The sequence below is a fragment of the Plantibacter cousiniae (nom. nud.) genome, from assembly GCF_977070315.1.
Map to the genome: position 1 here is coordinate 115344 of NZ_CDRVEU010000009.1, position 57671 is coordinate 173014.

The following is a 57671-nucleotide window of genomic DNA, read 5'->3' on the forward strand; positions in this document are numbered from 1 at the left end:
CTGTTTCCGGAGCGCAAAGTGGCGCTGCTGGACAGCAATGGCAAGAAAACCCGGTTTCAGACCCAGGTCAAACTTGAGCTGAAACTGGATAATCTTGAAGTTATCCACAGCCGTGCAGAAAGTTATCAGCCCGAAGTGCCTTTCGACGGGATCATCTCCCGTGCATTCAGCAGCCTGGAAGACTTCACCGGCTGGACGCGTCACATGGGCGACGTCAATACACGCTGGCTGGCAATGAAAGGGCTGCATCCTGACGATGAGCTGGTAGCATTGCCCTCGGATTTTCACCTCGATAGCGCACACGCCTTGACCGTTCCGGGTTGCCAAGGCCAACGCCATCTGCTGATACTGCGCCGCACGGCATGACTGGGAACACAAGCAAGAATGGCTAAGGTATTCGCGATAGCGAACCAGAAAGGTGGGGTCGGCAAGACCACCACATGCATCAACCTCGCCGCATCGCTGGTCGCGACCAAGCGCCGTGTGCTGCTGATCGATCTCGATCCCCAGGGCAACGCGACCATGGGCAGCGGTGTGGATAAACATAACCTGGAAAACTCCGTCTACGACCTGTTGATCGGCGAATGCGATCTGGGCGAGGCCATGCAGTTTTCCGAGCACGGTGGTTATCAACTGCTTCCGGCCAACCGTGATCTGACGGCGGGCGAAGTGGTTCTGCTGGAAATGCAGATGAAAGAGAGTCGTCTGCGCAATGCGCTGGCGCCCATCCGCGAGAATTACGATTACATTCTCATCGACTGCCCACCTTCGCTGTCTATGTTGACCCTGAACGCGCTGGTCGCCGCAGACGGCGTAATTATCCCCATGCAGTGCGAGTACTTTGCACTCGAAGGTCTCAGCGACCTTGTGGATAACATCAAGCGTATTGCTGAACTGCTCAACCCGCAGCTGAAAATCGAAGGCCTGCTGCGCACCATGTATGATCCGCGACTGAGCCTGATCAACGACGTTTCGGCGCAGCTCAAGGAACACTTCGGCGAGCAGCTGTACGACACCGTGATCCCGAGAAACATCCGTCTGGCCGAGGCACCGAGTTTCGGCATGCCCGTGCTGGCGTACGACAAGTCGTCTCGCGGTGCGCTGGCCTATCTGGCCCTGGCAAGTGAACTGGTTCGTCGTCAACGTCGCGGCGCAAAAACCGCTCAGCCAACCTAAGGAATTCCCATGGCCGTCAAGAAACGAGGTCTCGGACGTGGGTTGGACGCGCTTCTGAGCAGTCCAACCGTCAGTTCGCTGGAAGAACAGGCCGTCAAGGCCCCGCCAAGTGAGTTACAGCATGTGCCGCTGGACCTGATCCAGCGCGGCAAGTACCAGCCGCGCCGTGACATGGACCCGCAGGCACTCGAAGAGCTCGCGCAGTCGATCAAGTCGCAGGGCGTGATGCAGCCGATCGTGGTGCGTCCTATCGGTGACAACCGCTTCGAGATCATTGCGGGCGAGCGTCGCTGGCGTGCCAGCCAGCAGGCAGGTGTCGAGACGATCCCGGCGATGGTCCGCGATGTACCGGACGAAACCGCGATTGCGATGGCGCTGATCGAGAACATCCAGCGTGAGGACCTCAACCCGATCGAAGAGGCCATGGCGCTGCAGCGCTTGCAGCAGGAGTTTCAACTGACCCAGCAGCAGGTGGCCGATGCCGTCGGCAAGTCGCGAGTCAGTGTCGCCAACCTGTTACGCCTGATTGCCTTGCCGGAGGCCATCAAGACGATGCTGTCTCATGGTGACCTGGAAATGGGCCATGCGCGTGCCTTGCTCGGCTTGGGTGAAGATCGGCAGGTCGAAGGTGCGCGACACGTTGTCGCACGCGGGCTTACCGTGCGCCAGACCGAAGCACTGGTCAGGCAGTGGCTGAGCGGCAAGGCAGAGGCTGCCGAGCCGGTGAAGACCGACCCGGACATCAGCCGCCTGGAACAGCGTCTGGCCGAGCGTCTGGGCTCTGCGGTGCAGATTCGTCATGGTCAGAAGGGCAAAGGGCAATTGGTCATCCGTTACAACTCGCTGGACGAGCTTCAGGGAGTGCTCGCTCACATCCGCTGAAACAATTGCTCTGTAGCGTATAGTCGGAAATCACTACCCGACTGTTGAATAGGGGCTTAACCGCCCCTATACTCTGCGCGCATTTTGTCGGCACAAATTATGCCAAGTTATTGATTATGGCGACCGACATCAAAGGAGCAGTTGCGATGGAATCCCGCATGCCAGACCGCTTGCCGTTCTATCGCCTGGCGGTTTTCCCGCTTTTGCTGGCTCAATTGATCGTCCTGCTCATGGCCGCTTTGGTGCTGTGGCAGTGGCAAGGAGTCGTTGCAGGATATTCGGGACTCTGCGGAGGCCTGATAGCCTGGCTACCCAATTTATACTTTGCTCACAAGGCATTCCGGTTTTCCGGGGCCAGAGCAGCGCAAGCCATCGTTCGGTCGTTCTACGCCGGCGAGGCAGGCAAACTGATTTTCACGGCAGTGCTTTTTGCATTGACGTTCGCAGGTGTGAGGCCTTTGGCGCCGCTGGCTGTATTCGGCGTGTTCATGTTGATCCAGGTGGTCAACTGGTTCGCTCCCCTGCTTACGAGAACAAGACTTTCGAGACCTTAGGGCGTTTGAGGCAACCATGGCAGAGCAAACAGCTTCGGGCTATATCCAGCACCACTTGCAGAACCTTACATTCGGGCACCTGCCCAATGGCGAATGGGGCTTTGCCCACACCGCAGCGGAAGCCAAGGAAATGGGTTTCTGGGCCTTCCACGTCGATACCCTCGGCTGGTCGGTTGCGTTGGGTCTGATTTTCGTTCTGATCTTCCGCATGGCGGCCAAGAAGGCAACTTCCGGCCAGCCTGGCGCACTGCAGAACTTCGTCGAAGTGCTGGTCGAGTTCGTCGACGGTAGTGTGAAAGACAGCTTCCACGGCCGCAGCGCGGTCATCGCGCCACTGGCGTTGACCATTTTCGTCTGGGTATTCCTGATGAACGCGGTCGACCTGGTACCGGTGGACTGGATTCCACAGCTGGCGATGATGATCTCGGGTGACTCGCACATTCCGTTCCGTGCCGTTTCGACCACTGACCCGAACGCCACGCTGGGCATGGCCCTGTCCGTGTTCGCACTGATCATTTTCTACAGCATCAAGGTCAAGGGCATCGGCGGTTTCATCGGCGAACTGACCCTTCACCCGTTTGGCAGCAAGAACCTGTTCGTTCAGGCGCTGTTGATCCCGGTCAACTTCCTGCTGGAATTCGTGACGCTGATCGCCAAGCCGATTTCCCTGGCTTTGCGTCTGTTCGGCAACATGTATGCTGGCGAGCTGGTCTTCATCCTGATCGCCGTGATGTTCGGCAGCGGTCTGTTGTGGCTCAGCGGTCTGGGTGTAGTGCTGCAGTGGGCGTGGGCTGTGTTCCACATCCTGATCATCACCCTGCAAGCGTTCATCTTCATGATGCTGACCATCGTCTACCTGTCGATGGCTCACGAAGATAACCATTGAGATTCGTCTCAGGACGCGTCTGATGACCGTCTCGCCACTGGCGAGGCGGTGCCCGCAAGGGCTGATGTAGAAACGATTTTGTTTTACCGCTTCAATTAAAAAAACCTAACCAATACGACGTAAAAGTCGGGAGGAAAGATGGAAACTGTAGTTGGTCTAACCGCTATCGCTGTTGCACTGTTGATCGGCCTGGGCGCACTGGGTACTGCAATCGGTTTCGGCCTGTTGGGCGGCAAGTTCCTGGAAGGCGCAGCGCGTCAGCCGGAAATGGTTCCAATGCTGCAAGTTAAAATGTTCATCGTTGCGGGCCTGCTCGACGCCGTGACCATGATCGGTGTTGGTATCGCTCTGTTCTTCACCTTTGCGAACCCCTTCGTTGGTCAACTCGCTGGCTGATCACTCGAATTTTCGAGTTGATTGGTGTGATGGACAACGAACGAGCGAGGTGTTGGCGTGAACATTAATGCAACCCTGATTGGCCAGTCCGTTGCGTTCTTCATTTTTGTGATTTTCTGCATGAAGTTCGTGTGGCCTCCGGTCATCGCGGCTTTGCACGAACGTCAGAAGAAGATCGCGGATGGACTGGACGCTGCTTCCCGAGCAGCTCGCGACCTGGAGCTGGCCCAAGAAAAAGCGGGTCAACAACTGCGCGAAGCTAAAGCTCAAGCAGCCGAGATCATTGAGCAAGCCAAGAAACGCGGTACCCAGATTGTCGACGAAGCCCGTGAAACGGCACGCGTTGAAGCTGACCGTGTGAAGGCTCAGGCTCAGGCCGAGATCGAGCAGGAACTGAACGGTGTCAAAGATGCCTTGCGCGCCCAGTTGGGTAGCCTGGCAGTCAATGGCGCAGAGAAGATTCTGGGTGCCACAATCGATCAAAACGCGCACGCGGAGCTGGTTAACAAACTGGCTGCTGAAATTTAAGCGAGGGCGATCATGGCAGAACTGACCACGTTGGCCCGACCTTACGCGAAGGCGGCCTTCGAGCATGCGCAGGCCCACCAGCAGCTGGCCAATTGGTCAGCCATGCTCGGCCTGGCTGCTGCGGTGTCGCAAGACGACACCATGCAGCGCATGCTCAAGGCCCCGCGACTGACGAGCGCACAAAAGGCCACCACTTTTATTGAAGTGTGTGGCGAAAAGTTCGATGCCAAGGCACAGAATTTCATTCACGTCGTTGCTGAAAACGACCGCCTCCCGCTCTTGCCGGAGATCGCCGAACTGTTCGACCTGTACAAGGCCGAGCAGGAAAAATCGGTCGATGTGGATGTCACCAGTGCTTTCGCATTGAACCAAGAACAGCAAGACAAACTCGCCAAGGTTCTCAGTGCACGGCTCGGCCGGGAAGTGCGCCTGCATGCTGCGGAGGATGCCTCTCTTATAGGGGGTGTCGTCATCCGCGCCGGCGACCTGGTTATCGATGGCTCAGTTCGTGGCAAGATCGCGAAACTAGCCGAAGCATTGAAATCTTGAGTTTGAAGGGGCAGCAGAGCAATGCAGCAACTCAATCCTTCCGAAATAAGTGAAATCATCAAGGGTCGCATCGACAAGCTCGATGTAACCTCCCAAGCCCGTAACGAAGGCACAGTCGTCAGCGTGTCTGACGGTATCGTGCGGATTCATGGTCTGGCCGACGTAATGTACGGCGAAATGATCGAGTTTCCGGGCGGTGTCTACGGTATGGCGCTGAACCTTGAGCAAGACTCCGTGGGTGCCGTTGTACTGGGCGCTTACACGACTCTGGCTGAAGGCATGAGCGCCAAGTGCACAGGCCGCATCCTCGAGGTTCCGGTTGGTAAGGAACTGCTGGGTCGCGTTGTCGATGCACTGGGTAACCCAGTTGACGGCAAAGGTCCGCTGAACAACACCGAGACCGATGCGGTCGAGAAAGTTGCTCCAGGCGTGATCTGGCGTAAGTCGGTAGACCAGCCTGTACAGACTGGCTACAAGGCTGTCGATGCCATGATTCCTGTCGGCCGTGGCCAGCGTGAGCTGATCATCGGTGACCGTCAGATCGGTAAAACCGCTCTGGCCATCGACGCAATCATCAACCAGAAGAACAGCGGCATCTTCTGCGTCTACGTAGCAATCGGTCAGAAGCAATCGACCATTGCCAACGTTGTTCGCAAGCTCGAAGAGAACGGCGCACTGGCTAACACCATCGTCGTGGCTGCAAGTGCTTCCGAATCCGCAGCGCTGCAGTTCCTTGCACCGTACTCGGGTTGCACCATGGGCGAGTTCTTCCGCGACCGCGGTGAAGACGCGCTGATCGTTTATGACGATCTGTCCAAGCAAGCAGTGGCTTACCGCCAGATTTCCCTGCTGCTGCGCCGTCCACCAGGCCGTGAAGCTTACCCAGGCGACGTGTTCTATCTCCACTCCCGTCTGCTGGAGCGCGCATCGCGTGTTTCTGAAGAATACGTAGAGAAGTTCACCAACGGCGCAGTGACCGGCAAAACCGGTTCCCTGACCGCACTGCCGATCATCGAAACCCAGGCTGGCGACGTTTCCGCGTTCGTTCCGACCAACGTGATTTCCATCACCGACGGTCAGATCTTCCTGGAATCGGCCATGTTCAACTCCGGCATCCGTCCGGCTGTGAACGCCGGTGTTTCGGTATCCCGTGTGGGTGGTGCCGCTCAGACCAAGATCATCAAGAAGCTTTCCGGTGGTATCCGTACCGCTCTGGCTCAGTACCGTGAACTGGCGGCATTCGCCCAGTTCGCTTCTGACCTGGACGAGGCGACCCGCAAGCAACTTGAGCATGGTCAGCGCGTTACCGAGCTGATGAAGCAGAAGCAATACGCACCAATGTCGATCGCTGACATGGCGCTGTCGCTGTATGCCGCTGAGCGTGGGTTCCTGACTGACGTCGAAATCGCCAAGATCGGCAGCTTTGAACAAGCGCTGATTGCTTACTTCAACCGCGATCACGCCGATTTGATGGCGAAGATCAACGTGAAGGGTGACTTCAATGACGAAATCGATTCTGGCATGAAAGCCGGCATCGAGAAGTTCAAGGCCACCCAAACCTGGTAAGCCGCAGCGGGGGCCGCAAGGCTCCCGCTTGCTAACCTGATAGGTGTTACATGGCAGGCGCAAAAGAGATTCGCAGCAAGATTGCGAGCATCAAAAGCACGCAAAAGATCACCAGCGCCATGGAAAAAGTGGCGGTCAGCAAAATGCGCAAGGCTCAAATGCGCATGGCTGCTAGCCGTCCTTACGCGGAGCGCATTCGTCAGGTGATTGGTCATCTGGCAAACGCCAACCCGGAGTACCGCCACCCGTTCATGATCGAGCGCCCTGTTAAGCGCGTCGGTTATGTCGTAGTGAGCAGTGACCGTGGTCTGTGTGGTGGCTTGAATACCAACCTGTTCAAGACTCTGGTCAAGGACATGGCGGTGAACCGTGAAAACGGTGTAGAGATCGATCTGTGCGTGGTCGGCAGCAAAGGTGCGGCATTTTTCCGCAACTTCGGCGGTAACGTCGTCGCTGCGATCAGCCACCTGGGCGAAGAGCCGTCGATCAACGACTTGATCGGCAGCGTCAAGGTGATGCTGGATGCCTACCTGGATGGCCGTATTGATCGCCTGTCCGTGGTATCCAACAAGTTCATCAACACCATGACCCAGCAACCAACAGTGGAGCAATTGATTCCGCTGGTGGCAACCCCGGATCAAGGGCTCAAGCACCACTGGGACTATCTCTACGAACCCGATGCCAAAGAGCTGCTAGACGGCCTTATGGTTCGCTACGTGGAATCGCAGGTGTACCAGGCGGTGGTCGAGAACAACGCAGCTGAACAAGCAGCGCGGATGATCGCGATGAAGAACGCCACAGACAACGCCGGTGATTTGATCAGCGATTTGCAGCTGATCTACAACAAGGCGCGTCAGGCAGCGATCACCCAAGAGATCTCGGAAATCGTCGGCGGCGCTGCCGCGGTTTAACGGTTCAAATATTAGAGGAACCAGCTAATGAGTAGCGGACGTATCGTTCAAATCATCGGCGCCGTGATCGACGTGGAATTCCCACGCGATAGCGTACCGAGTATCTACAACGCGCTGGAAGTTCAGAGCGCGGCAGGAACCACCCTGGAAGTTCAGCAGCAGCTGGGCGACGGCGTGGTTCGTACCATTGCGATGGGCTCCACCGAGGGCTTGAAGCGTGGTCTGGAAGTAACAGACTCTGGCGCAGCCATCTCCGTACCGGTCGGTAAAGCGACGCTGGGCCGGATCATGGACGTGCTGGGCAACCCGATCGACGAAGCTGGCCCGATCGCCACCGAAGAGCGCTGGGGCATTCACCGTCCTGCACCGTCCTTCGCTGAGCAGGCAGGCGGCAATGACCTTCTGGAAACCGGCATCAAGGTTATCGACCTGGTCTGCCCGTTCGCCAAAGGCGGTAAAGTCGGTCTGTTCGGTGGTGCCGGTGTCGGCAAGACCGTAAACATGATGGAGCTGATCCGTAACATCGCCATCGAGCACAGCGGTTATTCCGTGTTCGCCGGTGTGGGTGAGCGTACTCGTGAGGGTAACGACTTCTACCACGAGATGAAGGACTCCAACGTTCTGGACAAAGTGGCACTGGTCTACGGTCAGATGAACGAGCCGCCGGGTAACCGTCTGCGCGTAGCACTGACCGGCCTGACCATGGCAGAGAAGTTCCGTGACGAAGGTAACGACGTTCTGTTGTTCGTCGACAACATCTATCGTTACACCCTGGCCGGTACCGAAGTATCCGCACTGCTGGGCCGTATGCCTTCCGCAGTAGGTTACCAGCCGACCCTGGCTGAAGAGATGGGCACTCTGCAAGAGCGCATCACTTCCACCAAGAATGGTTCGATCACCTCGATCCAGGCCGTATACGTACCAGCGGACGACTTGACTGACCCGTCGCCAGCGACCACGTTTGCCCACTTGGACGCCACCGTCGTACTGTCCCGTGACATCGCTTCCCTGGGTATCTACCCGGCGGTAGATCCACTGGACTCGACTTCGCGCCAGCTGGACCCGAACGTCATTGGCCAGGAACACTACGACACCGCTCGCGGCGTTCAGTACGTGTTGCAGCGCTACAAAGAGCTGAAAGACATCATCGCGATCCTGGGTATGGACGAGCTGTCGGAGACCGACAAGCAGTTGGTTAACCGTGCTCGTAAGATCCAGCGCTTCCTGTCCCAGCCTTTCTTCGTGGCAGAAGTCTTCACCGGTGCTTCGGGTAAATACGTTTCCCTGAAAGACACCATTGCTGGCTTCAAAGGCATCCTCAACGGTGACTACGACCACCTGCCAGAACAAGCGTTCTACATGGTCGGCGGCATCGAAGAAGCGATCGAGAAAGCCAAGAAACTGTAATCCCGGCGCCCGGCAACGGGCGCTATTAGGTTGAGGCAAGCAAATGGCTATGACAGTCCATTGCGACATCGTCAGCGCGGAAGGGGAAATCTTCTCCGGTCTGGTCGAGATGGTGATTGCGCACGGCAACCTGGGTGATATCGGTATCGCTCCAGGCCACGCGCCGCTGATCACTGATCTGAAGCCGGGCCCGATCCGCTTGATCAAGCAGGGTGGGGAAGCCGAGGTGTTCTACATCTCCGGTGGTTTCCTTGAGGTTCAGCCGAACATGGTCAAGGTGCTTGCCGATACTGTGCAACGTGCTGCCGACCTGGATGAAGCTTCTGCTCAGGCGGCCGTACTGGCTGCCGAGAAGGCCCTGAACGAGAAGGGCGCAGATTTCGATTACGGATCTGCAACTGCTCGTCTGGCCGAGGCTGCAGCTCAGCTGCGCACCGTTCAGCAAATTCGCAAGAAGTTCGGCGGCTAACCCCGCTGTACTCGATGCGCGATTGAGAAAAAGGGTAGCCTCGGCTACCCTTTTTCTTTTTTCAGATTTCCTCTTTCAAGTCAGCCCGCCTTCGGTCCGGTTGCCGCTCAGTTGGTAGTCCTATCATGTCTCTCGATATCGTTATTCTCGCTGCTGGCCAAGGTACCCGGATGCGGTCCGCGCTGCCCAAGGTCCTGCACCCCGTGGCCGGCAATTCCATGCTGGGTCATGTTATCCACAGCGCGCGCCAGTTATCCCCAAGTGGAATACACGTCGTGATCGGACACGGCGCTGATGCTGTTCGTGAACAGCTGGCAGCCGATGACTTGAATTTCGTGATGCAGGACAAGCAACTCGGTACCGGCCATGCGGTTGCTCAGGCGCTGCCCGCGCTGACGGCTGACACCGTGTTGATTCTTTATGGCGATGTCCCGTTGATCGAAGTAGAGACGCTTTCGCGCCTGCTCAAACTGGTCAACCTACGGCAACTGGGCCTGTTGACCGTTACGCTGGATGACCCTACCGGTTACGGCCGTATCGTTCGCGATGAGCAGAATCGTGTCTGTGCCATCGTCGAGCATAAGGACGCGAGCGACGCGCAGAAGGCTATCACCGAAGGCAATACCGGAATTCTCGCGGTGCCTGCTGCTCATCTCGCTGACTGGCTGGGGCGGCTGTCCAACAACAATGCCCAGGGCGAGTATTACCTCACCGACGTGATCGCCATGGCAGCTAATGACGGCCTGGTAGTTGCCACAGAGCAACCCCACGACGCGATGGAAGTGCAGGGCGCGAATGATCGCAAGCAGCTTTCCGAGCTGGAGCGTCATTACCAGATGCGTGAAGCCCGTCGTCTGATGGCGGCTGGCGTGACCCTGCGTGACCCTGCGCGCTTCGATGTGCGCGGTGAAGTCAGCGTCGGGCGCGATGTGCTGATCGATATCAATGTGATTCTTGAAGGCAAGGTCGTGATCGAGGATGACGTGGTCATTGGTCCGAACTGCGTCATCAAGGACAGCACCCTGCGCAAGGGTGTCGTCGTCAAAGCCAACAGCCACATCGACGGTGCGATTCTGGGGGAGGGCAGCGATGCCGGCCCGTTTGCACGCCTGCGACCAGGCAGCGTGCTGGGTGCCAAGGCGCATGTGGGTAACTTTGTCGAGCTCAAGAATGCGAATCTGGGCGAGGGGGCCAAGGTTGGCCACCTGACTTATCTTGGTGATGCTGAGGTCGGCGCACGCACCAATATCGGCGCCGGTACCATCACCTGTAACTACGATGGCGCCAACAAGCACAAGACGACGTTGGGTGCAGACGTGTTCATTGGTTCCAACAACTCTCTGGTTGCGCCTGTGGATATCCTGGACGGCGCGACGACTGCAGCTGGCTCGACCATCACGCAAAACGTGCCTGCTGAACAACTCGGCGTAGCCCGCGCCCGCCAGCGCAACATCGAAGGCTGGAAGCGGCCGGTGAAAATCAGGAAAGACTGAGTTATCCACAGTCCATGATGCCCCGCGTGCCAATGCTCAACATTGGCACGCGTCCATAACTATCCACACCTGACAGTCAAGCCAGGACGCGGAGCGTCCAGAACTGCATACCCACGCGGAGCATGGGTAAGATGATCTTGAGATCACCTCTCGTTCCTCACGCTCCAGCGTAGGAATGCCGTTCGTGACGCTCCGCGTCACACCCCAGGCTCAAAAGCCGATGTCACGAGTATCCGGTAGAAATTGCGCAGCCCCATCCCGAAACCTTGACCAAAACCAAAAAATAGGTTTTGATTGCCTTCGTTATCTTTCGAAACGAAACTTAAGGCAATCATGTCGAAGCGTAATACACCGCAGCGTCGCCACAACATTCTCGCCCTGCTCAACGAGCAAGGTGAAGTCAGTGTGGACGACTTGGCTAGACGCTTTGAAACTTCCGAAGTTACGATTCGAAAGGACTTGGCTGCGCTTGAAACCAACGGCCTGCTGTTGCGCCGTTACGGGGGCGCAGTGCCGCTTCCTCACGAGCTTATAAGCGATGGCAGTCAGCCGGTTTCCCGCTACAAACAGGCCATCGCCCGCGCTGCGGTTTCCAGAATTCGCGAGCACGCCAGAATCATCGTCGACAGTGGCAGCACCACGGCGGCATTGATTCCTGAGCTGGGCCAGCAACCCGGCCTGGTGGTCATGACCAATTCCCTGCATGTTGCGCGCGCCCTGACCGAGCTGGAGCACGAACCGGTCCTGTTGATGACGGGCGGAACGTGGGATCCGCACTCGGAGTCTTTTCAGGGGCAAGTCGCGGAGCAGGTACTGCGCTCCTACGACTTTGATCAGCTGTTCATCGGTGCCGACGGCATCGATCTGATTCGTGGCACCACCACCTTCAACGAGCTGCTGGGCTTGAGCCGGGTCATGGCGGAAGTCGCCCGGGAAGTCGTGGTCATGGTCGAAGCCGACAAGGTCGGTCGCAAGATCCCCAATCTGGAGCTGCCCTGGAGCAGTATCCACACCCTTATTACTGATGATCGCCTGCCCAGTGAGGCGCGCGATCAGATACAGGCCCGCGGCATCAATCTGATTTGTGCTGCTGTCAGCTAGGAGATAACCATGTGTGGAATCGTCGGCGCCGTTGCTGAACGTAATATCACGGCCATTTTGCTCGAAGGCCTCAAGCGCCTTGAATACCGCGGTTATGACAGCGCGGGCGTGGCAGTCTTCAGCAACGAAGGCACCCTTGAGCGCCGCCGTCGCTCTGGCAAGGTCAGTGAGCTGGAACAGGCACTTGCCGGCGAGCCGCTGATCGGTCGTCTGGGCATTGCCCACACGCGTTGGGCGACCCACGGCGCCCCGTGTGAGCGTAACGCCCACCCACACTTCTCGGCCGACACGCTGGCAGTTGTCCACAACGGCATCATCGAGAATCACGAAGCGCTGCGTGAACAGCTGAAAGGCCTGGGTTACGTCTTCGCATCCGATACCGACACTGAAGTCATCGTCCATCTGCTGCACCACAAGCTCAAGGACACCGCCGATCTGGCGGTTGCCCTGAAGGCTGCGGTGAAAGAACTTCACGGTGCTTATGGGCTTGCGGTCATCAATGCCGCGCAGCCGGATCGCCTGCTGGCCGCCCGCAGTGGCAGCCCGCTGGTTGTCGGCATGGGCCTGGGTGAAAACTTCCTGGCCTCCGACCAACTGGCGCTGCGTCAGGTCACTGACCGTTTCATGTACCTGGAAGAGGGCGACATCGCCGAGATCCGTCGCGACAGCGTGCAGATCTGGAACGTCGACGGTGTGTCGGTTGAGCGCGAAGTGGTGCAATACCATGAAGGCGCCGAAGCCGCCGACAAGGGTGAGTATCGTCACTTCATGCTCAAGGAAATTCATGAGCAGCCCAAGGTCGTACAGCGCACCCTCGAAGGTCGTCTGGGGCAACAGCAAGTGCTGGTCCACGCATTTGGTCCACAGGCTGCCGAACTGTTCGCCAAAGTACGCAATGTTCAGATCGTGGCGTGTGGCACCAGCTACCACGCAGGCATGGTCGCGCGTTACTGGCTTGAAGGCCTGGCCGGCATCCCTTGCCAGGTCGAAGTGGCCAGCGAGTTCCGCTATCGCAAGGTAGTGGTTCAGCCGGACACCCTGTTCGTCTCGATCTCGCAGTCCGGTGAAACCGCCGACACCCTGGCAGCGCTGCGCAACGCCAAGGAACTGGGCTTTCTGGCCAGCCTGGCGATCTGTAACGTGGGCATCAGCTCACTGGTGCGGGAATCCGACCTGACCCTGCTGACCCAAGCCGGTCCGGAAATCGGCGTGGCATCGACCAAGGCTTTCACCACCCAATTGGTCGCCTTGTTGCTGCTGACCCTGTCGCTGGGTCAGGTCAAGGGATCTCTGGAGGAAGGCGTCGAAGCGCAGCTGGTCGAAGAACTGCGTCGCCTGCCAACCCGCCTCGGCGAAGCGCTGGCAATGGACGGCACGGTCGAGAAAGTCGCCGAACTGTTCGCCGAGAAGCACCACACCCTGTTCCTTGGGCGCGGCGCACAGTTTCCGGTGGCAATGGAAGGCGCACTCAAGCTCAAAGAAATCTCCTACATCCATGCCGAAGCCTACCCGGCCGGCGAACTCAAGCATGGCCCGCTGGCGCTGGTCGACGCCGACATGCCAGTCGTCACCGTCGCACCGAACAACGAACTGCTGGAGAAACTCAAATCCAACCTGCAGGAAGTGCGCGCACGCGGCGGCGAGCTGATCGTGTTCGCGGATGAGCAGGCCGGCATGAAGAACGGAGAGGGCACCCACGTCATCGCCATGCCACACATTATCGATGCCCTGGCACCGATTCTCTACACCATCCCGCTGCAGTTGCTTTCGTATTACGTGGCTGTGCTGAAAGGGACGGATGTGGATCAGCCGAGGAATTTGGCGAAGTCGGTGACGGTGGAGTGAGTTATCCACAGGGGTGGGGGGGGTGAAGCTACGAAATAAAGTCTGTCGGAAATAAATAAAGTCTGTCGCTGGCGCCTTCGAATTCCCCGATTGAGGAGCCGGTGACGATTTTCCGGGCCACCGTGCTCGGAACGCACTTCAAGGTTTTGACGAGCAAATGATCTTAGCTATTCAGCCTGAGGAGACGGTGCGTTCCTTTGTGGCGAGAACTCTTCTAATTAAAGGAAAAAATTCCTCCGAAAATGTATTTCGGAAGTTTCCCAGAAACAGCCTCTTTGGCGCGGATATCTTGTTAATCGCCGGAATGCACGGGTGGATTGGTTGCTACGGTTTCAACAAAATACTTCATAAACATACTGAGTACCCGTTAAGAGAAGTTTTTAAAAACATTCAAGATATTTCCTACTCTAAAGACGAATACATAAGTAGTTCAAGTGTCTATGGTTCCGATAGTACCGCGGCCGGGTTTTGCCCCGTTTGTGTTGCCGAAGATATTGAACGCTTAGGATTTTCCTTTTGGCGACGTGCTCACTGTTGTGAGCTGAAAGTCTGCGCTGAGCATAATGTAGAGTTAGTCAAACACTGCCCATACTGTGACAAGCCGTTCCGCCATGGTGGCCATGATCTGAATGTGATGTGGACTACCTGTGAGGGACAGCAGCTTAAAGATAGCTCAGTGATGTTGAACGCAGACCAATTTGAGCTGAAGAAAGCTCAATTCTTTGCAGAGATTCTGTCAGCCACCCATCACCTCTCTGAGGAGGCAGTTCTTGCGGTCTTGGATGAGAAAGTCCATCAAAATGAAAACCTAAAGCTTAGAATTTGGGACTCCAGATACAACCAGCCTCTAGGATATACAATCAAACGGCGGCTAGAGATCGTCCAAGAGGCGAGGTTTATGAACAGGCTACCACATGGAGAAACTACTGATTTTATTATTCAGGCTATATTGGGAGTCTATGAAAAATTTTCTGACTTTTTCATTGACGTGAAGGCATATGGGGACGAAGTTCGCCCAGTGGAAAAACTATGGTCTACTTATATCGCGGGACATCAAGAATCAACGCATTTCGTCGAAGAAAATTATGACCAAGGTGTTGGCGTCTGGTGTTGTCCGTTCCCTGCTAGGGACTTCTTACGGATGTGGGATTGGCGGCCAGTGTATTATCCCTGCTGTAGTTTTGAGCGACCAAAAAGAAAAGGTCCTCAACCTCGACCCGAGCTAGTCAAGAAAGCGCCGCCGGGTATTTACAGGCGGAAATAGGTTCCCGCGCTAACTCGCTGGCCAGACCGCATTGCCCCGTTGTCGTAGAGAACCGCAGGTTTTGAGGTGCAGAACCGTGGATAAGTATGCTCTCGACATAGCGTATCGGTCCCGATTTTCCAAGCAAGACGAGAGCATGGGAATCCTGGCGTACAGCTCGGCCTTGGTGACCGGGCCCCGCTGCAGTTCAGTGATCGCCTCGCACGCCGTTCGTATCATGCTGAGCAGCCGAGAATCTCTAGCCTCCCAGTCAATGAGGTATTTTTCCACTTTGGCCGGTTTCACGAAGGTCTGCTCTTTGGCCATCAACCATACTTTGTCGTTTCTATAAAGCCACGCATAGATAGAAGGAATGGTGTTTCTCAAAGCCTGGACCCCTAGCTCAGGATGCAAATTGTGTAGTTCTTGCCACTGCGCTCTGTGCTCAGCTAGCTCCCGGCTGTTCGTGGCAGCAATAGCCAGTGCATTTGTATCTGGATGGGCGCGCAACAACCTGTTGAGCGTCGAGACCGAGATCTGAAACTCTTCACAAAGCTCCTGTTTCGGAATGCCCTTGCCCAGTTTTGAGAGCAGAACCTCTTTAAGCTGGCCTTTTAATCGTTTGGGCCTTGGAGTGTTTTTGGCTGGAGTCGCAGTGTTTGAAAGCGAGACACGCCCATCAGGTTTCTGCGATGGAGTGCTTGCGACTTGCTGAGCTACTCTGGTCACTTCAGCGCCGTAGGCCTTGAGAAACGACTGCAAGTCATCGAATAGCCAATCAATAAGCACCAGATGCCTCAGAGGGTGAATACTTCTGCGGGGGGTACGGGTAAGCTGGTCCATAAATGACTCAGTGCTTTTCTCGTCTTGCGGCAAGGATTCAAACAGATGAAAGCGGCGAAGAGGCTCTATGCGATCAAGAAGCGATGCAGATCTGTCTCCTTGGAGTAGAGCTGTTCGATAGGTCGCAGCGACGGTGCAAGGTTCAAAAGACGTAACTCGACCTATGGTCGCGAGATCGATGACATTGTTCGCCAAGGCCATAAAAGCTGCGCGGGACCAGAGTTTCTGTGATGACGCCTGTTGGATTAGGCAGTTCTTGGTAGGTAGCGACCATTCGAACCGTCCCGACCACCGTCTACTTTTGGTGGATGCCATGAGCCAAGCTTGATGGCGTGGACATATCATCACACCCGGATATTGGTGTGTGAGGTGCCAGTACGCTACGCCATGATCATATACATCTTCACGCATGCAGCACAGGCATGCCTTCAACGGGTGTTCAGCGCCGAAGCCACTTGATACTAAACCTAGTCGATATTTAAGCGAATCAATCCGATCGCTTTTTATAGTTAATATTGCATCTTCAATTTTATTTTGATTTTGAAAGGGAATAAATAGTGAAAATATTGTGTGATATAAGAGAATCGATTCCGCGCTTCCCCAGTAGTGAAATCCAGTTTGCTCTAAAGCCGCTATTCCGCAAGGAATATCATGTTTTATAAATTTCTCAGATAGGCCCAGCACGGCAGTCGATGTGGTCGCATGGTCTAGGTTTCCCATTACCAGGTGCTGTCGACTGCACAAGCTGAATAAGGTTTCGTCGGGTAGCCAGTCCAGTCGAGGGAATGGCTCGATCACCCATTTCTGAGCTGATGCGGCGCTCATGGTACCTCCGAGTCGAATCAGAGGTGTCGAGTGTAGCGGCTGGAAATCAGTCCTACGGATCGATTTCGCCTAAACAGGCGGCTGGTTATTCGCGAATCTTTGGTCTCATAACTGGTGGAATTTACCATTCATTTTTTATCACTTGACCATCTATGAACGCCGGTTTTTGGCCTTCAAAGCACCGAATACACTGAAAAGGCAGCACCAATGCGCCGGCGGAGGCGCAACTTAGCTGCTTTATTCTAGTTGTCAACTGCCATTTTTCGGCGGTACCATGCATCGTTAAACGGCGTTACTGAGGGCAATACTGAAAACTGAAAGTGTATTACCAACAGCCGATGCAAGTTTTGCCTTATGGGAGTAGCGGCTCCTATAAAAGTGCAGCTAGCTGAAACGATATAGTTTGCTGGCCTATTACTTAGGTCTGAGGAAAAAATCATGGAATCTGGTTAGAAAACCCAGGAGCCAGACAGACAAAGGCCCAAGTGTGACCTTGGGCCTTTGAGGATAAGTCAGCTTTCGACTCCTGACGAATCCATTGTCTATCCCCTCGCGTAGGGCGTCAAGCCCTGCACGGCTCCGCTCGTCTCCAGAAAAGTATACTGCGCGTGGTGTAGTCATGGCCATGCCCGCGCTATTGGATGGCTTATTCATCCGATGTAGGTGGACTGGTATGCGTCGCCTGCTATGGATTGAATGGATGGTAGATAAGATAAGTGGATCTAAAAAAATCGTTACTCCGCATAACAGGTCGACAAGGCTGCTTCGAATGGGGAGATAACTACTTAGCCGGAATTTATGCAGTCCCTGGTGAAGCGCCCAAGGGCTCTCGTATATGCCGGCTTAATAGCAGGAAGCTTGGACGAGCACTGCATCTTCTTTCTACCCCTGAAAGAATCTTCGCACAACTGGCTCTTTATAATCCCGACGTGTTCGAGTTACATGAGCAGAAAATTCTCAGCCCAATTCCGCAAGTTCACCCTCTTCAAGGTAACCCCTTAGCTGCTGGACTGAAACTTCTGCCAGTGAAGGGAACATCATTGGTGGCAGAGGAAATCGGTCTTAAGCACGCTACTGCAGTCATGACCTACGATGATGGTGTGCGCGAGAGGGTTCCCCACCCCTACTTGGGCGATCTGCTTCTGTACATCCACCCGCAAGGCTCGGCCCCCTATGCTGTGAACTGGACAGTAAAGTTGAGTGCAATGGATTTTGATGAGGTCGCTCGGGGAAGTTTAAAGAGCTTGGCGAAACAGAAAGAAAACCGCGAGAAGGCTCGCTTGCGCCATGCCTTGGAAGAGGTTTATTACCACAGTGCAGGCATCAGGACTGTGAGGGTATCCAGGGATATGCTGGATCCAGTGCTAGTGGCCAACTTAGATCTTCTGTATGGCTACCATGATCGCGAGATCAGCCTCGAATCGAATGTTCTCGAGGATTTCTCACACGATATAGAAGACTGTGTCGCTCATGGGAGACCAGTAGCTTCCGTTGCCTTGATGTACGGACAGCGGTGGGGACGGCGTGATCTGTTTCTGACGAAGATCTACAAAGACATATGGGAGCGCAAGCTTTCGGTCAGCTTGTTTGACCCGGTCCTTATTAATCATCCATTGGTGACGGATGCGCCGGATGTCCTGCAGGTCTATAGCTCACTTTTTGCCGGTTTGCCCGAATGATCACCGGTTCCAGGCTGAAAGCGCCTGAAGGATTCAAAGGGCTTAAAAAGGATGTCGAATACTATTTCCTTGCAAGTGACGGCAGGGCAAACAGGGCACGCCTTGTATTCTTTGATGATGAAGGAACCACTGCAAGTTTGCTAACGCTTTCCCGGCCTGAATTTGATTTGGCCCTGACCAATGGTGATCTTGTGGAACATGGTAGTGACGCCACACCTCCTTGGTTGAAGGCGATCAGGGATATTTCAGTAGATCAATTGGAAAAAGACCGGGTAAGGGCAACGAAAAGCTATGATGAAATGGTTAACAAGCGCTACCTCGCCATAGCCGATTTGGTAGACGATGCCGAGGAGATACTGTCTAGCGAAAATCCCGAATCGATCATCAACGCCCATGCTGTCAATCAGTCACCCTCTCAGAATGCAGTCCGGTTGAGATTTTGGTTTTTTAGCTATCTGGTGTTCGGTCGCTCGAAGTGGGCGCTTATGCCCAAGTTTGACCGCTGCGGGAGAGGAAAGAGAGAGCAGACTGCAGACGGGAAAATTTTGGGAAGACCGCCTAAGTCAGGACGTAAATCCCGATTTCCGGCTACGCCCGAAATGCAGGCTTCGATACTGGATGGCTTCATCAAATACAATGATAAAACCAAATCTGACGCTGAGATCTTTGGTGCTGTGCTGGTGCGTGAATTCGGTTGTGTTCCTTTTACAGCATCGACAGGTAAAAAGAAGTTCTATCATCCCGAAGGTAAGCCTTTCCCCACCAAAGGACAGTACGATTATTACCTAGGTCAGTCGATAAGCACGAAGTCGTATAGGAAGGCACGTAGGGGGCCCAGCGGAGCTAGAGCTAAGTCCGGGTTTTTTGGAAGTTTTGCTCAACATTTGGTTAATGTAAACCAACTGGTTGAGTTTGACGGCTATAATCCAAAAAATAAGATATCTGGCTTGCTCGAAGGATCCGCTATGGATTCGGCCTGCATAGTTCGAGGTGTGTGTGGCCAGTCTGGTGCTGTAGTCGCCTTGGGTTTTTCCGAAAACAAAGAAAACATGGAAGCCTACCGCATGGCCCTGTTCTCGATGGCCGTTAGCAAGGTCAAATTTGCGTCGTTGTTCGGCCTGACGATCAGAAAAGAAGACTGGCCCACTTACGGTCTGCCGCAAAACATCGTGTTCGACCGTGGGCCAGGCTCTACCATGGGCGTACCGATTCGTTCAGAAGCAGTGGCCCGTGGCGAAATGATGAGCTGGTTATCCAGGCTTGAGTTAACTCCTACTCACTCGGGTCAGTCGAAAGCAACGGTTGAGTCGTCACATCCTAGGACCAAATCTGACAATGATCAGCCAACACACTTTCATAGCTCGCTCAACTTTGTAGAGATATGCAAGCGGCATATTCTGCAAGCTATTTACGATAATCATGTTTCAGATGCTGAAGGAAGGATGACACCTGAGATGCTGGAGGTGGGCTTCAGTCCCACCCCACATAATATTTACAAGTTCTATAGTGATCTTGGTTACGATTCCGGCACGGAGGTAAGCTTTGACTACGCCGTGAGAGAATTCCTGACACCTCATCCGGCGCACATCAAAAGGAGTGGGGTTTATTTTTATGGTCGTAAATACAATTCATCAAAGCTGATTGACACCGAGGTTTTTGACCGTATCGCGCTTAATGGCCAGATACCGGTCACAGCTTATGTGATGACCATGTGTGTCAGACATATCTGGATTGAATTAGAAGGCGTTTTGTACGAGTTGGACTTTGTAAAGCCGGCGAGCGTACATCCCAGCAGCGTCGACATTTCGCTGTCGGATCTTCAAGTGCTCAATGAGAATCGGCTGCGCGGCAATGCCCAGCGTCGTGAAGAGAAGCCTGTAATCCTTCAGGATCGCAATGCGCAATTTCTTCATGCCACAGGCAAAGCTTGGGACAGTGGTACTCGCAAGCCTGGGCGTCCTGCGAAGGACGGAGCGGCTGAGCGTGATGCCGCCGACCAGAAGCGGTTGATGGGGAAAGGCAATGACTAACATCTTTTCTGCGCGCTTTGATGGATTGGATACGCTGGCTGATATTCGGCGTTTGATTACAGCGCAACCTGATCCGGTGACCGGACTTGAGGATTTGAGTCCAGCGTTGGCTGCTGAGCGTTTGTCAGAGGTACTGAAGACGATTTTCCTTCCCAATCAGTTTTCTTTGGATTTCATCAAAGACTGCGTTGATCGTGCACGCAGCTTTTCAACTGAGAGTTTCTCCTCGGACCAGCAATATCAGAGGCGGCTGTACCATCCCCCGGAAAATGAGGCATTTCCTATATGCCTCACCGGGCTCGCTGGCGTTGGTAAGAGCCAAACTATCAGTGCGCTGATGAAGGTGATGCCTGGACCTGCACTCTACACATCTGCCCATTACCATGAGCCACATAATCTCGTTTCGTATTGGTACGCCAGCGCAAGGGGGAAGGCTGGCGGTAGACAGTTGTTGGAAGACTTCCTTGGCGGCGACGCAACAGGGGTGAGAGCGAACACGTCCAAGCTTCTGACCGAGTGCCGGCGTAGGGTCAATCGTGATGGTGTATCATTGATGGTGCTCGAAGAAATGCAGCATCAGACCACTGGGCAAGGCGTAGTCCGGGTGACGGACATATTGCTCACCATGGCCGGGCTTGGGGTTCCTATGATCTATGTGGCCAACTACAGCCTGGGTCACAAATTGCTGACAAGGAACAGTGAGGACAAGCAACGGCTTCTCTCTGAACCCCGTGTAATGCTACCGGACCATCCTGACTCGAAGGCCTGGAAGGATTACGTTCTAGAATGCATACGGGTAAGCGGGCGGCGCGTATCTGCAGATCCGAGTGCCTTGGTACATGAGCTGTATCGCTGGACGTTCGGTATAAAGCGTCTGGCGGTTCAACTGATCAAGGTGGCGTATCTTGAAGCCCGTGCAGCCCGTCGCCATACGATTACTTTGGAGGACGTCAACAAAGCATACCTTTCAGCCGCTTACTCCAGCAGTAGGGACGACGTTGAAGAGCTAATTCGCCTCAGCGTTCATAAGAACAAAACCAGGGTCAGGCCTGACCTTCGTTGCCCGTTCCCGGTGCCGGTGCCATCAAACGTCTTGAGCTTTGCCAAGGACGATCGTGCTTTACGTGTGAGCGAGAAGGTTTTTGTTTCATCCCTTACAGCCGAGGAGCGCAAGACTTTCGAGCAGCTCCATCCACCGGGTTCACCGTCCAATCTCCCTTCGAAGCCTAAGCGAGAGAAGAAACCAGCATTGCCCGCGCAAACTCGGGAAGGGTTAGAGGATGCTTACAGCCGACTGCTCTCAGAGTCCAAAGGTTTGCCTAAGCCAAGAGGGCCAGCAAAGTAAGCGCTACGAAAACGGTCGCGTGTCCACCCAAGACATTTTCAGTCCTATGAAGATTGTCTGGTCTGCAGCAGCGCGGGCAACACTTGCTCGGCTGAGCCTATGAGCATCAGCTCGTTTGGAGCCCCTAGGCAGACGTCCGCAGTGTTTACGTGGATGACCGTCGCACCAGATGTCGACGCGATTTCAGGAATATCCGCCGCAGGCCTGACGACTCCTGAAGTCCCGACGGAGATCAGAACGTCGCAATTTTTGACGTCAGCCAATGCTGCTTTCCAAGCTCCGGAAGGCAGATCCTCTCCGAACCACACAACTCCAGGTCGGAGTTTCCCATTGCACCGAGTACACCGCGGCGGCTCTACCCATTGTCCCTCTGCAGAAACCTGAAATTGATCAGTCGTGAGTACCGCCGTACGCTTGCAGGCAAAGCAGATCGGATTGATCAAACTGCCATGCAAATGCACGACGTTCTGAGATCCCGCGCGCTCGTGCAGGTCATCAATATTCTGAGTGATAACTGAAACCTGTATGCCGGTGCTCGCCAGGTGGCTAATCGAAAGATGAGCGGCGTTTGGTTGGGCTTGGCCAGCTTGGGAGCGCCGCCACAGGTACCAACCCCAAACCAGTTGAGGGTTCTCTCGAAAAGCCCGTGCCGTTTCCAGCTTTTCAGGGTCGAGTTTCTCCCAAAAGCCTGTGAGCTTGTCGCGAAATGTTGGAATCCCACTTGCAGCAGAGACGCCGGCGCCGGTGAAAAATACGACCTTTCGAGCGGCGGACAGAGCTGTGATGGCTCTATTCCAGTCATTCATCTGGAGATTTTCGGGTCTGCAGCGTAAACGATCGGAGAGTGATAGCTGCTTTCGGTAGAAGAGCTGAAAACCGGACCCATTGGGGACACGTCAGGACCTGACGCCTCTTCGATCCGACCCGCCAGCAGCATCTGAAACGGATTTGGATAGTGACGCAGGAGAGATTTGGCGTCACGGCGTATTCGTTCTGGTAACGAGGAATCTCGAGATAGCTCGAGCAGAAACTCTCCCGTTTGGATGACAGCCCGGGTACGTTCATTTGGCATGGTCATATTGAGGCCCTCTGAAACATGGCGCAGCGGCTCCTGCCCCGCAGATCTTCAGTTTAGCTCTCTAAGGAGGTCTAAGAGCAAAACAGGCCGATCGGCATTTTGCTCCCTCGATGGAAAGGCGACATTCATCGGGCCACCTGTCGGCCCGTCACCCGGCTCCAGGCTTCTAAAGCAACGCCTTTAAGGAGTCCCAGATTCGACTATTGTGACATTATCCTGATTTTCCGCTGACTCGGCCCCATTCACCCTTGTGAATTAGGCCTTCCATAGAATACAAACAGCATACAGAACGGCACTTGTTTACAAGTTATATAAATAGCGCTGTGTGACATTGGCATGACGGAGGCAAAATGGCGCAGGATGCGATAGCGAAAATTCTGGCCAAGAACGGCCCGATGCTGAGCAGTGAGCTCGCGAAGATTCTGGAATCTCAATACAACCTGGCTCCTACGGCCGCTCGCAAGCGGGTCGAGCGGGGCTGTGAAGATATGAGAAAGCTGAGCCACCTGATCTTTCCTCACCGTGCTCGCTTTGTGTATCTACGATCCGATTACGGCTCGCCGAAGTTTTTTTCCAATCTGATTGATGCTCTTCAGAAGACGAATAGCGCCTACTACTCAGCCCTCCAAGCCTTGAAAATGCGCTCCAACTTCATGCTGCGGTCTCATTTCCTTATCGCCTGTGGAGCGCCGGTTGCTCAGTTGAAACACGTCTCGGCCGAAAGCCTGCTTGAACGGTTGATCAGCGCGAGTCTGGTCAAGGAAGTAGCACTGCCGGGAGGGGATACATGCGTCGTGAGGTGCGATCAAGAAATGCCTCTCCAGGACGGGAACACGCTGGCCAAACTCAAGGCTCGAAACATTGCAGAGCGATTGGCGCTGATCGCGGTAAAGGACTGGGCACGAAAATTGGGGCTGGTGAGCTACGAGGCCGTCAAAACCCGTGAGGACGATGGGTTAGAGAAGATGCCTCAGGTAGGTACGTTTCAATGGGATATGGCGGGTCCATCATTTCTGTTTCCGATGCGTTCGTATTCTGAGGCTGCCGGCGTTAAGGGCGGATTTTTTGTCTGCGATATTGCTTTGGATGGACGGGTAACTGCGGAGGAACTCAGTGCATTCGTCAAAAAATGTGTGACGCTGCGAAGCCTTTCAAAGGTAAGCCGCTGTCTGCAGGTATTTGTAGCTGAGGAGTTTTCCACCGAAGCATTCTCGCTCCTAAAAGCAGAGGGCATTATTCCTGCCACTACTGAAAGCCTTTTCGGCCTGGAGGTAGCCAGAGCCCTGAAAAGCCTGTGCTCATTACTCGAAAACACGGCCAAGCTCTTGGACAGCCCTGAGTCACTGGATCAAGTTTTCAACGTGCTTTCGCGAATAGAGGGCGCCGGGTCCACTTTGCGAGGAAGTTTGTTTGAGTTCGCAGTTGCTCACATTGCCAAGTCCACGTTCCCGGGCGGCGATCCTGAAGTGAACCGGAAGGTTAAGGACAGCCTTGGCCGGCAGGCCGAAATTGACGTCTTAGTAGTCAGGAGGCATCGAGACGTGGTGTTCATTGAGTGCAAAGGAGTACACCCCCTGGGAAATGTTGATGACGCAGAAGTCGCCAAATGGCTCGACAAGCGCATTCCTGTACTCCGCGAAGTGGCTAAGCATCATTCTGAATGGGGATATCTGCCGCAACGGTTTGAAATCTGGAGCAGCGGTAATTTCACTCCAGAGGCGCTGCTACTGATTTCAAATAGAAACCTTGAAACCGATAAGTACGAAATCGTCGCCAGGAACGCGGATTACGTTTTCGAGCAGGTTATGGCAAGTCACGATGCTGGACTGATCCGTACCTACGAACAGCACTTCATCAACCATCCCATGAGAGAGGTTGAGTTGAGCAGGGGCCGAGCTGCAAGAAAAGCCGAACGAGAGAGAAAGCGAGCCCGCGTGGAACAGAGGTCATTCGGGGCGGCCGATCAGCCATCGTAAGCTGATTGGAACCACATTGCTGATCAAAGGCCTTGAGTATGATCACGCCGTCATTCTTGATGCCGACTCGCTTGATGCGAAGGATTTGCACGTCGCGATGACCCGAGGAGCGAAATTTCTAACCATCATCGGGACAGCTCGGCATCTACCTGCTTGAATACCTATTCAGTTTTGAACATTTTGAATCGGTCACCAATATCCATCGTTCAGTACCTGCACAGGAGCAATATTCTATATGGAAGGCGAGATGAATGAATTGGAACTGAGGCCGCGGGTGTTCGTCTCCGACCTCATCCAGCTCGGCGATATTGTCCTGACAACCACGCCCGACCCCATGAGCAAAACGATCCGTAAGGCCATTGGTGCGGACATCTCTCACGCTATGATTTGTGTGGGGAAGTCGAGTGTGATCGATTCTACTGGTGACGGTGTACATGCACGCAATCTCGAGCGTCTGATACTTGAGCCAGGCTGCGCTGGTCATGTTCTTCGTCCGGTTGCGCCCCTGACTGCTGACCAACTGCACTCTATTATCGCCTTCGCCAGAGCTGCGGTTGGTACTCGATACACCAAGATCGGCGCCGCCAAGAGTGTATTGGCTGGTTTTGTGGCCGGTCGGAGGCAGTTCTGCTCGCGATTGGTCGCGCAGGCTTATCACAGGGCCGGGGCAAACCTAGTACCGGATGCTGACTTTTGCCATCCAGGGGAGTTACTGAATAGCGCGGCGCTTTTTGAGGTTCCGAATGTACTGAGAGATCTCAATGCGGAAGAAGAGGCTGGCTGGCGTGAAAATGTTGACCACGTGCAGGTTATGCGGGATTCAACCAATGCCTTGCTTCGGGAAGCCCGAATGCTGTCCTCTGAGATTGAATCACTCAACGACATCGATTTATACCTAGTGGACCATCAGGAGGCAGATGATCACCTAGTAAAAGCTCTGAGAGCTTCAAGGTATCTGGAACTGTGGAAGGATGAGTTTGAAAGGAATGCTTGGCAGTATCACGTCGCCTTCATGGAGGGATACGAAAGCTCGGCGGAGCACAAGCAGAGATACTGTGAAGAGCTGCTGGCAAGCGAGAAGTTAGGGCAAAACCGTTTTGTCCTGAACCATGCGGGCTACGTGACCTTGAACGCATTGCATCCGCGCCAATATTTCGCTTTGAAGATAAAGCTTTACGAGCTGTTGACACAGCTACATGATCGTCGCATTAGGGCGGCAACTAATTGGCTTGAGCGTAAGGGGCTGCTTAAGCCGGAGCCTCGCACGCTGCTTCGTCCGCACACGCCGGAATGGTTCGCTTCGCTGCGCGAGTGGGACCCAAATCAGGCTGCGATGACGGAAGCGGCCATCCGGGTAGCCGGAAGTTTGGATGTGTGCACAGTCTGTGCAGACGATCCAGTCTGCGATTATGTCCTCTTGAGTACTCCACCTGCTGGACCTGGGACGTGTCGACTTTGCGATGACTGCTTTCATATCCGCTCCATTGACGAACCAATGAGGACTTTCTAGTCGTGGGGCAGTTTCATGTCAGCACGTGGGCCAGTTTTCAATCAACGCCAACAGAAGAAGATACTCAAACAAGCTCAAGAGCGGGAATATGGAAATTTTTAGCGTGATAGCCGGTACTTTGGGTCGAGTTTTCGGAAAAATAGCTACACCTTACATAAAGAGCATTTGGTATCGGATCAGAGGCGAAAAATTTTGTAAGCGAGGTAAGCCTAAATACGAAGGTGTTATATCCTCCATTGCTGACTACAAAAAGCTTTCGAATTTCATAGCCGGCAACGATGAAGGCATCGTGTTCCTTGACCTCACGATGGATGACAACAGTTTTCGAGGCGACACTGAAAGTACGGCCCCTTACTTTGTAGCTTTTGAAGATTGCTTTGAAGAACTTGAGGAAGGAGAAAAACCTTCAATTTTCAAATGCACCGGAACGCAGTTTAACGTCCACATATCCCACGTAGAAGGAAGCTGTTTTTTTTACTCGCAGCGAGGGTTTATAAAACTGAGGGGTTACTTCGTGATAACAGGCTATTCCGGACCTTATCAAGGCCTAATGGATTGCAACCTTAGAGGCGTAAGACATGAAGATATAAAAGTTTAGTTTTAGTAAGCAGTCAATACCAACTACCTTTGCCATTTAACCAGTGCTGAGAGCGTTGGCAGGTATCCGACTGGACTGGGCCGATAGTCCCTGCCAGCGCGCTTAGCCCTTTCTACCTTCCAAGCCGTTCTTTCACAAAATTATCGGCTTGAAGAACCCGCTCGGACACATGGCGCTCAAATTGCTGTATAGCGTAGCGCATCTCTTTTTTACCCCAACGCTGCTCCAGCTCCATTTGACGTTTCCGTGCCTCAGGTGATCCTAGGATCGATCTCGAATCTATGAGCAATATCTCTCCCTCAGTAGATTCTTGCGTTCTGGTACTCATCGCGACTTGAGAGCAGTGAGTGCCAACCACGCTAAACCCCATACGCTCGTAAAACTCTACATTCGAGACTGAGCAAGTCAATTCGGCATGAGGATAGCGATCAAGCATCGCGACTACCAGGTTTTTCCCAATCCCACGCCCTTGATGAGTACTCTTCACAGCCATGTAGCAAACACCGCAAGAGTCAGTCTGCCTAATCACCGGAATGTAGAGTAGAAACCCAACGACCTCATCTCGCGTCAATTCGTCAAAAGCCAAGAGCAGTTCGACTGGGGCATTAGTATTTCCGATTCGCTCGATGTACAAATCGACCTCACGTACGAGCGCCCACTGGTAAAGGGTATAGAAGGCGTTGCTGGCAGGAATCGCGTCAAGCCTCAGATCAGTACAAAAAGATGCAACCAGTTTCAAAACCTGATCAACGGCGGACTTGCCTGGGCCTATTTGGTAATACAAAATGATGGACATCTTATTCCTTTAAGATCTTTTGGATGCGGCTTCAGATGGGGTCAGTATCGTCGGACTGTCTTCGACACCTTGAGCCAGTCGCTCAAGCCCTGCTCGATTGAACGGAAGCTCCACCCCCTGAAAAGCTTCAACCAGACGGCGCTGCAGGTCGGCTATAGTCGGAAGCTCTTGGTACCTCGTGCCAATTCCCCAGCTACCGTCCAAGTTCGCGAAATATGTCGTCAACTCTTCGTCGTAACCTACGACGCCATGAGCCTGCCAATCGAAGAATCCGTACCCTTTCTGATCTTCGATCTCGTCGTCATCCAGTGTCGTGAAAATGCTGCCAAAAGCGAATCGAGACATGACTGCTCCATTTCAGTACCTAGACAGCTGGCCGATTAGTCATCGCTGTCTTGTTTTAAAAGAGACAGCCTACAACATGACCTTGCGATGGTGCTATGAATCGGTAGGCGCCCTTGCAGGCCGTGGCCGTAAAAAATGTTGAGTCAGAAACACTAGACGATCTACCTGACCAACTGATACACAGGATGGCTTTTTGAAATCATCGTAAACAGAAACGCAGTCGTGCGGTGTAGAACTAGGCTTATTACAACGACAAAGGATAGCGCTTGAATCAGTACCAGATGGATCTTGCAACGACGCCAAATGAGGTCAATGGCCATGAGATTGCACACGAGAGCTTGGTGTTGGGACCTAGCGACTGCGATCGTGCTGAACTGCATGTACACATGAACGGAGCCATCCCGATATCGACGATCCAAGACATCTTTAAGGATGAATTAACAGAGCTGCCGTCTGGTTTCCTTATTGAGCGGGACATGTTGCGACACACACCGTGTCAGTCGCTGGCGTCATACCTGACCCCTTGGCAGGTGTTGCGGCTCTTCCCCAAAAGACGCGAGAACCTGGATCGCCTTTCCTTGGCGGTCGTCGCGAACCTCGCGCAGAACAACGTGCGCTTTGTAGAACTCCGAAGCAGCGTTTTATACCTTGCCGCTCTGCAAAATTGCTCGCCCGCTCAAGCCTTGGAGCGCCTTTTAGAATCGTATAGAGCTGTATCCGTCCGCTTCGGTATGCGTCTCGGCTTGGTCCTCACGGTTACACGCGGCAATTACAGTTCGGTTGGCCTTGCTACCCTCCTACAGGCCTACCAAGACCTCGGTGAACCGGATGATGTGGTGGGGCTGGATCTGGCGGGCGATGAGGAGATTGCGTATCCAGCCGAATTACCGTCGCTATTTCGGAAGGCGAAGGATCGATTCGGACTCGGGATCACCATTCATGCGGGCGAAACTGGTCGCGTGGAAAACATTCGGTCAGCCGTGGAGTTGTTTGGCGCTGATCGTATTGGCCATGGAACAGCTGCTAGCAAGGACCCTCACTTGCTAGACCTCTTAGCACGACAAGATATCTGCATCGAAGTATGCCCCATCAGCAACAGGCTCACCGGAGCTGTTCCTGTCAACGAGGCCCATCCTCTGTTGGAGTTTCGGCGCCACCAGGTTCCTTTTGTAATTTGCTCGGACAACCCGGCGATTCATCAGCGAGGCCTAGCAGATGATCATGCGATGGCGATGACCGAGGGACTCTCCGCCAGTGATATTTCCGAACAGTTCGACGTCGCCAAGCGGTACTCATTCATAGAGGGTCTAAATTGAAAATCCGATTCATGTCCGGAAATCAGCACAAGGTCAACGAGGTGCAGCGAATTCTTGCCCCTGTCGGAGTGGAAGTCGTGTCGGTATCACGGAAAATTGAAGAATTGCAAACCGAGGATGTCCACCGCTTGGTGCGGGACAAGTTGACCAAGGCATTTGAGGCTATAGGTCGCCCGCTTTTCGTCGAGCACACAGGGCTCTACCTGAGCGGTCTCAATGGACTTCCTGCGGGTCTAACCCAGATATTCTGGGACAAGCTTGAGGCAGAGCGATTCGTTAAGCTTGTAGCGGGTCTCGAAGATGCAGCAGTGACCGCAAAAACAGTGCTCGGGTATTGTGATGGGCGCCAGATTCACCTGTTCGAAGGCTCCATCGAGGGAACTGTACCTCTTGTACCGGCCGGTCCAACTGACTTTCAATGGGACTGCGTTTTCGTCCCGAACGGGCACACCCAAACTTTCGCTGAGATGGGACCGGCCAAGGACGCTATTTCCATGCGCCGCAAAGCACTCGATCAGTTCGCCGAATATCTGAAAACTTGTGAGGGCGTAAAATGAACGCTGAGTTGCTACGCGCGCACCGCACCGGCAAGCTGATGCTTTTTGTAGGTGCTGGGGTGTCTGCCAATCTAAGCCTGCCTACTTGGGGCGAGCTTATCGCACGCATCGCTCAGGAATTGGGATACGATCCGAAAATCTTCTCCACTTATGGAACACCGCTTGCACTTGCGGAGTACTACAAGAGGAAGAAAGGTACTCTTGGGCCGCTTCGGAGCTGGATGGATCGCGAATGGCACAAGCACAGTACAGATATCTCCACGTCCGAAATCCATCGGCTGATTACCCTTGGACAATTTTCACGGATCTACACCACCAACTATGATCGATGGCTGGAAATGGCCCACGATAAATTTGAGGTACCGTACGACAAAATCGCAAGCGTCGCTGACCTCGTATCTGCTACTGAGGGCCGGCGTCAGATTGTGAAATTCCATGGGGACTTTGATGACGAAACATCAATCGTTCTCGACGAAAGCAGTTACTTTCAGCGATTGAATTATGAATCTCCACTAGATATCAAGCTCAGCAACGATGTCTTAGGGAGCTCTGTTCTCTTCATCGGATACAGTATTTCAGACATCAACATTAGGCTCCTTTTCTATCGACTGACGGAGATGTGGGGGCGCTCGGTATTGCCATCCGCCAGACCAAAGTCATATGTATTCACGAATCGACCGAACCCTGTTGCTCAGGAAGTGCTGGGGCAATGGGGAATAGAGATGATCGTTTCGGAAGAGGATGATCCAAAGAAAGCGCTCACGGATTTTCTTCAGGAATTGGTGAGCTAAGAGAGCGGTCCCACGTCTGATCGCTATCGAAGAACAATCGCTTTTGAACCTCATCCCATGGATAGGTGGTCAATGGACCACCAACTCATCACGATAAGCGCCTTGGCAGACTCTGGCTTTGATCAGCGCGTCTTTTCCTGTTTCATTCAGCGCGGTGCTACCGAGACCGTAGTCCGGAACGAAAGAGCTTATAGAGGCTGGCTCAGCTTCGAAGGGCGCCCGCCCTGTTTCTGACTTAAGCCATTCAGCTAAGAATGCCTGCAGTGCTGCCTCTCCCAGCATTCCTAGATCGATACCGTAGTGAATGTCCGAAATGCCGGTATGTCGGTGTCGGGGAAACTCGCTCATGTCATCGTTGTGAAAATACTGCTCGTCCCCCCGATCACGCCGTCAATCTTGCTTCAAATAGGTCAGGCAATCGTTCGTCTATGACCATCCAGCTAACACTTCCTGCGTAAAGACTGCGCTTCGCGGCAAGATCCCGCTCGCCACGACGTTTTCCAGGGTGGTCGCCGGATCGGCGACAAAGAACGTTAGCACCAGCCCCCGCTGGGCGCGAGTGCAGCAGACGTAAAGCAGTCGCAGCGTTCGACTCCAAGTATTTTCATCACCGCCCAGTGCTCGTGCACGATCTGCAGCACGGGCCTCAGCACTCGCGAAGACACGCTCGTAGTTGTACGTTCGGTAGTCGCTTTCTTCCTCGTCCATCACCACCATGACGCGTTCGAACTGCGCTCCCTTCACACCGTGCTGCGTGGCATAGGGGGAGCCTTCTGAGACATAGCGTTCATAGGACAAAAGCTCTTGTGCAGAGCACTTGAAGAACTTGGCCATTGCCGCGTCCGAGGATATGGGTGATGAGCAACATCATCGTAAGGATTGCGCGAGGTTTGGATGCAGTAGCCATCCGGCAGTCCATTTACCGCTGGATGGGAATACTGTGATTTCGTTTGAGCTTGAGCCGCCTTCAGTCGAATAGATGGTCAAGCGGATGGAGGCGACTCTGCCGAATTACCCGTAGTTGGTTACTGTGCGAGACGACCAGGTCGCTGGCTCTGCACACGTCAGAAGCGCATCGTAGCGAAGTCGGTCGAGCATGGTATGACGTGTTGCTGGCGATATTGAGGACGCAAGGTTTTCACACAGCTTATGCCGGATCGTGTTGCCGAACAAAGGCAGCGTGGGGCTGCACAAAGCACTTGGCCTCTCTCACATAGGCACGCATCCAGAGGTGGGATTCAAGCATGGTGCGTGGCAGGACGTTGGTTATTGCCGCACTGCGCTGGATGTCACGCATCCGCCAAAATCGCCCGAGCCGTTCAGTGGGATCAATACGCAGATTTAGTCACTACAGATCATGAAAGTAGCTAATCTTCGGCTTTGGGCTCATGTAGCCGTGCTGCTGCGCCCAATCAATGCTGGAAGGTGACCTACCAGCAAGCAGAGGGTAGAGCCAGGACGCCTCACTGCAATGCTTGAAACCAAAGTAGTAGTTGGGGTGGTGGTCCCACATCATCGAATTATCAATCGGCGCCGTGCAGTTGTATTCGCTGAACTGCAAGTTTCTATTCTCGTTTAGAAAATTGACAAAATTTGCCAGGCTGCCATGGCCGCCACCACCCATACGATCATTTAAATAAAAGCGACCGCTATACCCCGAGGCAATGTTTAGTTTGTCGTCCTTGCATCTGAACATCAGCAAGGTACCGTCATGTGGGCCTGGATTGCCGTCGGAATCCTCAACGGTGCAGAGCCTGACCAGCTTGATACTGACACCGCTGCCTCTGACTGCGGGCTCGAAAAACTCGTGATAGTCCCCGCCAACTTCTGGATATGGAAACATAGAGCTTGAGCCGTTGATTAGCCACTCCAGACTGCAACTGTAGCGGTCAGCGATACGCTTGGCCAGATCAAAGGGCAGCGCTTCACGACCGTCGATGCAGTTCATCAGAGTTGCCGGCGACGTTTCCCCTAAAGCCAAGGCTAGGTGAGGCAAGTCGCTGCGCTCGCTCCAGGAAAAGACGTCGTCTTCGCGCAAGCGCGTAAATAGCTTTTGCAAACGCTGGCCGGTAGAGCGCTGCCAAGATTCACACAACGACGCTGTCTCAGGCTGAGGCGCTTCGAGAGATTCAAGATAACGCGCCAGTCCAAACCTGGTTTCCCCTTCTAGTGAACGTTCATGCCTGGCAGCTGCCTGTAGCAGCAGTTGGTGCAAGTTATCAGGAAAGTCGCGAACGCTTAATCTGGCCATGCAAGATACTCGCTGTCAATTTGAGGGCATTATGACTATTGGTAGGCATAATAGCGACAAAACGACGGCAAGTGCTATCTTTTGCGGGTTGATTTGGATAAGTCACCTTGCTCAGCCGAGCAGCAGATTCACTAAATGGGCAGGCTTGCATCTCCCGGCATGTTGTTGAGACCTATGCCAAATTGACCTGCTTGCCGGCAATGGGCTGCCTCGCGTGCAAGTTGGGGCAGGGCCTGAGACCGCAATCTGTACAAAAGTCACGTCAGCTTTTGGGTCAATCAGGGTAAGCGCCAATACACAGACGCAAGTGGGTCCCAATGGCATGGAGACTACTCGCGGCTGAACATGATCATTATTTGACCAATGTCAGATATAGACTCATACTTCTGACATTAAAGTGTTAGAGCAGCTTGAGCCTATGAAGACCCTTCCTGAATCGATACTGGAACACAGCCGGCGTTTGCCTGAGGGTGGCTTAGTAAGTCCCAAAGAATTTTTGCATTTAGGAAGCCGGGCCGCAGTAGATCAGGCCTTTTCACGACTGGCGAAGGGCGGGCAACTCATCCGTGCGGCTCGTGGGCTCTATCTAGCCTCTATTAAGGATCAGTACAAGCAAGCAACGCCATTGCTGGATAAGGTTGTCAGCTCCCTCGCTTCGAAGAATCAGGAAGAGATCGTCTTTGATGGACTGCGTTCTGCAGAGATACTAGGCCTGTCGCCGCAAGTTCCGGATGGGCAGGTGTTTCTCACCACTGGGCGCACTCGGACTCTTACAGTAGGAGGCGTAACGGCCAAGATTAGACACGCCCCCCGCTGGATGCTAGCGCTTGGTTCGACGACCGGCGGTGCTGTAATTCGAGCCTTGGCTTGGTTGGGAGAGCGGCGTATAGGTGAGGTGATGGAAACGCTGCGTAAACAGCTGACTCCCATCGACTGGCAGGCGTTGAGCTCGGTGCGGTCGCTACTGCCATCCTGGATGGCTCTTGCAATCGGTCGAGAGGTGGGGTGACAGATTGCAGCTCGGCGGAATTTCGGGAGGGGCCATTTAAGACCACTCCAACATGAACTAGGCTACGCCGCAATGCCAGCTGCCCGGCTCCAAAGGATTAGCACGTGTGTGCACAGATGTTGAGTTGGGAATGGAGTGCCTGATCATGAAAACTAAAATGCGAGAAAAGTTATTGGAAATTATGTAGTGCGACAAGGTTGTCGAAGACCTACATAGTTCTAGAAATCAATAACTTAGAAGGTGGTGATTATGGCTAATGGAAAAATTCTACGTCAGTTGTTCCGGGCAGGTACTGCTGGCGATGCCGATGCGTTTCGTCTTGCCTCTAAAGCGGTCATTGAGGAGGAGCGGCAGAAGCAGCATCATCTTCTGGCCAACGATCTCGAGCAGATCCTCTACGGCAGCGATTTGAATCTCAAGGTTTCCAATACGGCCCGAGTTCACTACGACGTTCCCGTAGACAAGGAGCGCGGTCTACCGCTGCTTGATATAAGAACTCCAAAACGGTCCCTTGATGAAGTGATACTTCCTCCTAGCAGTTCAGCTGCATTGGAGGAGATCCTTGAGGAGAACCGGCGGGCTGATGTGCTGCGCAGCTACGGGATGAAACCCGCTGGCAAGGTGATTTTCTTCGGCCCACCCGGCTGCGGAAAGACGCTGGCTGCAGAGGTCGTGGCCTTCGAGCTTGATCGGCCTTTAGCTATCGTCCGCTTGGATGCATTAATGTCCTCGTTCTTGGGCGAAACGGCAGCCAACCTTCGCAAGGTCTTCGATTTTATTGCCCAGCATCCGTTTGTGGTTCTCTTTGATGAGTTCGATGCCATCGGTAAAGAACGTGGTGATGGTAGCGATCATGGCGAGCTTAGACGAGTTGTGAACGCCGTCCTGCAAATGATGGACTCATACGAAGGTCGCAGTTTGATCCTGGCGGCTACCAACCATGAGAGAATTTTAGATTCCGCCATTTGGCGACGATTCGATGAGTCGATTGAGTTCCCACTGCCGGATGAAAAGCAGCTGAAGGAAATTTTGTCGCTGAAGCTACGAGGAATACGTCGTCAATTCGAGATTGACGACAAAGAGATATTGAAGGAGTTTAAAGGTAAGAGCGGCGCAGATATTGAGCGCGTTATTCGCCGCGCCGCCAAGCGGATGATCCTGCGAGAGCAAGAGTTTCTGACCATCAAGGAGCTTAAAAGCGCTCTTTTGCGGGAGGACCTCAGAAAGTCCTAAAACATAAATTTTCAAGGAAGAATCCGTGGCAACCTACAAGCACCTGAGCATTACACGTGAAGTTCTGGATAACTCGCGTCGAACCAAAAGCCCCCCTCACTTCGTCACCCGTGAAGATCGGCTTGGTCACGGCCAAAAGCTCAACGGTTACTTCGCCACAGCGCAAGGCCTGGCCAAGAAGCAAATCGGCTCTTCAGAAAAATCTCCTTACGTTCTGAAGCTGGAGTATGAGGGCGCATTGACCTTCGCCAACCTCAATACGCATGGGTTGGAGTTTATCAGCCAAGAAGGCAAGCAACTTTGCGTAGTGTTCGCGAGCGAAGAGGGTTTGGCCAAATTTACTGCCCATCTGCAAAAGCTGGGTGTCATGGACGCTAATTTGACCCATCGCCAGATTCTCGAGGCTATTGCGGGTGTAGATGCCTGGTCCGCAGAAGATCGGAAGAGTTGGGCTCTTAAGAATATCGGGTTGCCAGACAGCCCCACTTTCAAGCTCGATGTCGAACTTTGGCCTGTTCAGGTTGCGCATCACCCAAGCCGTGTTCAGCTCTCGACCTCTTTTGAGACCTGGCTAGCCGCCGAGCACATCAAGAGGCTCGACAGAATCAATCTGGACAGCCTGCTCATGTACCGGGTCGAGGTCACTCCCGAGCAAGCACAGTTGCTGCTCAACCAGCGCGACGTTCGTCTGGTGGATCTCATCCCAGCCACTGGCATTAGCATTCAACAGCTGAACCGAGACATCAATGAGTTGCCTCTCAACATCCCGCCACCCCCTAATGACGCAGCCCGCGTTTGCATTCTAGACAGCGGCATTAACGGGAATCATCCCCTCCTGAAGCCTGCAATGGCTGAGAGCGCCTCGTTTGTCGATGAGGAGGGGGATGCAGATGAAGCGGGGCACGGCACCGCTGTGGCCGGGGTTGCCCTGTATGGCGACGTCGAGGGTTGTAACAATTCGAATTTCTGGAAGCCGGAGTTCTGGCTCTTCAATGGAAAAGTGATGAAGAAATGTCCGCATACAGGTAATGCGGTCTACGACGAACTCACACTCGAGGTATCGCTGACGAAGGCTGTAGAGCATTTCGTCGAACTCGGCTGCCGGATCTTCAACCTATCGCTGGGCAACAATAATGCTCCCTACGATGGTGCGCATGTCAGAGGGCTAGCCTATATCCTGGATGTACTTTCCCGGCGGTACAACATCTTGTTCGTAGTCTCCACGGGCAATTTCTGTGGCTCAGAAAGCCCGCTAGTCCCAATCAACAGTTGGCGCGACGAGTACCCGGAGTACCTAATCGCTGCCCAGAGCGCCATCATCGACCCTGCACCTGCAATGATGGTGTTGACGGTGGGGAGCATCTCCCGACACAACTCTACGATTGATAGCCAGAAGTATCCGGAGATTTACCACCTTTCACCTGCATCGGAAAACCAACCATCTCCCTTCACTCGGCACGGCCCGTCGGTAAAAGGGGCGATCAAGCCCGAGCTCGTTGCGGCTGGCGGCAATCTCGCCAGCCCTATGAGGCAAGCAAACGCGCAATGGGCGCCACACATGCGCGGATTGGGTGTGTTAACGCTTAATCATCAGTGGAGAGGGAATACCGTCTTCAAGGAAATCAGCGGGACGAGCTTGGCGGCACCGTACATCACTCACCTAGCCGGGCGTTTGCTGAATGCGTACCCGACGGCATCTGCGAACATGCTTCGTGCAATGCTGGTCAATCATGCTTATCTGCCGAATGCGGTCACCTCGACATTTTCCAAGGAGTTCAGGAAGAGTTACAAGACGTCGAAGGCCACTTGGAACCGAGACGTTGAAAGGGATGTTGCTGGCTACGGAGTCGTGAGTGAATCTGATCTTTTCAGGTCTTCCGATAACGTCGTGGTATTGATGTCGGAGGAAACCATCGAGAACGACGGATGCCAATTCTTTGAACTGCCATTGCCAGAGGACTATTTGCGCTCCGCTCGAGGGACGCGAGAGCTCTCAATAACACTGGCTTACTCGCCAGTAGTCCGGACTACCCGGATTGAATATCTGGCTACCCAGATCTATTACCGCTTGGTCACGGGCACCTCGCTGGAGGAGGTACAGAAACACTTTAGCCAGGAGATGAAAAAGACGACGGAGGTACTCAAAGAGGCTAGGGACAACAATCGCGACATTCCCGCCCAAATGAGAAACCACGGCACGGTTCAGTCTTCTCGCTGGACGTTCAAACAAGGGAAACCCGGAGAGAAGTGGTTTGTGGTCGTGGTCAGGCAGGATCGTGACTGGAATCCCTCTGCCGCAGAAAAGGAACAGTATTCTCTGGTGGTTACGGTGGCCGACCGCGACAACGAGCGGGCTCAGCTCTACACCCAAATCCAGACCCGGATAAATGAGCAGGCTGTGGTCAGGGAGCAGCAAAAGGCCAAGATGATTGCTGTTCGATTGCAGAATTGAGAGTGATCGACATTCGCTGTGATTCCTCTCCAGTAGGTATCAGCCTTCGGGGTAATGCGATCTTCGACGCATTCGTACGGCGGGTTCCCCGGCTCGCTGGATGTCATCTATGATGGGTAAGGCGATTGGCCACTCCTCCAGCTTTCCTTGAGAGCCAGGCGAGGCGCTACAAATGGATTTCGCTTCACTCATAGATGACGTCCAGAGGATACCGGTCGGTGAAAATCAGAAAGATAGTGATCAAGAACTTTCGAGGAGTGAAAGCGCTTGATTGGAACGTGCCAACAGCCGACATTTTTTGCCTTATAGGCAAGGGCGACTCCTCAAAATCCACCATCCTAGAAGCCATCCGGTACACGTTCCATCCCCAGTGGAATCTTGCTCTCAGCGACTCAGATTTTTACCAATGCAAGATCGCTGATCCCATTGTCATTGAGATCACAATCGGGCATTTGGCGGCTGACTTCTGTGCACTCAATAAGTACGGACTTCACCTAAGGGGTTGGGATGCTGCAGCTCAGAAGCTTCATGACGAGCCAGATGATCATTTTGAAAGCGTATTGACCGCCCGGCTTACCGTCGAAAAGAACCTGGAGCCGAATTGGACAGTCGTGTGCGATCGCAACCCTGACGGAGTGCAGTTCAAGCAGGCAGACAGAAATAAAGTCGGCGTGGGCCTCATCGGAGTATTTAGTGAAAGAGAGCTTTCCTGGGCAAACGGAACTGCTCTTGCCAAGCTGACCGCGGCGCAGAGCTTGAGCGAGCTATTGGCCAATGCATCGAGGACCGCGAGGAGTTCGCTCGATATCGACCGGGCTGTTACCCTGACAAACTTCGACAATGCAGCAACCAAATCACAAGAGATTGCGAAGCTCTTGGGTGTCCCTGTGCTTGATGCCTATAAGGCCCATCTCGACTTGTCGTCCATCAACCTGAAAGTTGGCGGTCTTTCCCTGCATGACGGCGAAATCCCGTTACGCCAGTTAGGTCTGGGATCTCGCCGAATGCTTCAGTGTGGAATCCAGAAAGCGGGTCTGGAGGAAGGCCATATCACGTTGTTCGATGAGTTGGAGTTCGGCCTCGAGCCCCATCGCATTACGCGTCTCATCAAGCACATCAGGGAGGACAAGCGTGGGCAGTATTTCCTAACCACTCATTCGCCGATGGTGCTTCGCGAACTCACGGTGCAGGACCTTCATATCGTCCACAGCAAGGGCGGGGTCGTGACGATCTTCTCTGCTGCCGAGAAGGGCCTCGAAGAGCATGAGGTTCAGGGGAAGATTCGCTCCAGCGCTGAAGCATTCTTGGCCAAAAAGGTCGTCGTGTGTGAAGGCGCTACCGAGGTAGGTTTCATAAGGGGTTTTGACGATTACCAGCTCGAGAATGGGCAAGATCCATTGTCGTATCACGGTGTGGCGTTGCTGGACGCCAAGGGAGCCAGCAAAGTGAAGGGCATGGCCATTGCCTTCAAAAAGCTTGGCTATGACGTGTCGGCGCTAGCTGATGGTGATGCCGAGAAGCAGTTCTCAGCCGCTGATGCTGCTGGGCTTGTGGCGTTAGGAATTCCCACCTACGTCTGGAGCGATAAACTTTCGCTTGAGGAACGGGCTTTTGCAGATCTTCCCTGGGCTTCCGTCCTTGCCAGTTTGACGCTTGCCCAAGGCGAGCTCTTCTACTCAGTATACGATCAAGTGCGATCGCAGTATCAGGACGTGTTGGACCCTGACATCAGCGAGTGGCGGGATAGTCCCAAGCTGCGTACTGCAATCGGTGCTGCAGCAAAGAGCGCGGGGTGGTTCAAGGACACCACTAGAGGCGACCTGTGGTTCAAGGCAGTGAGTGCCGCTTTCAACGATCCCGTGTTCGGTAAAACGAATCTCGCTGTAGAGTTGGGAAGGCTTTGGGAGTGGGCCAAGCGTGTCTGAAGACCTCGCAATCAAGCTCAACGACTGTACCACCAAGGGCTATGTAATCGCGCCAGCGGGGTTTGGAAAGACTCATCTCATCGCAATGGCGGTGCGAGCTTCCGGTGGCCGGCAGCTTATCCTGACGCACACTTTTGCCGGCGTGAATTCCATAAAAACCAAAATGGCGGACTTGGGCGTTCGTGCTTCCCAGTTCCAGGTCGATACGATCGCTAGCTGGGCACTTCGACTCTGTCTAGCGTACCCGAAGGCGTCTGGGTGGAAAATTGAAAACCCGACCAGCAAACAGTGGAGTAAGTTGTACGAGTGCTGCACCCGTTTGCTGGGCAAAAGGTTCATCCGTGAGGCTGTGTCGTCAAGCTACATAGGTCTCTACGTCGACGAGTATCAAGACTGCTCGGACCTGCAACACGATCTGGTCTGTAACCTGGCGGAGTTACTCCCAAGCCGGATTTTGGGTGATCCCCTGCAAGCCATATTCGATTTTGACGACGGCAAGCCCGTTGATTGGGAAGCCAGCATCTACCCCGAATTTGTTTGCTTGGGACAGCTTGAGGTCCCTTGGCGGTGGATCAACGCGAAGAGTCCAGCCCTTGGCGAGTGGCTAAAAGAGGCAAGGCGAAAGATCGAGCTAGGCCAGAAGATTGATCTGTCAGCGCCTCTTCCACCGAGCGTAATTCGTGCCTACACCCAGCCTGACTATCTCGCCGCTAAACAGTACACGGCGCTTTGTGGCCTGTTAAATCATGATGAGAGCGTCATTGCACTCCATGGCGGCGATCAACAGTCCAAGAACAAAACTCACCGTTTGGCCAACCGCTTGGCGGGCCGCTTTTCCTCAATCGAGGAAATCGAAGGGAAGGATCTGCATTCGTTCATCAAAAAGCTTGCGGCTGCAAAGACCGCTCAGGCTGGCTTTCTCCTTGCTTTGAAATTCGCAACCAAGTGCTTCACCGGTGTAACCCGAACGCTAACGGCAGGCACCAAGCGGGGCGAGGTTACCAACCTTCGCAGGACCACGAAGTATCCACTGGTGCTCCAAGCCGCGAATGACTATTTGGCTGACCCATCCTGCAGCTATCTCAAGGCATTCTTCCAAGCCTTGAAGAACAATTCTGAGACCTCAGTCTACCGCCGTGATTTGCTCTATCGCTTCTTCAACGTGCTTAAGATTCATGTCGATGGGCAAGCCTCGACGCTCGTGGAGGCCGGTAACCTCTACCAGCGTGATATGAGGCATTCGGGGAGGCCGATCAGCCATCGCAAGCTCATTGGAACTACATTGTTGGTCAAAGGCCTTGAGTACGACCACGCCGTTATCCTCGATGCCGACTCGCTTGATGCGAAGGATTTGTACGTTGCAATGACCCGGGGAGCGAAATCTCTCACCATCATCGGGACAGGTCGTCACTTCCCGGCATAAGGTATGGCTAAGGGCAATCCGGTAGTTGTTGTGGGGAATCAAAGGGGCCAGCCGACATTTCTTGCCTTATAGGCAAGGGCGACTCATCAAAATCCACAATTCTCAAAGCCATCCGGTACACGTTCCACCCCAAGTGGAATCTTGCTCTCAGCGACTCAGATTTTTACCAATGCAAGATCGCTGCGGGATTAGATCAATGCCTTGCTACGGGAGCATAATGAGTCATGCAAGCCAGACCAAGGTGCGAGTAACGTCATGACCGAAGCCCAGCGCTGGACAGTGAAATGCCAGGATCCTGCGGATGGAAGTGGCGACGTCATCATTGAAATACCGCCGGACCTACTCGCCAGTTTAGAATTGAGCATCGGCGACGTACTGACCATTGATGTGATCGACGGCGCGATAGTTCTGACGCCGAAGCCGCGTGACTCAGCTACAGCCTAAAATGGCACCGGCTCGCTTTTGATCTTCAAGTGGACAAATGCGAACGGCAAATCTGAGCGGCGGTGTTATACCGATTAACGCCGGTGACGTCAGGCGGGGCCTTTTAGCTAAGTCGTTTGGGTTTGCCACCAAATGAAACCCTTTAACGACCAATCCGTTAGCCTAGGGGATTGTTCAGAAAATTACCTTGCCTTCTCCATGAGGGCTAGGTTTGCAGGCATAACGACACCAGCTGATTGAGCTTTGCGTTTGGGTATTCCACGCAATCAGCAGTCGTTTACCGTAATGCTGGCGAAATGGTATTGTCCAGGCATTGTCGCCTTTCGCGACTTGCCGGCACAGGAGACGCCAGCTTGGGAGCTCTGCAAACAACGTCGCCCTTTCTATCTAGATTTGCGACGCCTAGAACAGGAGAGGACAGTATCCCGGGCTTCTATTCCCCGGAGCTCCAGATGTGGGTCGTTGAGGCTGTTGATGGAGTAGTTCCAGTCATCGCTGATGGTGCGCTGAATGAGCTGATGACCAAGACCAAGGTCAACGCAGAGCAAGATGACGAGGCATCCTGGCAAATAGAGCTGTTAACTAAGACCTATCAGAGGGTCGAAAGCGATGATGACGATCCCAATCCTTATCGAGGCCAATCGAATGACTCCGGCCACCTTCATCAATTCGACTCCAGCAGCCACCTGCTGCAGCTCGTGACCAAAACCGATGCGATCACTGAGCGCGATGATCGATGCAATGCCAACCATATACTTGAGCTGATCACAAAGACCAGCGTCGAGCTGGAGCGTGATGACAATGGTGATCCTACCTTCGGCTTGGACACCCGTTATTACTCAGATTGATCTGGAAGCATCTCATGCTGTTGTTGGTGACAAACCGTCGCGATATCACAATGGATTACGTAGTTGCTGAGCTCCGCCGGCGCGGCGAGCCTTTTGTCCGCCTAAATACCGAGCAATTGCCCGAAGCGTTGTGCTCGATGGCAGGATTTCCCAGGGACGCTTGGTCTATCTCAATGGACGGGGTGGTTGTTCGTGGTTCGCAAATAACTGCAGCCTATTTCCGTAGACCGGGAGCTCCTGTTGTACCGGACGCTGTAACGGATCCTGGCGAGAGGGTGTACATCGAGGCGGAGTGGAGCAGCTTTCTCAAAAGCCTCTACTCCCGCTTGGAGGGGCGGTGGCTAAACTCACCTACAAAGATCTTCTTGGCTGAAGACAAGCCGATGCAGCTCCTCCTCGCGCAGGAGATCGGCTTTGAAGTGCCTCAGGCATTTGTTACGAATGACATTGCACGTGCTCAAGCTATCAATGCGCTCGGCACGGCGATTGGTAAGCCCCTTCGACAAGCGGTGTTAGCGGGCGAGACGGAACGAGTGATTTTCACCTCTCGACTCGCTGAGATTGAGGATGATCAGGCGGAAGCGATCAGGCTGACCCCATTCATTGTGCAATCTGAGATATTGAAACAATACGACGTCCGAGTGACAGTCGTGGGCGAGCGTGTGTTTGCTACGGCAATCTGGTCGCAAGATAACGAGGAAACGGAAACCGACTGGCGTAAGGGTAGTCGTCCTGATCTTCGACACGAGAAAATTGTTCTCGAGCGTCGCGTTCAGCGTCGGTGCGTGAAACTCGTGCAGCGCCTCGGTCTCCGTTACGGCGCTATCGATCTGGTGTGCGATAGATCCGGCAAATTGTGGTTCTTGGAAATCAACCCTAACGGGCAGTGGGCCTGGATCGAAAATCTAACAGGTTATCCTATTGCTGCGGCGATCGTGGACGAGCTGACGGGGAACGTCATTGTTTAAGCTACAAGACTGGCTCGAATGGGTGTGGCCGACCCTAATACCATTGTCACCTACTGAACAGGCTGAGGAAGCGGAATGGAGGCAGGGGATTGTTGAGTCTGTTCGAGAGGGGGATTGGTCGACAGACAGCGACGTGGTGCTGGACGAGTCGCGGCGTATTTTCGATGCGGAAGTTGACCGCCGCAGAGGAGCAGACGCGAAAGCAGGTATTTACCTGGCCGCTATCACGGCGCTGATCCCCGTCTTGGCTTCCCTACTGCCAACCCTTTGGAGCGACAAGTCGAACAAATGGCTAGGCTGCATTGGACTCATCCTATTCGGATTGGCAGTAGCCTTCTTGCTGCGCGCCGGAGCTTGGGCATTTAGAACGCTGAAAGTCGCCGGATTCACTCAGCTCGGCCCAGGTGAGCTAGCCAATACCTGGAAAGAAAGCTCGCCTAAAGCGGGCTTAGCCAAACAGCTTGCCCACGCGGTTCTACATAACTACTCAATGGTCAACCAGAAAGTGACCGGTATCAAGATGACCCATGAGTACCTGCTTCGTGCTTTCCTGACATTCACGATCCTCCTGGTGCTCCAAGTAGCCTGGCCTGTTGGCGCCTGGGTTGTCGAGGAAATCACAAAGCTCAGAGGTGCTCCAGCACCGGCCGCACTGATCATGTGCTATTCGTGAACTAATGATGATGGTTTTGTTAATGATTGAGATGCTCTAATGCTAAGCATAACCCGTCCTGCGTGCCCCGAATATCTTCTCCCATATCTCGCTGACAAGAAGATAAAAATCTTTAGTGCTCTGATGATGGGCGCGATAAAGGCCGGGCTTGAGTCTTCTCTGGGTAGAAAAAATTACCTCCACTTATGGGAGCTGATGGCGAAGGCGTCTGGTTCTAAATGCTGGTATTGCATGCGACCTGTTACCCATAGGGACTCCTTGATAGATCAGTTTAGGCCAGTTACGGTAATGGGAGAGCAAAAACTAAGATCATCTAGCGTGTATGCACATCTAGCAATGGATTGGCGTAATTTGTATCTGAGTTGTGCTAGGTGCCACCGATATAAGGCAAATCGATTTCCCGTTTTAGGAACTCGAGCATCCTTTGGAATGAGTTACAATAAAGTTGTTAAGGTTGAAATTCCGTTGTTGCTTGATCCCTGTAATGACTTAACTGAAAATCACATTCGAATTGTGGGTGGATCGTTTATTGTTGGTCTTACTGAGCAAGGGACTTCTACGATTAGGTTGCTAGCTCTTGATCGTGAAGACCTGGTTCTTGAGAGAAGAAAATCTTTAGTCTTACGGAAATACAGCCATACCTTTCTTTCGTCGTCAATTAGTTCGTTCTCTCCAAATAAAGAACCTGCATACCTTACTTCGCTAGCAAAGATTGTAAGTAATTTGGTTTCAGATAAGCCCCTAGTGCCAGCGTCCGCAGGGCTGCCAGATACGCCAATTGCGACCAACCTTGGGGAAGGTATGGAAACCTATAAGGCTACATCTCGTTATTTAGAGCGTGTGCAGATTACGAATTTTGGAGCTATCCATCGACTGGACCTTAATTTGGCAAGCTCACAGTCTCTTAACGCTCCCTGTTTCGCGTTGTTGGGAGAGAACGGCGTCGGGAAAAGCTCGGTTTTAAGAGCAATAGCGCTAGCATTGGGAGGTAAAGCTTACGCCAAGAGATTACGCGCTTCGAGCGATGGATGCTTAGCTGCCGGCGCATTGGAAGGAGAAGTGCGTATCACTATCGCAGGAAGAGAGCAGGAAATTGTGATGAAATTCCGTCACAGAAAGCCGCTTGAATTTTTACCGGAAAACTCAGAGGCCCTAGTCATTGGCTATGGCGCTACTAGACTACTCCCCCAGGGGCGGCATAAATCTCGGCCTGGAGAGACTTATGCGAAAGTTGATAATCTATTCAATCCATTCCTTCCATTGACGGATCCGTCAAAATGGTTGCTTGCTGAAACTGAGGATCGTTGGATAGAGGTCAATCAGGCGCTTGCGAAGCTTCTTCCGGATGGGCACAAATTCTCTGTTGCTAAAAACGATGGAAAGGTATGGGCCTGCTCAAGTGACGGATCTAAACGCTTAATTAAACATTTGAGTGATGGGTACCAGTGCATGATTGGCATGGCAGTCGACATTATTGAGGTGATGTCGATTGTTTATGAGTCCATGGAATCTGCTGAGGGGATAGTTTTAATCGATGAGTTGGGGAACCACTTCCACCCTGCATGGCGACTTCATTGTTTGGGTGCTTTGCGTGACGCATTTCCTCGCATTCAGTTTATCTACAGTACACACGATCCGTTATGCCTTCGAGGCTTGACTGAGGGTGAAGTCACAGTTCTTAAAAGAGATAAAATGGGCCAGATCTATGCGCTAGAGGACTTGCCCCCTGTTGAGCAGTTGAGGGTAGAACAGCTCCTTACTTCAGAACACTTCGGGCTGAAGAGCACTGTTGATCCTGAGATGGAGAGGAGCATACGCAGGTATGAGGCATTAGCTATCCAACCTAATCGTACTGACGAAGAGGATCGAGAGTACCAGGGGCTTGTTAAGTCTTTGACTGATGAACGTTACCTGGGCACCACACGTCGTGAACGTTTGGCGCTGCAGCTTCTCGATGTAGATTCAATCCCAGAGATTCCTGTTTCCAGTCGCGTAAGTGCTAAGAACCTATCCCAGGCGACAGTTCAGAAACTTAGATGGCTTTTGAAGGAAATCAAACCTGTGCAAGATGCAGAGTCATGATAAAGATCGATCGCTCTAGGGGTGTTGAACCAGCTACTCTGGGAGCGGCTGCGGCCTTGGAGATTGCTGAAAACGAAGCTCGTGTAGAGCAAGGAATTACTAGAAAAAATAAGTTAAAATTCACGGCGTATTCAGATGCCGCAGTGAAAGTCGAACTCATAAAAATTTTTGGAAGAAAATGTTGCTATTGCGAATCTCTTCTCAAGGGTACGCAACGCTCCGCTATTGAGCATTATCGCCCCAAAGCGAGTCTGCGGATAGCAAAAGCGGACGGGACATATGAGAGTCGAATTGGCTATTACTGGCTTGGTGGTGACTGGGATAATTTTCTGATTTCATGCTCAGACTGTAACTCAACTATCACGCATGAACATCAAGACGGTGGAACTGCGGTAAGCGGGAAGGGTACGTATTTTCCTATAATGGTTGAGAAGCAAAGGGCAACATGTCCCGATGAAATTTTGCGCGAGCAGCCAATTCTATTGAATCCATGTGTGGATGAGCCTTCTGAACATATATATTTTTCTGAGGATGGCGCTGTTCACGCCCTTGAGCTGGGCGGTGTCAGAAGCTTGCGAGGGGCAGGTACCATTGAATTGATAGGCCTGCACAGAAGCGAGCTTGTACAAATGCGCGCAAGGCATAGATATATAGTTCTTTCCGCAATCCGGCATACTGTTAAGGCAATGGAGGAAGGGTGTGATCCTGGTGCTGACTTAGAGGATCTTCTTCGACTGCTCAAGCCAGGTGAACCATATCTGGCTTACACGCATATGCTTGTTAGGAACTATATGGTAAATTATCTGGAAATGCTTGGGCTGGATGAAATGATGTGACGGTTAAACGTTATTTTCTCGTTTTCACATGGTCTAGAGAACAAAAAGATACAAAGCTGGTTGATAAGATAGCAATCACTATCGATCATATCCAAACCTTCGTTACGGGTAAATTTGGCCAAGTTAGTGTTGAAATCTCTGTATCTAGCAACTATTCACACCTCTTACGAGTTCGATTGACTGACCTGATCATGCAAGCGCTTAGACGCAGCAAAAAAACTTTGTCGCGCTTGGATTACCGTTGACAGGGAGCTCACTGCTCGTCGCGCCGAGATCCAGATGTTGGATTGACCTCGCAATTGATGCAGTACCTTTTTTTGCCAAGGCATGTTTGTATCACTTTGATGGCTTGGCAGGATCAGTTCCTGATAGCTGAATACCTCGATTGGGCAGGCCTGCAGGACCTAGCAGATCCATTACCTGTAGACTTAAACTTTTAGCAGGAGAGTTAGATTCTTGCGAAGCCAGCCTTCTTCTCACTTTATTAGGAGCTGCAGAGATAATATGTTTACACAAGAACTTGATGTTTTGCTGCGTTCAATCCCTCAGCGCAGTACCGAAGTTGAAATGGAAATTGACCGAAAACATTTTTTATCCAGCTACAGTTCAGAAAGCATCCTAGTATACCTTAACGCGCTGAGTCTCTTGGTTTCCGATTGGATGCACACGGGAGATCGCCGATCAAAAAATGCTATTATACATTTCTTCTCGAGTAAAAACTTTCAACTCTCAGGCTCCGGGATCGCTCATCTGACACTGCAGGAAGAAAATTATTTACATGAAATTAGCCGCCACCTTACAAATATTAGGGAGGCCGTCAGAAACATCAAATTTACCGATCGACATGTTTACAATCAAATTATAAATGAGGCAGAGAACTACCTGCTGAATAGTGCTTGGGATTCAAAAGCAATTGAAGAAAAAATAATAAGCACTATTGCCCATGCCCACAATCTCGTGTGCAGACACTCTTCAAATTCTGATGAGGTAATCATTCATGTTACCAATATTAACCGGACGATATGCATTATAAATGACCGTTGCGATGAAATAAGCTCACCTTATCCTATTACCTTGATAATAAATCACAATGACTTTTCTAAGATCTCAAAAAATGTTTTGAGAAAAGCAAATATATTGGATTTTAGTTATAAGCTTACTTCTGGGTCCTTTGAATATCTTAATTCCCATGACACATTGGACTGGTGTGTAATGAAAGTCCAACATGCAATAAATGGTCTTGAGTTGCTCAAGCAATCGGATGTCATGTCACAGGTGATTCAAGAGCTGAATGGTTGTTTGTATGCCATTGAGTCAATCAGGTTCGATATCCTTGATGCCAGCAGACTCAAATGGGATCCTCTTCGCCTGGAGGATGTAAAGCGAGTTAGGATAAAGCTGGCAAATACTGTAAATAACTTATTATTCCGGAAGGACAATGAAAGTTATCTAACTTCCGCTTATCAGGCCATGGTCGCGGCCGACAGAGGCTTACGATTAATGTTCTACGGCGTTACACAGCGTTTAGATCTCGATGGAAACATATCATTTTGTGTAAGCGAAATAAGAAAAAACAATGCACTGTATGCATTGTCAGGAAATCAGGCTAAGACCCTCGATACTGTTCTGGGGGAAGAAAATCTATCAGCCATACTGGCAAGCAACTTGCAATGCATATATAGAAATCCTCATTCTCGCATAGTAGTGAGGTGCGAGTCTCGAGTGGGGAATGGTCGCTCCGATATCACCATCGAGCGTGAAAATAAGACGATTTCTATTATTGAGTCAAAGCTTCTCAAGCAGAGATCCAACATAATCAAAGAAGTTTCGTCAGCTATTAATCAGCTTTTCGATAGGTACAGCGAACACCTGCATGTGGACATGGGGAGGTATTTGCAGCTATACGCTATTATTTTTTGCCATGACAAAAACCTAATAAGCATGGATGAGAAGATATTTTTCGCTATACGTGAATATGCCGCCAACAATGGGCTGACTTATGAGATACATGAGACCACTGAAAACCAAGTGCGATTTACTTATGTAGAGCCTCGGACAGGCGAAATGCTATCAGATAAGATTAGAACAATTACTCTTATAGTCTGCAATATGGAGGTGGAGTGGAAGAGCCGAGCCAAAGATCGCACGAACATTAAAAAGCTATGAGTTGGACTCTGGTGCTCAATAGTTATGTATAGGTCTATAAGGCCATCGCGGCATAACTTTTCGCGACTAGTGAGTCGTCACTGCGGAACCATTCACCTTGATCGAATGCTTGGTAAAGCGAAAAAGCGGGCTGAGGCATTTCCTCAGTATCGCTCACTTCAACTACGGCACTTATGATCCCATTCATGACGCGATCGCTGAAGGTTTATGCCGATCTGGAAGTGGGTTAGTCTGGCGTCGGCACGTGGGTCAGTTTTCAATCAGCGCCGACAGTCATGACAGGCTCACATCGGCCAAAAAAGTAGTCGGATGGCTTATTGGTTAGATTCTCCATCAGGCACCCGATGGCGTGAGGCATTCTCGGCCGTCATAGCGTCATAGCGTCATTGTGCTCGCGCTCGACGCATTTGTTCGTTTTTTGTTTAAAAAACTATTTTTAATCAACAGCTTACATGTCTCGACAGACTTTATTTAGTAGGTCGGGCTTCAAAACCTTTAAAAAATGGCGCTGCGACAGACTTTATTTCTAATTAGCCCACTGACTAGTCCTTGGAATTGCTGAGCTCAATCCGACAGACTTTATTCCGTAGGATCAGGGGGCGTGGTTTTAGAGAATTAAAGCTGTCGCAAAATAATTAGAGCCGTCGCAGGACCGGTGAAGCCAATATTCCACAGCTCCCGCGACGCCATTGCATTCCATGTCTTTCCTCCTTCGTGCCACCGATATCGAGCCGCCTGATGTTTTTACGAATTCTCAAGAATGAATCGTTACGTTCGTATGTAGAGCGAAATCTTTTCATTTTTAATCGAAGTCCAAATAGTAAATCTTTAAAGGACTTGTATTACCGCAACTTTAATTCGCCTGAGGTCACGTCGGTCGCTAAGAAACTCGGCTGGCATGGATGCTACGGTTTCAACAAAATAATTCATAACCATACCGGCTACCCTTGGTATAGCGTAATTAGGTCAAAGTTTGATTTTTCATATTCGGGGGGCGATTATTTGAGCACTTCAATATGCGCAAACAGCTTGATAGACAGCCGAGTTTATTGCCCGGTTTGTGTTAAGGAAGACGAGCTAGAGCTGGGTTTTTCCTACTGGCGGCGTTATCACCGTTGCGTTAAAGTTTGTTCAAAGCATAACGTCGTTTTACTCGAAAAATGCCAGTTCTGCGACAGGCCGCTTGATAGACGTGGCCATGAGGTGGACGTCATGTGGCGCGGCTGTGAAGGCCGTCATCTAGGTGAGGCAGAGCCTGTGCCGAACACCGATCCTATGGCACTGCGCATTGCCAATTTCTTCGATGGGCTTTGCTCGGCCAGGCGGCATATCTATGATGTAAGGGCAATGGCTGTGCTTGACGCTAGGCTAACCAAAAAAAATGCAGAGCGTGATAGTCAACTGTCGGGAAGTGACTTGGTCGGAGAATTCAGACGTTATCAACAGTTCATTAATAAAGATGGTGCCTATTTCTCTATGCGGCGCAAAACATCACGTCATCGGGTGATTGAGTTTGCGGTGCTATTGTACGATTCATTTGACGAGTTTGTGCATGACTGCGATACCCTAGAGCCTAATTCTCCAAGTATTGATTTTTTTTGGGATACATACCGCTTATCAAATTCAGGTTCAGAAAATTTTATAAAAGAAGATTACCGGCTAGGTGTCGCTGAATGGTCGTGGCCACATTTCGCGGATTGGAAATCTGACCCGTCCAGGGACGATGATGTTCGTGCGAGCAGGAGCCCACGGCACTATCGCTGTTGCAATCCTGCGGATGCCCATCTCGTAGGCTTCCAACCGACTGGATTCTGGTCCCGCCAGCGCACTCCTGTGGTACCCCAGTTGACGGAGAGCGAATTGGTGGCTATGACCAAATGGTCTACCAGTGTTGAATGCCTACCGGTCGTCTCTCCAGCTACGAAGGCTTAGGCTGTTGCAGTATGGTATGTAGAACCTCGTTCACTCATGGGTGCGGAGGCAATATGGTATCGATCGCGGTTCAAGGCCTCTGTGTTTCGTCCTCTATCGGGTGCTGGAGCGTCCGCTATCGATGCTTCTTGGCTCGTGTCGATCAGGTGTTGGGCCAAGCCATACGGGTATTGGGTACGTACCAAAAAGCCTCAGTCTGGCTGACTAAGCCTGCATTTGGTTTGGGCTGGACCTCCCCATGCCGAGTGCTCACAGACGCCGAAGGCTACCGATGCGTCAGCGATTATCTCGTGCGCATTGAGTATGGAGTGTACTGAGGACTTAACCTGCCCCCAGGCAAGAGGTGACATACCGGCACACATTATTAATAGCTACGTTTGTGTGCGTCGTGCGCTTCGGAAAGATGCAGATTGCCGTAAAATTTGCCCTGTGAATCTTTAGTTCCGCGAGGTGTCTTAACTGGCTCTATAGGTGATGATGAAACACCGCCTCTCAAATACCCCCAGGCTTCAAAGTCGATTTTATATCCCGTAAGTCAGTCACATTTGCTAATTGTGTTATTAGCCCCATTGTTAAAGCCCAGCATAACTGGGCTAACACCGTTTACACGCAATTTCAGAAAGGTATGCCCTCGTCTTCGGGTAGTGATCTCTGCTCTCAAGCGCTGCAAATAAAGAAGGAACCCATAGATATACATCCCGTTTGCGTAGCGGGCCACCGTCGGTTTTTCGATCAGACAATACTCGTTTAACCTCGTTGCAAAGGTTCTTATCGCGAAGATTCCAGTCAACTTTTAAATGGTTACCCTGTATCGCATTTGGCAGAATCCGGGATTGACTTGTTAGCCAAGGATTATCGTTCCTATAGAGCCAAGCGTAAATATTAGGGATCAGCCGTCTCACGTCGGACATTCCCAACCCAGGGTGTCCTGTTGTCGTACTTAGCCATAGCTCTCTTCGCACATTCCTCTCTCTAAGTTTAATTGATTTTGCGATTTTCTCAGCAGTTTCCGGGTACAATCGAAGTATGCGATTTACGCTGGTGATAGATATAGAAAACACTTCACATACTTCCTCTTTCTGCATACCCTCTGCTAAGGACTTTAGTATTTTATTCTTCAGCTTGTTAGTAAGTTTTTTAGGCCTTAGTGCCCCTTGAGCCGATGTTGCTGCGGAGGTCTCTTTTTCGCTGGAAAAAGAAGCCTGCTCTATATTTTTCTCTACGTTTTTCATTTTTTTCTGCTGCGGCGCCAGTCGTTCATAAGCTTTTAAGAAGAGCTCTACGCTTTCAAATAACCATGAAATCAGGGTTACGTGCTTCAACGCATGGCAGTAGCCACGGGGCTTTCGACCCATTTTCGCGATGAACGCTACTGCACCCAAGCTGGTGCATGGTAGTTTAGAAAAAGGTGGGTGTTTTTGGAGGTTAGAGCAGTATCGGGCAAGATTTTCAGCCGCAACTTCGCGTTCTAATTTAGATGTCACCAATTTGGTGATTGCCTCTTTGTACACTTGGGCCACGATTGACGGCTCGAAACGGATGGACAACCCCAGTTTTGCGGTCTCTAGTGCCGATTTTGATACGGCCATCAGAGCTCTGAGAGCCGCTGGTGAGGGCGTAGATTTACGTGGCTTATGCAGTGCAGACTCTGTTGGGAGCAGCCACTGAAAGCGCCTTGACCATTGCCTATTTTCCGTAGACTCCATCAACAAGCAGCTATGTTTTAAGCATACCGTTACGCCAGGAAATTGATGGGATAAGTGCCAGTATGCAACACCATATTTTGCACGATCAAAAGCCATGCATTCGTAGCATGCTTTTAATGGGTGTTCTCCTCCGAACCGACCAGTGACGATTCCGAGCCTATATTTTATAGCCCCCAGATGTGGGCCTTTCATAGCTTTCTGCAATTGATCGATATTATCGGCAGATTGAAACGGGAAAAATATAGGCGCGATGGTATGGTTACGGATTATTTGCTCTGCTTCTCCCCATGCAGACTTTGCGTCATCGCTCAACTGTTCCAAATTACTTGGGAAGTCATGCGCATATTGTCCTTCGTTGGCTCCGAATAAAAATTCCAGTGTCTGGCCAGCAGAATGATTGCCCAAGAAAATATGCTGCCTACTGCAGAGACTAAAGAAACACTCATCTTCCAGCCACTTAAGGTATACAGGCCGCTCGTTATTCAGGCGCACGAGATTTAGCTTCCAAAAAAATACTACAATATTCCCGAATTGTGCGGCTGTAAAATTGCTAACGGGTCTATAAAGCAGAGTTTATATATAAAAAGACTCTATTGGCAGTTTCGTCCTAGCCGTAGTCCGCCTCCCTTGGGATCACCTCCTCTCGGCAATGAACTGGATCTGTAAAAAAACGCTGACGGGACCGGAATCCTGTGTGCGCTCGCTTAGATGGGGGGACCGGACTTTGGTGTGCGCTCGTATAGCTGGAGATTGGTGACAAGGGTTTATTCGGGCGAACGCGAAAAGTTGTAGTTGTCAGGCAGGAAATTGCGGCGTTAACATAATCAACATAACCAAAACGGAAGGGAAGGACGCATCGTGCGAGCATGTCTGATTCAAGGCATCTCGGCGGAGCAGTCCTCAGTCGGCGGTTTCGCCTAAGGTATGACGTATTCGAAAGAATCTCAGATAAAGATAGCTAAATGAGAGCCCCGTAGTCGGCTAGACAAGGGCCCAAGTGCGACCTTGGGCCCCTGTGGACAAGTCAAGTAGTAGCCTGACTCGTCCATTGTCTATCCCTTGCATGTGAGACGTCAAGTCTTGCACGGGTCCGCTCATCCACAGGAAATTACACGTTATCCACAAGCTAACGCGTTGTGTCCTACCCGCTGGATAAGGATTTCGCTCGCTCCCACGTTGTTATCCCCAACGTAAGCGTAGCGAGCGATTTCCATTATGTTTGGATTGCTTGGATGAAACCGCAGGAAAGATTTGACCTCATCATGAGCCGCCAGAGCCGGTTCGAATGGGGCGGTGAATATGTACCGTCCACATTAGCAATACCCCGGGAGGCACCGAAGGGGTCTATCAACTGCAGGCTGCATATCCGCAAGCTCGGCCGTACCCTGCACCTACTGTCTAGCCCTGAGAAGGTATTTGCGCAATTAGCGCTTTACCATCCGACTTTGTTCGAGTTGCACGAGCAAAAAATGCTTTGGCCGATCCACTCGAGCCATCCGCTATGTGGACATCCGTTGACGAAGGGCACCTTTCCCCCGCCATTGCGCGGTACCGTCGAGATAGCGAAAGAGATCAGCTTCAGGCATTACGAAATCGTAATGGAAGATAAGTATGGCACCCGTCGGAGGATGGCTTTTCCCTATCAAGGCGACTTGCTGCTGTACCTCCTAGACAGCCATGGCAAGCCCATTGCCGTCAACTGGACGGTTAAAGATCAGAGCAAGGCTTTTCGGGAGCGCAGACGCAGCTCCCCGAAGACTCCTGTCCAGCAAAGGAAGGACCGTGAGCATGCGCAGCTCCGAGGAGAACTGGAACGCCGCTACTATGCGAGTGCAGGGATTCGTACCGTAGAGGTCTCGCTCGACCTGATATCGCCCATTGTGCAGGCAAACCTTGATTTGCTGTTTGGTATGCATCAAGTCCTTTTTTCGCTCGAGCCTGCTCTTCTCGCGGATTTTAGCGACGAGGTCGCTGATGCGGTGACAACTGGTCAACCTGTGAACGAGGTAGCGAGTAGATATAGTTCGCGGTGGGGTTGCCGTGATCAGTTTATTGCGAAGATTTATCAAGACATCTGGCATCGGAAGCTCCTCATTGATTTCGAAGAGCCGATTCTGATTGATCGCCCCCTCATCGCTGAGGGCTGCGATCTGTTGCAAGCGCTCGGTTCGTTTTTCGAGGGGGCTTCAACATGAGGGCGGGTTCACGAATCACTGCCCCCGAAGGGTTTCGTAACCTCTCGCAAGGGCTCATCTACCATTTTCTTTGCAGTGACGGTCTTCGAAACAGGGTTCGTTTGGTCCAGTTCGAGGACGCTGTAAATAAACTCAGTAGCCACCTGATAGAGCTCAGTCAAATCGACTTTGAGGAGGCGGTTGAGAAGGGATGGCTTCTGGAGGATGGCCCGGCTGACTCAACTCCGCCTTGGTTAGAGCACGTAAAGGGAATCTCGATAGCCCATCTGGAAGATTGCAGAGTCTCTAAGAAGAAGAGCTATGAGCAGATGGTCGACGAGCGCTTTGCCGCCATCTCAAACCTTCTGGCGCGTCGAGACGAAATCTTTTCAGACGATCATCCAGACGCTCTCATCAACAAAGAGGCGAAAGCTCAAAAACCTCAGCAAAACGCCTCCCGGTTGAGGCTTTGGTTCTATACCTACATCGTATTCGGCCAGACCAAATGGTCCTTATTGCCGCTGTCTCGCCGACGCGGAAAATGGGACCGAGAAGGGCCCGGTAAAACGAGGAAGCTCGGCCGGCCTTCGCGCAGGGGGAAACGGCATGGCTGGCCAGCGACACCAATATCTGCCTTGCAGCCAGTAGCCGACGGTCCAAAGCGGCTGCTATGGGCCGAGACTGTGTAAAAACGCATCTGTCGTGCTTAGATCTGCAACGTTAAATCTGCCATATTGAATCAGTCACAAGGGCGGTAGTGGCTGGGTTTATCCCAATTATCTTGTGAGGAAAGCAATGGAGGCTCTTCAACGTGCTCCCATTCCAGATACCACTCGTATGTTTCGTTGTCAGCCTTGAATTCATGTTTAACAGTCCAGCCAAGTTCGACGAGCTTTTGAGCCCGGTGAGGGGCGTGTGTCTTAGTCATTCTCGGGGCTTTCATAATTGTCATCGCGTGTATGATTGCTGGGGATTTTAACGCAGGAGTTGCCGATGAAGCGCTTCATTCAAGGCGAATATCGCGGTCAAAGCACCTTGCTCCCCGAGAGCCTCGACGATTACGTCAGCGATACCAATCCGGTGCGTGTAGTCGACGTTTTCGTCGACGAACTCAACCTAGTCAATCTGGGTTTTGAAGGTGCCATTCCAGCCGATACTGGCCGGCCTGCTTACCACCCCGCGATCTTGCTAAAGATCTATATCTACGGCTATCTCAACCGCATCCAGTCGAGCCGACGTTTGGAGCGAGAAGCTCAACGCAACGTCGAGCTGATGTGGTTGACCGGGCGTTTGATGCCAGACTTCAAGACCATTGCCAACTTCCGAAAAGACAACAGCAAGGCCATCCGAGGCGTCTGTCGCCAGTTCGTTGTACTGTGCCAGCAGTTAGGACTGTTCGGAGAAAATCTGGTCGCCATCGACGGCAGCAAATTCAAGGCAGTCAACAATCGCGACCGCAATTTCACCAGCGCCAAACTGAAGCGGCGAATGGAAGAAATTGAATCGAGCATCAACCGTTACCTGACGGCGCTCGATACTGCCGATCGGCAAGAACCCACAGCTTCCGAGCCAAAAGCCGTGCGGCTGGAAGAGAAAATCGCCAAGCTGAAAACGCAAATGAAAGAGCTTCAAGCAATTGAAATCCAGCTCAACGAATCGCCGGATAAACAGGTTTCACTGACCGATCCAGACGCCCGCTCCATGATGACGCGCGGCATCGGTATCGTCGGTTACAACGTCCAGACAGCGGTCGATACGCAGCACCATTTGATCGTTGCACATGAGGTGACCAACGTCGGTTCCGATCGTGATCAACTTAGCTGGATGGCCAAGCAGGCCCGCGACGCGATGGCGCTAGAAACGCTGTCGGTAGTGGCTGACCGAGGTTACTTTAAAAGCGAAGAAATCCTCGCTTGTCACGATGCAGACATCACCGCTTTTGTGCCCAAGCCGATGACCTCTGGAGCCAAGGCTGACGGGCGCTTCAATAACGATGCCTTCATCTATGACACGGCCAAGAACGAATACATTTGTCCGGCTGGAGAAGCGCTCATTTGGCGCTACACCAACGTTGAAAAAGGCCTGAAGCTGCACACCGTTACTGGAGTTCGAAATGCCAGGGCTGCGCCTTGAAATCGCAGTGCACACCGAGCACGGAACGACGAGTTCGGCGCTGGGAACATGAAGCCGTACTGGAAGAAATGCAGAACCGGTTGCGCAACGCGCCGGAGATGATGCGAGTTCGAAAACGAACTGTTGAGCATCCCTTCGGGACGCTCAAACAATGGATGGGGGCGACGCACTTCCTGAGGCGCGCGATGACGACGGCATGTGTACGCTCGGTCGAGTCATTGCACGAGTGCTGTCCCGGTAGAAATAGCGGAAGGACATTGAAGAGGGACAAAAGCGTACGTGTCAAACTCCTAGCGAGGGTCCCGCCGCCTGCCCTGCCTTGAGGATGGTCCGGTGCAACTGGTTGATATGCTCGACGGACTTGTGACCTGCGACCAGGTTGTACATGAAGATTTCGCTCGTCGTAAAGCGGGTGACCTATGCGTACGGTGTATGAGCGGAACATCCAGGTGTCCGGGTTGGTAGGGGCAAGTCCACTCCTAACGCTCGAACTCCTCAAGGACGGCAGCGGTTGACACCACCGTCCTTGCCTAGCCATACCTTGTTTGCTCTGCCATCTCAAGCGCATGGTCTAGTTCACTACCGAGATACCTGACAGTGCTTCCAGTTTTGTGTGCCCCAGCGTATCGTTTCTTCGGCCACGGCACTGGGCGCACCGTCCGATGCGTCGATCCAGAAAAATAAAGGCTCAAATCGATTCAAGTAGTTAACAGCGGCATTA

General features: G+C 52.5%; 50 protein-coding genes and 1 pseudogene (1 of these 51 only partly in view). 42 read left to right on the forward strand and 9 right to left on the reverse strand.

The window, feature by feature from the left end:
• From rsmG to ACW55A_RS17880, 16 genes are all read left to right on the forward strand, one after another.
• Positions 1–366, forward strand: the 3' portion of a protein-coding gene (gene rsmG, locus ACW55A_RS17805; RefSeq protein ID WP_498811513.1) for a 16S rRNA (guanine(527)-N(7))-methyltransferase RsmG. Its footprint begins 270 nt before the window's first position; only the last 366 of its 636 coding nucleotides appear in the window; its start codon lies off the left edge, out of view; its stop codon occupies positions 364–366.
• 18 nt (positions 367–384) lie between these two features.
• Positions 385–1176: a ParA family protein gene (locus ACW55A_RS17810; protein WP_002555991.1), complete on the forward strand. Its 792-nt coding sequence runs from the start codon at positions 385–387 to the stop codon at positions 1174–1176.
• A 9-nt stretch (positions 1177–1185) separates the two neighbouring features.
• Positions 1186–2058, forward strand: coding sequence for a ParB/RepB/Spo0J family partition protein (locus ACW55A_RS17815; RefSeq protein ID WP_003315951.1), 873 nt, complete (start codon positions 1186–1188; stop codon positions 2056–2058).
• Between the two features lie 116 nt (positions 2059–2174).
• Positions 2175–2612: a F0F1 ATP synthase subunit I gene (locus tag ACW55A_RS17820; RefSeq protein WP_498811465.1), complete on the forward strand. Its 438-nt coding sequence runs from the start codon at positions 2175–2177 to the stop codon at positions 2610–2612.
• Between the two features lie 16 nt (positions 2613–2628).
• A complete protein-coding gene (gene atpB, locus ACW55A_RS17825) occupies positions 2629–3498 on the forward strand; it encodes a F0F1 ATP synthase subunit A (RefSeq protein WP_003315954.1) in 870 nt (289 codons plus the stop codon).
• 138 nt (positions 3499–3636) lie between these two features.
• On the forward strand, positions 3637–3894 hold the full coding sequence (gene atpE, locus ACW55A_RS17830; protein ID WP_002555987.1) for a F0F1 ATP synthase subunit C: 258 nt from the start codon (positions 3637–3639) through the stop codon (positions 3892–3894).
• Positions 3895–3951: 57 nt separating this feature from the next.
• Entirely contained in the window at positions 3952–4422 is a 471-nt protein-coding gene (locus ACW55A_RS17835; RefSeq protein ID WP_002555986.1) for a F0F1 ATP synthase subunit B, read from the forward strand.
• Between the two features lie 12 nt (positions 4423–4434).
• Positions 4435–4971, forward strand: coding sequence for a F0F1 ATP synthase subunit delta (locus ACW55A_RS17840; RefSeq protein WP_003315956.1), 537 nt, complete (start codon positions 4435–4437; stop codon positions 4969–4971).
• 21 nt (positions 4972–4992) lie between these two features.
• Positions 4993–6537, forward strand: a complete 1545-nt coding sequence (gene atpA, locus ACW55A_RS17845; RefSeq protein WP_002555984.1) for a F0F1 ATP synthase subunit alpha — start codon at positions 4993–4995, stop codon at positions 6535–6537.
• Between the two features lie 50 nt (positions 6538–6587).
• Entirely contained in the window at positions 6588–7448 is an 861-nt protein-coding gene (gene atpG / locus ACW55A_RS17850) for a F0F1 ATP synthase subunit gamma (RefSeq protein ID WP_003367855.1), read from the forward strand.
• Positions 7449–7475: 27 nt separating this feature from the next.
• Complete coding sequence (gene atpD, locus ACW55A_RS17855; protein WP_002555982.1) at positions 7476–8855, forward strand: F0F1 ATP synthase subunit beta; 1380 nt, start codon at positions 7476–7478, stop codon at positions 8853–8855.
• A 43-nt stretch (positions 8856–8898) separates the two neighbouring features.
• Positions 8899–9324: a F0F1 ATP synthase subunit epsilon gene (locus tag ACW55A_RS17860; RefSeq protein WP_003413751.1), complete on the forward strand. Its 426-nt coding sequence runs from the start codon at positions 8899–8901 to the stop codon at positions 9322–9324.
• Positions 9325–9449: 125 nt separating this feature from the next.
• The gene (glmU, locus tag ACW55A_RS17865) at positions 9450–10817 is read left to right on the forward strand and encodes a bifunctional UDP-N-acetylglucosamine diphosphorylase/glucosamine-1-phosphate N-acetyltransferase GlmU (RefSeq protein ID WP_003367859.1); all 1368 of its coding nucleotides are present in this window, start codon (positions 9450–9452) and stop codon (positions 10815–10817) included.
• 333 nt (positions 10818–11150) lie between these two features.
• Complete coding sequence (locus ACW55A_RS17870; RefSeq protein WP_003367861.1) at positions 11151–11918, forward strand: DeoR/GlpR family DNA-binding transcription regulator; 768 nt, start codon at positions 11151–11153, stop codon at positions 11916–11918.
• Between the two features lie 9 nt (positions 11919–11927).
• Positions 11928–13763 carry a glutamine--fructose-6-phosphate transaminase (isomerizing) gene (gene glmS / locus ACW55A_RS17875; RefSeq protein WP_003401403.1) on the forward strand — a complete coding sequence of 612 codons (1836 nt, stop codon included), beginning with the start codon at positions 11928–11930 and terminating at the stop codon, positions 13761–13763.
• 157 nt (positions 13764–13920) lie between these two features.
• Positions 13921–15027 (forward strand): TniQ family protein, encoded by a 1107-nt coding sequence (locus ACW55A_RS17880; protein ID WP_498811466.1) that lies wholly within the window; start codon positions 13921–13923, stop codon positions 15025–15027.
• Between the two features lie 9 nt (positions 15028–15036).
• Here ACW55A_RS17880 and ACW55A_RS17885 read toward each other — a convergent pair whose 3' ends face one another.
• Positions 15037–16674, reverse strand: coding sequence for a TnsD family Tn7-like transposition protein (locus tag ACW55A_RS17885; RefSeq protein ID WP_498811467.1), 1638 nt, complete (start codon positions 16672–16674; stop codon positions 15037–15039).
• A gap of 716 nt (positions 16675–17390) precedes the next feature.
• Here ACW55A_RS17885 and ACW55A_RS17890 point away from each other — a divergent pair.
• Genes ACW55A_RS17890 through ACW55A_RS17900 form a run of 3 tightly spaced genes read left to right on the forward strand, consistent with a single transcriptional unit; the run spans position 17391 to position 21728 of the window.
• On the forward strand, positions 17391–18353 hold the full coding sequence (locus tag ACW55A_RS17890) for a PDDEXK family nuclease (RefSeq protein WP_498811468.1): 963 nt from the start codon (positions 17391–17393) through the stop codon (positions 18351–18353).
• Positions 18350–20383 carry a TnsB C-terminal domain-containing protein gene (locus ACW55A_RS17895; protein ID WP_005894864.1) on the forward strand — a complete coding sequence of 678 codons (2034 nt, stop codon included), beginning with the start codon at positions 18350–18352 and terminating at the stop codon, positions 20381–20383. The genes ACW55A_RS17890 and ACW55A_RS17895 overlap by 4 nt, the downstream gene beginning before the upstream one ends.
• The gene (locus ACW55A_RS17900) at positions 20376–21728 is read left to right on the forward strand and encodes a hypothetical protein (protein ID WP_498811469.1); all 1353 of its coding nucleotides are present in this window, start codon (positions 20376–20378) and stop codon (positions 21726–21728) included. The genes ACW55A_RS17895 and ACW55A_RS17900 overlap by 8 nt, the downstream gene beginning before the upstream one ends.
• Positions 21729–21772: 44 nt before the next feature.
• On the opposite strand, the gene ACW55A_RS17905 is transcribed toward ACW55A_RS17900, so the two are convergent.
• Together ACW55A_RS17905 and ACW55A_RS17910 are read right to left on the reverse strand one after the other, a co-directional pair.
• Complete coding sequence (locus ACW55A_RS17905) at positions 21773–22534, reverse strand: SIR2 family NAD-dependent protein deacylase (protein ID WP_005894871.1); 762 nt, start codon at positions 22532–22534, stop codon at positions 21773–21775.
• On the reverse strand, positions 22531–22806 hold the full coding sequence (locus ACW55A_RS17910) for a BPSL0761 family protein (protein WP_122333966.1): 276 nt from the start codon (positions 22804–22806) through the stop codon (positions 22531–22533). Before ACW55A_RS17910 ends, ACW55A_RS17905 begins: the two co-directional genes overlap by 4 nt.
• A 350-nt stretch (positions 22807–23156) precedes the next feature.
• Between ACW55A_RS17910 and ACW55A_RS17915 the strand changes: the two genes are divergently transcribed.
• The 3 genes from ACW55A_RS17915 to ACW55A_RS17925 all read left to right on the forward strand — a co-directional run bounded on the left by ACW55A_RS17915 (position 23157) and on the right by ACW55A_RS17925 (position 26890).
• Complete coding sequence (locus ACW55A_RS17915) at positions 23157–24782, forward strand: NERD domain-containing protein (RefSeq protein WP_122381190.1); 1626 nt, start codon at positions 23157–23159, stop codon at positions 24780–24782.
• A gap of 247 nt (positions 24783–25029) precedes the next feature.
• Positions 25030–26292, forward strand: coding sequence for a YiiX/YebB-like N1pC/P60 family cysteine hydrolase (locus ACW55A_RS17920; RefSeq protein ID WP_498811470.1), 1263 nt, complete (start codon positions 25030–25032; stop codon positions 26290–26292).
• Between the two features lie 25 nt (positions 26293–26317).
• Positions 26318–26890 carry a hypothetical protein gene (locus tag ACW55A_RS17925; RefSeq protein ID WP_147460280.1) on the forward strand — a complete coding sequence of 191 codons (573 nt, stop codon included), beginning with the start codon at positions 26318–26320 and terminating at the stop codon, positions 26888–26890.
• A 112-nt stretch (positions 26891–27002) separates the two neighbouring features.
• Here ACW55A_RS17925 and ACW55A_RS17930 read toward each other — a convergent pair whose 3' ends face one another.
• Both ACW55A_RS17930 and ACW55A_RS17935 read right to left on the reverse strand, forming a co-directional pair.
• Positions 27003–27686 (reverse strand): GNAT family N-acetyltransferase, encoded by a 684-nt coding sequence (locus tag ACW55A_RS17930; protein WP_005894886.1) that lies wholly within the window; start codon positions 27684–27686, stop codon positions 27003–27005.
• Positions 27687–27695: 9 nt separating this feature from the next.
• Positions 27696–28031, reverse strand: a complete 336-nt coding sequence (locus tag ACW55A_RS17935) for a hypothetical protein (protein WP_005894889.1) — start codon at positions 28029–28031, stop codon at positions 27696–27698.
• A gap of 266 nt (positions 28032–28297) precedes the next feature.
• Between ACW55A_RS17935 and ACW55A_RS17940 the strand changes: the two genes are divergently transcribed.
• From ACW55A_RS17940 to ACW55A_RS17950, 3 genes are read left to right on the forward strand one after another with little or no spacing between them, the layout of a single operon-like run.
• Entirely contained in the window at positions 28298–29347 is a 1050-nt protein-coding gene (locus ACW55A_RS17940; protein ID WP_134931348.1) for an adenosine deaminase family protein, read from the forward strand.
• 11 nt (positions 29348–29358) lie between these two features.
• Positions 29359–29904 (forward strand): non-canonical purine NTP pyrophosphatase, encoded by a 546-nt coding sequence (locus tag ACW55A_RS17945; protein ID WP_180276685.1) that lies wholly within the window; start codon positions 29359–29361, stop codon positions 29902–29904.
• Positions 29901–30695 (forward strand): SIR2 family protein, encoded by a 795-nt coding sequence (locus ACW55A_RS17950; RefSeq protein ID WP_005894896.1) that lies wholly within the window; start codon positions 29901–29903, stop codon positions 30693–30695. Before ACW55A_RS17945 ends, ACW55A_RS17950 begins: the two co-directional genes overlap by 4 nt.
• Before the next feature lie 69 nt (positions 30696–30764).
• Here ACW55A_RS17950 and ACW55A_RS17955 read toward each other — a convergent pair whose 3' ends face one another.
• The 3 genes from ACW55A_RS17955 to ACW55A_RS17965 all read right to left on the reverse strand — a co-directional run bounded on the left by ACW55A_RS17955 (position 30765) and on the right by ACW55A_RS17965 (position 32946).
• On the reverse strand, positions 30765–31043 hold the full coding sequence (locus ACW55A_RS17955) for a hypothetical protein (protein WP_005894898.1): 279 nt from the start codon (positions 31041–31043) through the stop codon (positions 30765–30767).
• Positions 31044–31121: 78 nt separating this feature from the next.
• Entirely contained in the window at positions 31122–31529 is a 408-nt protein-coding gene (locus ACW55A_RS17960; protein ID WP_005894900.1) for a hypothetical protein, read from the reverse strand.
• Between the two features lie 514 nt (positions 31530–32043).
• Positions 32044–32946, reverse strand: coding sequence for a FitA-like ribbon-helix-helix domain-containing protein (locus tag ACW55A_RS17965; protein ID WP_005894902.1), 903 nt, complete (start codon positions 32944–32946; stop codon positions 32044–32046).
• A gap of 418 nt (positions 32947–33364) precedes the next feature.
• Here ACW55A_RS17965 and ACW55A_RS17970 point away from each other — a divergent pair, with 418 nt between their 5' ends.
• The 14 genes from ACW55A_RS17970 (at position 33365) to ACW55A_RS18035 (ending at position 51254) form a co-directional block, all read left to right on the forward strand.
• Positions 33365–33955 (forward strand): DUF6088 family protein, encoded by a 591-nt coding sequence (locus ACW55A_RS17970; protein WP_005894904.1) that lies wholly within the window; start codon positions 33365–33367, stop codon positions 33953–33955.
• A gap of 249 nt (positions 33956–34204) precedes the next feature.
• Positions 34205–35188, forward strand: coding sequence for an AAA family ATPase (locus ACW55A_RS17975; RefSeq protein ID WP_005894906.1), 984 nt, complete (start codon positions 34205–34207; stop codon positions 35186–35188).
• A gap of 25 nt (positions 35189–35213) precedes the next feature.
• Positions 35214–37640, forward strand: coding sequence for a S8 family peptidase (locus tag ACW55A_RS17980; protein ID WP_498811471.1), 2427 nt, complete (start codon positions 35214–35216; stop codon positions 37638–37640).
• A gap of 218 nt (positions 37641–37858) precedes the next feature.
• Complete coding sequence (locus ACW55A_RS17985; RefSeq protein ID WP_460235157.1) at positions 37859–39565, forward strand: ATP-dependent nuclease; 1707 nt, start codon at positions 37859–37861, stop codon at positions 39563–39565.
• On the forward strand, positions 39558–40988 hold the full coding sequence (locus ACW55A_RS17990) for a UvrD-helicase domain-containing protein (RefSeq protein ID WP_054070942.1): 1431 nt from the start codon (positions 39558–39560) through the stop codon (positions 40986–40988). The genes ACW55A_RS17985 and ACW55A_RS17990 overlap by 8 nt, the downstream gene beginning before the upstream one ends.
• Before the next feature lie 255 nt (positions 40989–41243).
• Positions 41244–41432: an AbrB/MazE/SpoVT family DNA-binding domain-containing protein gene (locus ACW55A_RS17995; RefSeq protein WP_122222425.1), complete on the forward strand. Its 189-nt coding sequence runs from the start codon at positions 41244–41246 to the stop codon at positions 41430–41432.
• 452 nt (positions 41433–41884) lie between these two features.
• The gene (locus ACW55A_RS18000; protein WP_235814360.1) at positions 41885–42280 is read left to right on the forward strand and encodes a hypothetical protein; all 396 of its coding nucleotides are present in this window, start codon (positions 41885–41887) and stop codon (positions 42278–42280) included.
• Positions 42281–42294: 14 nt separating this feature from the next.
• Positions 42295–43248 carry an MvdC/MvdD family ATP grasp protein gene (locus tag ACW55A_RS18005; RefSeq protein WP_498811472.1) on the forward strand — a complete coding sequence of 318 codons (954 nt, stop codon included), beginning with the start codon at positions 42295–42297 and terminating at the stop codon, positions 43246–43248.
• Complete coding sequence (locus ACW55A_RS18010) at positions 43241–43921, forward strand: UbiA prenyltransferase family protein (RefSeq protein ID WP_081026946.1); 681 nt, start codon at positions 43241–43243, stop codon at positions 43919–43921. The genes ACW55A_RS18005 and ACW55A_RS18010 overlap by 8 nt, the downstream gene beginning before the upstream one ends.
• A gap of 429 nt (positions 43922–44350) precedes the next feature.
• Entirely contained in the window at positions 44351–46003 is a 1653-nt protein-coding gene (locus ACW55A_RS18015) for an AAA family ATPase (protein ID WP_159420362.1), read from the forward strand.
• The gene (locus ACW55A_RS18020) at positions 46000–46839 is read left to right on the forward strand and encodes an HNH endonuclease family protein (RefSeq protein WP_057415343.1); all 840 of its coding nucleotides are present in this window, start codon (positions 46000–46002) and stop codon (positions 46837–46839) included. The genes ACW55A_RS18015 and ACW55A_RS18020 overlap by 4 nt, the downstream gene beginning before the upstream one ends.
• Before the next feature lie 504 nt (positions 46840–47343).
• Positions 47344–49005 (forward strand): hypothetical protein, encoded by a 1662-nt coding sequence (locus ACW55A_RS18025; RefSeq protein WP_498811473.1) that lies wholly within the window; start codon positions 47344–47346, stop codon positions 49003–49005.
• A 738-nt stretch (positions 49006–49743) separates the two neighbouring features.
• Entirely contained in the window at positions 49744–50937 is a 1194-nt protein-coding gene (locus ACW55A_RS18030; RefSeq protein ID WP_498811474.1) for a TniQ family protein, read from the forward strand.
• Between the two features lie 53 nt (positions 50938–50990).
• Positions 50991–51254, forward strand: coding sequence for an antitoxin Xre/MbcA/ParS toxin-binding domain-containing protein (locus tag ACW55A_RS18035; RefSeq protein ID WP_498811475.1), 264 nt, complete (start codon positions 50991–50993; stop codon positions 51252–51254).
• Between the two features lie 276 nt (positions 51255–51530).
• Here ACW55A_RS18035 and ACW55A_RS18040 read toward each other — a convergent pair whose 3' ends face one another.
• Complete coding sequence (locus tag ACW55A_RS18040) at positions 51531–53135, reverse strand: TnsD family Tn7-like transposition protein (RefSeq protein ID WP_498811476.1); 1605 nt, start codon at positions 53133–53135, stop codon at positions 51531–51533.
• A 740-nt stretch (positions 53136–53875) separates the two neighbouring features.
• Between ACW55A_RS18040 and ACW55A_RS18045 the strand changes: the two genes are divergently transcribed.
• The 3 genes and pseudogenes from ACW55A_RS18045 to ACW55A_RS18055 form a co-directional block, all read left to right on the forward strand.
• Positions 53876–54838 carry a PDDEXK family nuclease gene (locus tag ACW55A_RS18045; RefSeq protein ID WP_498811477.1) on the forward strand — a complete coding sequence of 321 codons (963 nt, stop codon included), beginning with the start codon at positions 53876–53878 and terminating at the stop codon, positions 54836–54838.
• Positions 54835–55506, forward strand: a complete 672-nt coding sequence (locus tag ACW55A_RS18050; RefSeq protein WP_498811478.1) for a hypothetical protein — start codon at positions 54835–54837, stop codon at positions 55504–55506. The genes ACW55A_RS18045 and ACW55A_RS18050 overlap by 4 nt, the downstream gene beginning before the upstream one ends.
• Before the next feature lie 304 nt (positions 55507–55810).
• A pseudogene (locus ACW55A_RS18055) lies at positions 55811–57171 on the forward strand (IS1182 family transposase); the annotation flags it as partial.
• Positions 57172–57671 lie beyond the last annotated feature (500 nt).

Bases quoted from the DNA above. Each gene is read 5' to 3' on its own strand.
- ACW55A_RS17965 (WP_005894902.1), bottom strand. From the start codon at position 32,946: ATGGCCAGATTAAGCGTTCGCGACTTTCCTGATAACTTGCACCAACTG.
- ACW55A_RS17960 (WP_005894900.1), bottom strand. From the start codon at position 31,529: ATGGCCAAGTTCTTCAAGTGCTCTGCACAAGAGCTTTTGTCCTATGAA.
- ACW55A_RS18005 (WP_498811472.1), top strand. From the start codon at position 42,295: ATGCTGTTGTTGGTGACAAACCGTCGCGATATCACAATGGATTACGTA.
- atpG (WP_003367855.1), top strand. From the start codon at position 6,588: ATGGCAGGCGCAAAAGAGATTCGCAGCAAGATTGCGAGCATCAAAAGC.
- ACW55A_RS18015 (WP_159420362.1), top strand. From the start codon at position 44,351: ATGAGTTACAATAAAGTTGTTAAGGTTGAAATTCCGTTGTTGCTTGAT.
- ACW55A_RS17895 (WP_005894864.1), top strand. From the start codon at position 18,350: ATGATCACCGGTTCCAGGCTGAAAGCGCCTGAAGGATTCAAAGGGCTT.
- ACW55A_RS17920 (WP_498811470.1), top strand. From the start codon at position 25,030: ATGAATGAATTGGAACTGAGGCCGCGGGTGTTCGTCTCCGACCTCATC.
- ACW55A_RS17915 (WP_122381190.1), top strand. From the start codon at position 23,157: ATGGCGCAGGATGCGATAGCGAAAATTCTGGCCAAGAACGGCCCGATG.
- ACW55A_RS17935 (WP_005894889.1), bottom strand. From the start codon at position 28,031: ATGTCTCGATTCGCTTTTGGCAGCATTTTCACGACACTGGATGACGAC.
- glmS (WP_003401403.1), top strand. From the start codon at position 11,928: ATGTGTGGAATCGTCGGCGCCGTTGCTGAACGTAATATCACGGCCATT.
- ACW55A_RS17905 (WP_005894871.1), bottom strand. From the start codon at position 22,534: ATGAATGACTGGAATAGAGCCATCACAGCTCTGTCCGCCGCTCGAAAG.
- ACW55A_RS17955 (WP_005894898.1), bottom strand. From the start codon at position 31,043: ATGAGCGAGTTTCCCCGACACCGACATACCGGCATTTCGGACATTCAC.
- ACW55A_RS17950 (WP_005894896.1), top strand. From the start codon at position 29,901: ATGAACGCTGAGTTGCTACGCGCGCACCGCACCGGCAAGCTGATGCTT.
- ACW55A_RS18020 (WP_057415343.1), top strand. From the start codon at position 46,000: ATGATAAAGATCGATCGCTCTAGGGGTGTTGAACCAGCTACTCTGGGA.
- ACW55A_RS18035 (WP_498811475.1), top strand. From the start codon at position 50,991: ATGGTATCGATCGCGGTTCAAGGCCTCTGTGTTTCGTCCTCTATCGGG.
- ACW55A_RS17995 (WP_122222425.1), top strand. From the start codon at position 41,244: ATGACCGAAGCCCAGCGCTGGACAGTGAAATGCCAGGATCCTGCGGAT.
- ACW55A_RS17945 (WP_180276685.1), top strand. From the start codon at position 29,359: ATGTCCGGAAATCAGCACAAGGTCAACGAGGTGCAGCGAATTCTTGCC.
- ACW55A_RS17900 (WP_498811469.1), top strand. From the start codon at position 20,376: ATGACTAACATCTTTTCTGCGCGCTTTGATGGATTGGATACGCTGGCT.
- ACW55A_RS17810 (WP_002555991.1), top strand. From the start codon at position 385: ATGGCTAAGGTATTCGCGATAGCGAACCAGAAAGGTGGGGTCGGCAAG.
- ACW55A_RS17860 (WP_003413751.1), top strand. From the start codon at position 8,899: ATGGCTATGACAGTCCATTGCGACATCGTCAGCGCGGAAGGGGAAATC.
- ACW55A_RS17820 (WP_498811465.1), top strand. From the start codon at position 2,175: ATGGCGACCGACATCAAAGGAGCAGTTGCGATGGAATCCCGCATGCCA.
- ACW55A_RS17870 (WP_003367861.1), top strand. From the start codon at position 11,151: ATGTCGAAGCGTAATACACCGCAGCGTCGCCACAACATTCTCGCCCTG.
- ACW55A_RS18000 (WP_235814360.1), top strand. From the start codon at position 41,885: ATGTGGGTCGTTGAGGCTGTTGATGGAGTAGTTCCAGTCATCGCTGAT.
- ACW55A_RS17880 (WP_498811466.1), top strand. From the start codon at position 13,921: ATGATCTTAGCTATTCAGCCTGAGGAGACGGTGCGTTCCTTTGTGGCG.
- ACW55A_RS17930 (WP_005894886.1), bottom strand. From the start codon at position 27,686: ATGTCCATCATTTTGTATTACCAAATAGGCCCAGGCAAGTCCGCCGTT.
- atpA (WP_002555984.1), top strand. From the start codon at position 4,993: ATGCAGCAACTCAATCCTTCCGAAATAAGTGAAATCATCAAGGGTCGC.
- ACW55A_RS17975 (WP_005894906.1), top strand. From the start codon at position 34,205: ATGGCTAATGGAAAAATTCTACGTCAGTTGTTCCGGGCAGGTACTGCT.
- ACW55A_RS18045 (WP_498811477.1), top strand. From the start codon at position 53,876: ATGAAACCGCAGGAAAGATTTGACCTCATCATGAGCCGCCAGAGCCGG.
- atpB (WP_003315954.1), top strand. From the start codon at position 2,629: ATGGCAGAGCAAACAGCTTCGGGCTATATCCAGCACCACTTGCAGAAC.
- glmU (WP_003367859.1), top strand. From the start codon at position 9,450: ATGTCTCTCGATATCGTTATTCTCGCTGCTGGCCAAGGTACCCGGATG.
- ACW55A_RS17885 (WP_498811467.1), bottom strand. From the start codon at position 16,674: ATGAGCGCCGCATCAGCTCAGAAATGGGTGATCGAGCCATTCCCTCGA.
- ACW55A_RS18030 (WP_498811474.1), top strand. From the start codon at position 49,744: ATGTTTTTACGAATTCTCAAGAATGAATCGTTACGTTCGTATGTAGAG.
- atpD (WP_002555982.1), top strand. From the start codon at position 7,476: ATGAGTAGCGGACGTATCGTTCAAATCATCGGCGCCGTGATCGACGTG.
- ACW55A_RS17815 (WP_003315951.1), top strand. From the start codon at position 1,186: ATGGCCGTCAAGAAACGAGGTCTCGGACGTGGGTTGGACGCGCTTCTG.
- ACW55A_RS17840 (WP_003315956.1), top strand. From the start codon at position 4,435: ATGGCAGAACTGACCACGTTGGCCCGACCTTACGCGAAGGCGGCCTTC.
- ACW55A_RS18050 (WP_498811478.1), top strand. From the start codon at position 54,835: ATGAGGGCGGGTTCACGAATCACTGCCCCCGAAGGGTTTCGTAACCTC.
- ACW55A_RS17970 (WP_005894904.1), top strand. From the start codon at position 33,365: ATGAAGACCCTTCCTGAATCGATACTGGAACACAGCCGGCGTTTGCCT.
- ACW55A_RS17910 (WP_122333966.1), bottom strand. From the start codon at position 22,806: ATGACCATGCCAAATGAACGTACCCGGGCTGTCATCCAAACGGGAGAG.
- ACW55A_RS18025 (WP_498811473.1), top strand. From the start codon at position 47,344: ATGTTTACACAAGAACTTGATGTTTTGCTGCGTTCAATCCCTCAGCGC.
- atpE (WP_002555987.1), top strand. From the start codon at position 3,637: ATGGAAACTGTAGTTGGTCTAACCGCTATCGCTGTTGCACTGTTGATC.